Below are 42,505 nucleotides of genomic sequence, written 5' to 3'. Positions count from 1 at the left end.
AGTTTGACTGGGGCGGTCGCCTCCCAAAATGTAACGGAGGCATGCAAAGGTTCCCTCAGGCTGATTGGAAACCAGCCGTCGAGTGCAAACGCAGAAGGGAGCTTGACTGCAAGAGAGACATCTCGAGCAGGTACGAAAGTAGGTGTTAGTGATCCGGTGATCCCGAATGGAAGGGTCATCGCTCATTGGATAAAAGGTACGCCGGGGATAACAGGCTGATCGCATCCAAGAGTTCACATCGACGATGCGGTTTGGCACCTCGATGTCGGCTCATCACATCCTGGGGCTGAAGCAGGTCCCAAGGGTACGGCTGTTCGCCGTTTAAAGTGGTACGCGAGCTGGGTTTAAAACGTCGTGAGACAGTTTGGTCCCTATCTTCTGTGGGCGTAGGAGAATTGAAAGGGCCTGTCCCTAGTACGAGAGGACCGGGATGGACACACCACTGGTGGACCTGTTGTCGTGCCAACGGCACAGCAGGGTAGCTATGTGTGGAAGGGATAACCGCTGAAAGCATCTAAGCGGGAAGCCTGCCTTAAGATAAGTTCTCCCTGACGCAAGTCCTGAAGGGCCGAGGTAGACGACCTCGTCGATAGGCTGGAGGTGGAAGCCCTGTGAGGGGTGGAGCTGACCAGTACTAATAGCCCGTGCGTCTTGTTTCTCGAAAAAACCTTCCATCCCTGTTTCAATATTTTGACAAATTTCTTTGGTAGCCATAGAGGAGAGGGTACACCCGACCCCATTCCGAACTCGGAAGTTAAGCTCTCCATCGCCGATGATACTGCATAACGTCATGTGGGAAAGTAGGCCGCTGCCAAAGATTGTTCGAGACCCCCTTGCCGCTTTCAGCGCGAGGGGGTCTTTTTTGTATGGCGCGCCTCCGCGCCGCACTCGCCTGCCAGACGCTCAACAGGCTAAAGCCCGTAAATCACACAGGCCGCCCAAAAGGGCGGCCTGTCGTGTCATAGGGCTGCAAAATTGATCCATAGAGGATTCACATTCTGCACTTAGAATTCAATGCCGGGCTGTGCCTTGATGCCTTTGCGCCACGGATGCTTTATTTCCCTCATTTCCGTCACCAGATCTGCCATATCTTCAAGCCAGGAGGGCAGAGCTCTTCCTGAAAGTACCAGATGGACTTGCTTTTGCTTGCCCTGTACCAGGAAATTTTCCAGTTCCCGGCGTTCGAGCAGACCCAGCTGCAGGGCATACAGTACCTCATCAAGAAGCATCATGAACAGGCCGTCAAGATGGCGAGTCGCCCATTCCAGGGTACGGAGAGCAGCATCCCGATGCAAGGCACGATTTTCTTCATTCAGAAAAAAACCACATCCCCCGATATGGAGCGTGATGCCCGTGAGGGCGGCAAGCATTTTCTGTTCGCCAGCCTGCACATCCGACTTCATGAACTGTACGAAAGCGACAGGAAGCCCTTGCCCCGCGGCCCGGATGGCCTGCCCCACGCAAGCGGAGGTCTTTCCCTTACCATCACCAGTATAGACAAGCAGCATGATTCCTCCGTGAAAAACATGTCACCATTTCAGTACATCATGCGTCATAGAATATCGGCTCAAGCTCATATTCCATTGCTATGCCGTCATGCAGGGAGCCGGTCACCAGACAGCCCTGCGCCATCATTTTCTGTACGCGCTGGAAAATGGCCTCATCGCGTTCGTTGACGCGCACTGAACAGCGGATAGTCATTTTGAGCACCCTGCTTTTCCCCTGTTCATTTCTCCCCATTTCCAGTTCGGCTGTGGCATGAAGATCATCGAATTCCACATCACGCGCCAGCATGGCGGCCGCCAGCATGGAGCCGTAACAGTACAGGGAGGCCGCGGCCAGTAACTGTTTTGCGGTACCGCCACGTTGATCTTTGGGGATTTCCCTGTTGTCTATGGTGATATGCGGCAGCGCGATACTGCCGGTATCGATGCTATGGACATCATCTTTGAAAGAATAGGAAACTGTCAGAATATCGGACATATCCGTTCCCCCTATCATTCGCGTTGATCAGGAAAGGAATTCCCTGTACTGTGGCCAGTCGCCCTGCACTCTACTGAGTCTTGAGGATATCATTCATGGCCCGCTTATAGTAGGCTTCTTCCTTTTCCATGAATGCCTGATTGTCCTTGCTGTTCAGAAAAGCCGGTACAGAATGCACGCTGGCGATATCCTTGATGTACTCAGGATCATTGCAGACATCTGCAAAAGCACGCTCCAGTACGGCGATGCATTCTGGAGAAATCCCCTTGGGGCCTATCAGGGACATCCACTGCGTATAGCGGAGATCATATCCCTGCTCCAGCGAGGTCGGCACATTCAATTGCGGATAGCGTTCTTCACTCAGAGAGGCGATGGCCCGGACACCATAACGTGCTGGCAGCGAAGGCAGGGAGTCATACAGCATGATGCGCCCTGAAATCAGGGCAGCCATAGCTTCCGCATCGTCCTTGAAGACAATGGCTCTGGGGTTGACGCCCATCAGCTTGAACATGTGGGCCATGGAAAGATGGATCTGGCTTCCCATGCCGAGATGGCCCCAGAAAAATTTGTCCGGCGCCGCCTGGACAGCGTTCTTCAGATCCTTCATGTCCTTGATGGGGCTTTGCGCTGAAACCTCCAGGAACAGAGGTTCGTTCGTGGCGCGTGCGATGGAGCAGAAGCTGGAAAGATCATACATGGTCTTGCGGAAATTGGGCTGCATGATCAGGGGAGCCACAGGGGAAAAGCCGATCGTGTAGCCGTCAGGACGGGACTTGGCAAGTTCCGTCATCCCGATGACGCCGCCGGATCCGGCGATATTTTTGACGATGATGGTCTGCCCCAGCCGCTTCCCCAGATGCAGGGCAATGTAGCGGCCGATGACGTCCGTTGCACCGCCTGCGCCGAAGGGGATAATCATCGTGATCGTACGCTCGGGGTACGCGGCCAAGGCACGGCCGGGCAGTCCCGCTGCAAGACATGAGCACAGGAAAAGGAAGGCCAGGGTCCACAGGAAACATACGCGTCTCATATCAACACCTCCTGAGAAAGGATTACGGAGCGTTATGATGAGAAAGGACCTCTCTCCACTTTCTGACGCTCTTCACGACAGGGCGGATCAGCAGGAAGAGGACGACGACCAGAAAGATGCAGGCCAGAGGGTGGTCCGCAAGATAGACCGGCCAGGGGGTATCCGCACGGTAAATGGCGACCTGTGAATAACGGTATTCAAATTGTGGCGCGAGGATGAAACTTACCAGGGCGGGAGCCAGGGGGAAATTGCCCAGACGGAAACCAAATGCCACAAGGCCCACGGCAAGTGCTATGAGCAGGTCGAAATAATTGTTGCGTGCGATAAAGGCTCCCAGCATGGAAAAGACGATGATCAATCCCAGCAATACAGCATTGGGCAGCCGAATGAGCCGTCCAAAGCTGCGCACCATGATGATGGCTGCTACCGTCAGCATTATGTAGGCAATCAGAAGCAGGAAAAAAATGCTGTGCACCATGACGGGGTTGTCCAGCATGAGGCGGACGCCAGGTGTGATCTGGTGGATGGTCAGGGTGGCAAGAATGAGCGTTGTTTCAGCGTCACCGGGAATGCCCAGCGCAAGAGTCGGTACCATGGCGCCGCCGGTCACGGCATTATGGCTGGCTTCAGGGGCGATGACCCCTTCCACAGACCCCTTGCCGAAATCTTCAGGATGGGATGATGCCTCGCGGGCCATGGAGTAGCTGATGAACGCCGCCGGCGATGCGCCGGTGCCGGGCAGGATGCCGATGAAAGTCCCAATGACTGCGGAACGCAGGGTAACCCATTTCCTGGCGAACCATTCCCGCAGCGAGGGAAAACGGATCTTGTGGCACTGGATAATCACATAATCGGGCAGGGTATATATCTCATAGATACGGTGGAAAACTTCGGAGAGCGGGAACAACCCTATGATAAAAGGCAGCATGTCGATCCCGGAGGCAACGCTCATGAAGCCAAAGGTGAAGCGAAGTTCCGATGAGATGGGGTCCATGCCCACAGTGGAGAGCAGCACACCGAATAAGCCGGAAAACAGGCCCTTGATCAGGTTCCCCTCGGAAAGGGTGGTGATACATGCCAGCCCCATGGCAATCAGTGCGCAGATTTCCAGAGGTCCGGCATACTTGTTGGAAAGATGCGCCAGGGGGCCGGCAGCCGCAGCCAGCACAAAACAGGAAAAAATACCCCCTGCCACAGCAGATACCGTCACCCAGCCCAGCGCTTCAGCGGCCTTGCCCGCAAGCGCCATGGGATAGCCGTCCAGATTGGTAGCCGCCGCCTGCGGTGTCCCGGGAACATTGATAAGGATGGAAGCGATGCTGCCGCCGTAGAGCGAGCCCACATAGGTTCCGAGCATCAGGGCAAAAGCAGGGATGTGATCCAGCATGAGCGTGAACGGAAGACAGACTGTCAGCGCCAGGATGGAACCGAGCCCCGGCAGGGCCCCCAGAAGCGTACCGAACAGGACGCCACAAAACAGCAGGATGAGCGGCAGGGGCGTAAAGACAAGAGCGCAGGCCTCAAGCGTCAATTGAACGACATCCATATCCCCTCCTTACATCAGGGCAAAGTGCGGCAGAGGTATTTGAAGAAGATGCACAAAAATGGCCCAGATCAGTACGATGGAAAATGCCGCAATGGGGATTCCCTTTCGGAAGCTTCGGTAGTCCAGCGCATAGAAGATCATGAGCAGCATGAGGATTCCGGAAAGAACGAAACCGACATGGCGAAGGGTGAGAATGAAGAAGATGATGGCCAGAACCGTCTTGAGCAGTTGCGGGACAACATGCTTCAGAGGGATGAAGACGACGGGTTCGCGTGGAGCGACGATATAGATGACGGCAAGCAGACACCAGAGGACAAGCACTGCCCTGGGAAAATCCATGGGATGCAGGCTGAACGGTTCTGGCGTAAATGAGCATTCAAAGATGACGGTCTGATGCAGCATGAATAGGCCAAAAGCGAGAAAGATGCCTCCAATCAGAAATCGTCCGGGATCGAAAAACTTCATGCTGTCCCCCGAATGGTTGCATGGAACGGACGCCCGCGCCGCGCAAAGCGGCGCGGGCGTTGTTTTCATGGGTTAAATACAATCATGATGCTCCCAAATGGGGCGCTTCTCCTTGTTCAATGCGTTTTCGAGCTTGTCCAGCGACTTTTCCAGGCGTTCTATCTGATGGAACGGGGCTTCCGGGTCTTCCAGTGCCCCATACAGTACCGCGCCTTCCGCGCCGTTGGGTACCGGCAGTCCCGTCACATAGCAGACCGTGGGAATGAGATCCACGAGATGGCAAGGCTTCTTCAGGCGGCTGCCCTTTTTGATACCTTTGCCCATGAGTGCCAGCAGCGAATTCAGACGCCCGTATCCAAAGTGCGCTGTGGGCAGGATAGGACCGTGCTGCGCTCCGAACTCGGGATAGATGGCATAGACGACATCCCCCACGTCATCACCGTACAGGCCGATGAGCCGGGCGTCGTCACGGGTAACGGCCATGGCAACGGGGCGCTTGCCCGTTGCGGGATCGACATAGGTCAGCAGCGCGTCGATGATCTGGCGCTGGACCTTCTCATAGTCTTCGGGCTCCACGATACCCTCCGGGTCACGCCCCTTGAGGTTGACGTAGACATAGAGCCCCCGGGAAGGCGAGCAGAGAGAGCGGCTGAAGTCCACCCTGGAGTTGCCAAAGCCCATGCAGCGCTTTTCGTATTCGGCAAGTTCGCCCTTGGGGCCGGATTCCTCGGCGATATACGTATGGCACAGGCCCGCTTCTTCCAGGGGACGGAGAGGGCTGAATGGCGGTCCATCAGGCGTGCAGCCGTGGTCGGACACCACCGCGATGAGCGTATCCTTGCTGCAGGCGTTCATGACACGGCCTATCAGCGCATCCTCGATGGAGTAGAGCTTGCGGTGAATCTCCCAGGTGGCGGCACGGATCTCGGGATCTTCACTGGTAAAGGGATCATTGAAGACATGATAGAACCAGTCGATGGGATGCGAGTGCATGGCGAACACCGACCAGTCATCGCGGGCCAGTTCCTCTTCCGCCATTTCCGCCAGGAAGGTGCTCAGGCTTTCCGTCATTTCGAGCCAGGTGTCCACATCGATGACTTCTCTCAGATACAGGTAGATGCCGCCGCCACGGTGCACGGTGCCCCGTCCGCTGTGCGCCACCTTGGCGAAGGTCTCCGGTGAAGTGGTGAAGGGACACTGCGTAGGCACCAGAGCGCCGACCACCAGGCAAAACTCGTCGGCATCTTCGGAAAGGATGAAAGGCTTGACCCGGGTGAAGGTCTCATACTGCTTGCCGTCGGCCATTTCAATGACGGGGAAGAACTTGGGGCTCCATTCCCCCTTCTTGACGGTGACAAAGGCATGCGAATAGTCCTTGTCGGGAGAGAGCGTCACCGTGTCATAGGCATCCGAGCCCGGGGACTTGGTGACGAGGACGTACCACGTCGTCTGCCGGGGTTCGATCAGTGCATCAAAAAACGGCACATCGAATTTCATTTCGAGAGGATCTTCCCCGAGGTCAGGGGCATTCAGCCAATCTTCCGCATCCTCGAAACGTCCCCGGACGGAGAAGGGAAGATAATCGGTGCTGACGACAAAGTCCTGACACAGGGCGAATTCGATCTCTTCGAACGGCAGCCCGTAGCGCATTTCGCCGGGCACCATGCCGCAGCCGCCGTACATGGTCACATTCTCGTTCTTGGGCGGCCAGGATACGGGAAAGGTGAGCACAACGCTCTTCTTGCCGGCGCGGGCGGCGGCATCCCACAGGGTCTCTACCTTGACGAGGCTGCTGTCCCATGCCTGGCGGGTATTGGCATTTTCGGGATTTGTGTCTGGAATCTGGTAATGAAAGTCCGTTACGCCGTGGGTCCCGGGATACGCGCCGGTGGCGATGGTCGTCCAGTTGGGCGGCGTGATGGTGGGTAACGGACACAGGCAGTCATCTGCGAAAAAGCCGTTGTCAATGATCTTCTTCATGTTCGGCAGATAGCCGTCCTTGATCATGTCCAGCATGAGCTGTGGCTGCGCGCAGTCAAGCCCGATGATGGCAACCTTCTTGCTGAACTTCGGCATGCTAGTCTCCTTTCAGATTCATTCCATGGGAAGTTTGGGTACCCTCGCCACTGGTGGACGTAAAAAAAAATTTATTTTTAAAAATAATATTTATTTTTTAAAAAATAAATTATTTTGTCAAGATGATTTTTTAAATAAAATTTTTAATATAGACATTTTTCAGCAGCATTCGCCGTGTTCCGCGGAGCGCAGGCTGCGATGCATGAGACGCAAGGCGGTGTCTTCATATTCCGTGCTCAGCAGACCAGCGGCATAAAAGGCGTACTCGCTGTCGACCAGATATTCTGCCTGCTCCGGCAGCAGCACATCGGTTTCATCAGGGGTACGGCAGGCCCCCGCCAGCAGGCCTCCGGGAGCGGCATGTGACACCAGGACGCCCCCAGTCCCTATGATCCGTGTGACGCCCTGGATATTTTTCCCGCGCTGGATACGCTCAACGCCTGCGGCAAGCACACGCTCGACACGCCCCGCATGCCGCCGGGCGGATATGCGTACAGCCCCCCGGGCCAGAGCATCGTCGATGCGGCGTTCTGCCGGACTTTCCGCCAAGCTGGCACGTTCCCGTTCCCAGCGGGCCAGGATGGTGTTGGTTTCCTCAACGGATACCCCGGCGTCGGCTTCCAGGACACCTGGCCCCATTTCCTGCCGCAGGCTGCCGGAAGACTCGCGCATCCCCAGGTCCCCTTCCACCGTACGGCGGGCAAATTCCTCTGGCGCCCCCACGATCCTGGCACCCTGGCAGGCTTCCTGCTGAATGAAGGAATGGATGTCTGTCGTTGCCCCGCCGATATCCACGATCATGAGGGGGCCCATGCCGGGGACGGCATTTGTGCCCTGGGCCAGGAGTTTTCCTGCGGCCAGAACTGCCGCAGGGGTCGGCATGACAACACGGTCCAGCAGGGGCACGACTTTTTCCAGACCTTTCATATTGATGATACGGTGCAGAAAAAGGTCCCGGATAACGGCTGCCACCGGCGCAGAATTCATGCCGCCAACGCAGGGCGTGATATTATGTGAAACAAAAATCTCCTTGTGTGCCGCGCCAAAAATACTGCGCACGTCTGCCGCAGCTGCGGTATTCCCTGCATAGACAAAGGGGATATGCAGCCGGCTTGACGCCAGCATCTCGGCATTATGGCGCAGGGTCCGCACTCCCCCGCCATCATAGCCGCCACAAAAAAGCACGATCTCCAGGGGCAGGGAGGACAGGGCCGCCACGTCCTCCTTTGTCAGGTGTCCACAGAAAGTCCCAAGGATTTTCGCCCCCGCGCCGAAGGCCGCATTGCGTCCGGCCGTTGTGCTCAGGGAGCGGGACAGGCCCACGACCCCCATGCGTAAGCCTCCGGCGGCACTGGAGGAAGCCAGCTTCCGTGCCGCCTCGAATGCCGCTCCCCCTATGGTATCACGGCATTTTGCAAAACAGCGTGTCAAGGCCACCGTGGCATCCGTCGCCACCGTCGAAGGCTCCCGCCAGGTCAGCACGATATCGCCCTGGCGCAGATCCGCTACCACGACCTTCGTATAGGTGCTGCCAAAATCGACGAGCACGGCATAAGCATTAGTGCGCATCGCCGCTCTCCTTGCTGAAATGCCGGAGGATGGCAGGAACGATCTTTTCCATGTCATTGTCACAGTTGATGCCGAGGGTACGCAATTCTTCGCTGACATCTTCTGCCAGCAGGCCGCCATTGCGGTTTTCGTTGAGCAGCCCGCCAAAAATGCAGAACGGATGACATCCGGCTTCCTGGAGCTGTCGCATCAGTTCCCTGCCGAACGAAAGCGCGATGCCGTTATATGTGCTGATGGCCACCACAGAGCATTCCGTTTCGATGACGTTGTCCACCACTTCCTGTGCTGTGATATAGGTGCCGAGATCGAAAACATGTGCGCCTGTCCGCAGGAAAAGGGTCTTGATCATCTCCTTGCCGTAATCATGGATGTCTGTGGATCCTACGATGACATTCATGCCCGTAAGCTGCTGGGAAGCGTCCATGCCGGAAAAGATCCTCGTCTGCCGCTGTTGCAGGGTACGGACGATATCCGTGGGGCAGACCGGAACCCGCCCTCGCAAGGCTGTCTTTTCGCGCCGCCCCACACCGAACTTTTCTTCAAGCTGCGCCGCTCCGATGCTTTTCAGACAGGCAAAGACCTCGCCGGCATGGCGGGTATCGACCCCCAAATCATCCAGGCCGTTCATGACACGTTCAAAAAAGACGCTCCCGCAAGCGACCAGCACATCGCGTCTGGCCTCAATGGCGCTCCAGTTCATGTATGGTTCGAGCAACTGCGACTTTTCGATCATCATGTCGATGCACAGATGCGCGTCGACGATCTCATCCGGCGTGGGGATGCGCTGGGCTTCCGAAACGGGCACGGCGCTGACGGCGTGCCCTGTAGGCTTGTGGCGCTGGCAGACCGCATCGGCCAGCGAGAAGGAGCTCAACGCCCCGTAGTTGCGGCTCAGATCAAGGCCATAATCAATGGTGTTGCCGAACGTCATGGTCCCGGGTACGCCCTTGGTGTTCCCCGCATCCATCGCCATGTTGAAGACGATGCGGCTCACGGGATCGCTGAACAGGTTTCCGTAGCTGAACGTCATGCATGCGCCGAGCAGTCCCTCCACCAGGTAGCGTTCGATCATGGCCCAGCCGACAAGGTTGGCCAGGTCATGCATCTGGTTCCCGTAGCCGTCATCCAGGTTGGAGTGTATGATGGTGCCCGGGATCTTGCCCATCAGGGCAAAGGCCACGAGACTGTTGACAGTACGTTCCCGCTCCAGTTCTATGCCGGGATATTCATAGGTAAAATAGTGGGATACGTTCCCGATTGATGTTACACCGGCCTGAAGTCCCAGCACGGTATTTTCGAGGGCATTGGGAGCACCGATCATGTGGTCGCTCAAGTGGGGCTGGATAGGAGCGATACGGCCAAGCTCCCTCCATTCGTCGGGCGTTTCAAAAATCAGTCCTGTCCCACGCTGCATGTTGCGTCGATATTCTGCGGGAACCCCCATGACCCAGTCAAAAATGAAGCCCATGCGAGTGATATAGCTGTTGCGTCGCTCCAGCTCTCTGTAGATGTACTCGACGTTGCGCGCTGTTTCGTCCCAGGAATTCCAGCCGATATGAGAATGCTTGCAAATAGTACCGTTGCGCATAGCAGCAATTTTGTATTCCCACTCGCTGGATACGCCGTATTTTTCAAAAAATAGTGTCTTTCCTACAGAGATCCTGCCTGCAATCTTCTCTGCCTCGTGAAAGATGGAAGCCATATCAGGTAAGTCCTTGTATTCAAAGCGCTTAGTTATAGTGAGCTGCATCGGGAGCCTCCTTTTCGCGGCAGAGAATAACTATAAAAGTTTAATTTTTTTAAAATTAAACTTTAAAAAAATCCATGTCAACAAATTAAAATTTATTTTTTTTATATTTTCTTTTTCGCAAAAATACGGCATTCTCCTTGCATACAAGGCAATGTCAGGCTGAGACAGCAGGGGGGCGGAAGATCGTCCGCCTCTTCCGCATGTCAGAAATTTCTCTCCGTAATGTCTCCAAACTAAAATAACCAGCTATGTCTGATACTTTTGAAAATATCCTGCAGCGGCTCATCAAGGCCACCGGCAGCAAGAACGCATCGGAAATGGCAAACGCGCTCGGCCTTTCCCCCCAGTCCGTCTACAGCGCGAAGACCAAGGGAAAAATCCCCCCTGCCTGGATTTTTGCCGCTGCGGAACGCTTCAACGCGTCGGCGGACTGGATATATTTCGGCTATGCCATGCCGAAAGACACTACGCTCACACCGCCCCAGCTGGCCTTTTGTCCTTTTCTGGATTCCTTTTTCAACAGCGGGAAGAAATTCGACGAGATAGATCTGGATGCATTGCCGCGCCTGCCGTTCACGCTGGAAAAATTGCTCCGGCTCGGACGGCCGGAAGCCATGGTCGTCATCCGGGTCTATGGCAACTCCATGTCACCGGAGATCATCAATAATGATCTCGTGATGATCGACACAAGCATGCGGGCCATCATCCCAGGTGAGCTCTATGGCGTCGAATTTGAAAAATCTCTTTATCTCAAACGGATAGATACGCTTCCTGGGCAGATTTTGCTCAAATGCCACGATCCGAGCTTTCCCACCATCAAGGTCGCTGCGGATGACTACGCCGACAGCATTTCCATCATAGGACGTGTCGTCTGGTGTTCGCGCGAATACTCTCCCTGCGCAGATGCTGTGGATACGCTGGAAACCCTGCTGCCATAAGGTGCCGTCCGCAGCGTTTGGGCAGGACGATAGAAAAGCCCTGCCGGCAATCGGCAGGGCTTCATCGCGTTCATGGGGAGAGGGCGTCTGACCGGCCCGGGACGCATGCAGGGAAGCAGCGCGGACGGATTCTGCCTCTCGCGGCAGGGCCCCATGAAGGATGCGGATCCTCTGAAGCATTGTCCGCGACTTTCTCCATTGCTTTGAATGTTGCCTCGAGCGTGAGGCAGTGAAAAAGGCCTCTGTGCGGGGGCTTTCCTCTTATGGCGTCGGTTTGTCGAGCACGCCGCAGGCACAAAAATCAAAACCACCCGCTTTGCGGGTGGTTTTGATTTTTTACCGTAACGTGGGGGGCCTGAAACTAGCGGGCGGCTTCCAGCCAGCGCCGCAACAGGGAAACAGGGTGCAGACAGTCCTTGCCGGAGCCGTGTTTGATCTGGACACGGCAGGTGCCGCATTCCGACGCCGCCACAGGCGCCGGACTTTTGCGCACGGCATCGAAAAGGGCGGACCCCACCTGCATGCCGATAGCGTATTTTTCCTTTTTGAAGCCATAGCTGCCCGAGATGCCGCAGCAGCCGGCATCAGCGTTGCGGACATGCATGCCGGGCAGGGCGCGGAGCAGATCGAGGCCGGGAAGACCATTGCCCTGGGCGCGCAAATGGCAGGGAGCATGGTAGATGAGCTCGGAAGGAACCACGGAACTGTCCACGGTTTTTTCGGGCAGACACAGTTCGCCCTTATCCACGCAGTCCAGAAGGAAGGCCTGCGCATCCAGCAGGGTCGTGGAGACGCCATCGATCATCAGGTCGGGATAGTATTCCGGCAGATCGGAAGAGAACATCAACGCGCAGCTGGGGCAACCGGTGATGACCGGGATGCCTTCCTTGCGCCAGCGCTGCAGTTCCGCGATGTTCTTTTTGGCATTGGCGCGGGCGTCATCCCAGAATCCGTTGGCGACCATGGGCAGACCGCAGCAGACGAATTCTTTGGGAACGATGACATGATAACCGGCCTGGTTCAGCACCCAGACAAGATCGAGCCCGGTCTGCGGGTCGTAGACATCCAGAAAGCAGCCGGGGAAAAGGACGACATACTTGTTGGTATGGGGCTGCCAGATTTTTTTCAGCTGCTGCCGGAAGCTCTTTTCGGCAAAGGCCGGCATGGGAGCTTTGGCAGAGATGCCCAGCTTGTCCAGCGCAAAGCGCGTCACGGGATTGAGCATGCCGAAGTTCTTCAGCCTGGCAGGCACGTAACGCAGCAGCCTGGCCATCAGTTCGCCGTGCCCAAGGATCCAGTCCCGCAGGGGCGGGCGCTTTTTGCGGCACTGCTCGGCACGGGCCATCATGTTCAGGCTTGAGACCGGGACGCCCTGCGGGCAGGCGATGTCGCAGTTCTTGCAGTTGGCGCAATAGTGCAGGGACTCTTCCTCGGCAAGCCCCAGCAGGCGGAAACGCTCGTAGGCGGGGCCGATCATGCGGGGGCCGAGGAAGTTCGTGGTGGCCTGGGCCACCGGGCACTGTACCACACAGGTGGTGCAGGCGATACAGGCATCAGGGTTGGGATGTTTGAGAGCCATCATGCACCTGCCTTACACGCATTGGGCGGCATGCCAGGCCGTGGCCAGGGCCACGCCGTTGCCGCTTTTTTCAGTAGCGAAGTCATAGCCGCCCAGCGAGCGGCCCACAAAACGGACATTGTCCAGCAGCACCGGGCCTTCCGCAGAGCAGGGACGCAACTCCGCATCGACGCGGACGCGCAGGGTGGCGAAGGCATGGCGGGCAAAGACACTTTCTTCCGACCAGTCCGCTGGATTGGCAGAGGGCATCCCGCCATTTTCCAGACAGAGGGGCAGACGGAAGATGCTTTCCTGCATCTTGCCGGGTTCTGCCTCGAAGCCGTCTCCCATGAAGCCGCCCGTGGCCACGATGATCTGGTCAGCAGCATAAAAGTGCTCGTGATCGAGACCGGAGGTGATCACACCACGGCAATGCCCGCCCTCGATGTCGGCACGGATCACCGTCGTATTTTCCAGTAGGGTGACATCCAGCTCGCGCAGGGCGTTCAGGAGACAGGTGCGCAGACGCAGGCCGCTGACTCCCGGAGGGATGGAAAGCATTTCCACCACCGGGCAATCCAGCAGTCCTACCAGTTTTTTCCAAAGGAAGTGGCGCACGCCGCATACAGGCGGCAGCAGGATGAGATCCTGCCGGCCGCAGGCCTTCTTCAGGGCATCGGCCAGCCAGAAAACACCCTCGGGACGATCCACATAGCGGGCCAGATCCAGGGCCGTCATATTGCGGTGCGTCTTGCCCAGAGGCGAGGGCAGGACGACCTCGGTGAAGTCGATGCCCTTGAGCGCGGGATAGCGGCGGAACTGTTTGATGATCAGATTGGGCTGGCAGTCGCGCAGTCCCCCGATGGTGACGACGGCGACTTTCCTGGCCTTCAGCAGCAGATCGCCGTCGGCGCTGGCCGGGCACAGGCCGCTCGGCTTGAGCGTGCCCATGATGCTGGGGACCAGGCGGTTGCCATTTTTCATGGGCAGCAGGGGCAGGCCCTGAGCGGCACAGACTTCTTCCAGGAAAGAGCAGGCCTCGGCCACACGGTCCCGCCCCAGCAGGCTATAGGGGTGGGCAGCGGGCAGGGATCCGATGGCATCCAGAGGGTGGCCGGAAACAGCCTGGCCGTTGACATAACCCAAAATGTCCACGCAACCGCTGCCGATGGCCAGTGCTCCCACGCCCCGGGACAGGACAGTCACTTTGCGGCCGCGCCGGGCAGCGGCAAGGGCCGCCACAAGGCCGGACATGCCGGCGCCGATGACCAGGACGTCGCTATTTCTCTTGTTCATTGCCGGCTCCATCCAGATTGAGGGTGGCCGCGTAGATGGCACGCCCCAGTTCGATTTCTTTCAGCTGCTTGCCCCACAGGGCCGGGCGCAGGCCGCGCCAGCGTTCCTGCAGGAATTGGGAGACGTCTTCCGTGGGCGAAAAGGCCAGCGGCACATTGCGCTCGGTCAGGGCGCCGATGGCACGCAGGGAGCAGAACGTGCCCTGGCAGGTGCCCATGCCCAGGCGGGTACGCAGGCGGACATCGTGCAGGGAGTGGGTGGCGGGATCGCGGGCCACATATTCCACTTCAGCCATACTGACCATCTCGCATTCGCACAGCAGCTCGTTGTCCGTTTCGGACGCGGCCTTTTCCACCACATCGGCAAAGGTGCTGCCCAGACGGTCGGCAGCAAGGACGGCACCATTGAGCGGGAAGACCCTGGCGGCCTTTTGCATCAGTTCGGGGGAAGGATCCTCCATGATGGGTTCTTCCGCCGTGCGGCACGGCTGGTTGTTGCCGAGACAGCGGCAGACCAGATCGCTCATGCGCTCCGCCATCAGACGGTATGTGGTCAGTTTGCCGCCGAAGATGCTGGCCATGCCTTCCAGGCCGTCCTGCTTGTGGTCCACGATGTGGAAATTGCGGCTGGCGGCGCGGCCCACGGCATTGTTGGGCGTGTAGAGCGGGCGCGTACCGGCAAAGGCACGCAGGATGCGGTACGAACGCAGGTCGGGGAACAGGGGCTCGCCGATATCCAGCAGGCGCAGGACATCTTCGGTCGTGGGCGTATTGTTGTCCGGGCGGTCCGTAGGCGTCGACGTGGTCCCCAGAATGGTGATGGAACCGTGCGGGACGAAGATGTCGCCGTCGGAGCTTTTGTGTAGGCGGTTGACCACACGCGACGTGAAGCGATGGTTGAAGACGATCAACGTCCCGCGGTCGGGCGACACACTGACGTCCAGACCGGCCAGATGGGCGATCTGCCCGGACCAGGAACCGGCGGCATTGACCACGTACTCGCAGGCGATGTCCAGTTCCTCGCCGGTGATGCGGTTGCGGGCCCTGACGCCCGTGACTTTGCCGTTGCTCTGTTTGATGGCGATGACCTCATGATAGGTAAGGATGTCACCGCCGTAGCGCCGGGCACACAGGGCATTGTGCCAGACCAGGCGGAAGCCGTCGACACAGGAATCCGGCACGCGGTAGACAGAGCAGATGTTGGGGGCAAGGCTGGGCTCCAGCCGCCGGGCCTCGGCCACGTCGATACGCTCGGCGGTGATGCCCGCACGGGCACAGGCTTCGACCCAGCGGGGTTCGAAGGCCGGGTCGTCCAGTTTGGTACGGACGAAAAAGCCCTCGGTCTCCTCCACGCACTGCCTGCCGATGCGGCGCAGGATCATGTTTTCTTCGATGCATTCCCGGGCGGATTCGCTGTCACTGACAGCGTACCGGGCGCCGCTGTGCAGCAGGCCGTGGAAGCGGGAGCTCGTGCCGTGGGCCAGTCCCCCCTGTTCCAGCAGCAGGGCGGGCACGCCGCGCATGCTCAGGTCGCGCAGAATGCCGATACCCGTCGCACCACCGCCAATGATGATCACTGTGGTTTCTTTCACACTGTCCTCCGCTCACAGGAGCGACAATTATAGCTTTGGAATCTTCGTTTGCGAAATTATACGGAGAAGTCGTCCTTTTCCTCTACTTACAGGACATTGTTGTGTCAAGATGGCGGCAGGCGGGGGAAAAGGCCGCTTGCAGCAGGGCATCCGGCTGTGTAGAATCCCGGCGATGGGAGCAGGAGCTGGATGGGATCTTGCTGTTTTGCTGCCATTTTTTTTCATTTTTGAAACTTGGGAGACACGGCATGCGGCTTCCTGACAAGCGTTGCATCGTTCTGGACATGGATGGTACCATCTATATGGGGGACAATCCCATCAAGGGGGCCGTGGCCTTTGTGCAGCGGCACTGGGAGGATGTGGATTTTTTCTTTCTGAGCAACAACACCTCCAAGGCGCCGGAAACCTACATAAAAAAGCTGAACGGCATGGGCATCCCCGCCCGCAGGGAGCAGCTGCTCTCGCCGGTGACGCCCCTGGTGGCCTTTTTGAAGGCAGAAGGCATCCATACGGCGTATGTGGTCGGCAACCGGGATTTCGTTTCCGACCTGCGCCAGCGCATGCCCGAACTGAAACAGCAGGAAAAAGGGGCGCAGGCCGTCATCCTGGCCTATGACACGGAATTGACCTACGAAAAACTGGCGCGCTCCGCGCTGCTGCTGCAAAATAAGGCTGTGCGCTTTCTGGCCACGCATCCTGATCTGGTCTGTCCTTCCCCGGAAGGTCCCCTGCCGGATGTGGGCAGTTTCCTGGCCCTGTACGCCACCGCCACAGGCAGGAGACCGGAACGCATCTTCGGCAAGCCGGATGCGACCCTGCTTTCCGGCCTGTTGCAGCGCTATGCGCCGGAAAACATGCTGATGGTGGGCGACAGGCTGTCCACCGACAAATTGCTGGCCGAGAACGCCGGCATCGACTTTCTGCTGGTTTTGAGCGGAGAGGCCCGGCGTTCCGATCTTCCCGGCCTGGAGCGCCAGCCGACCCTGGTGCTGGATCACCTGGGACTGCTTGACCAGTAGGCCGCAAGAGGCAATAGTAATAAAAAACGTCCGGCAGCACCTTTCGTCGTCGCAACCCCCTGTACGCCTATGGCCCATACTTCTTTCTTTTTCGATCTTGACGGCACCATCACCGATTCCAAGCAGGGCATCATCAACTCCGTTCTTTACGCTCTGGACCATTTCGGTATCAGGGCCAGAGAAGACAGCCTGCTGTTCTTCATCGGCCCGCCGCTCAAGCAGTCCTTTGCCCGGTATTTTCCGGGAGACAGCGCCCGTGTCACGCTGGCAGTGGAAAAATACCGCGAGTATTTCCGGCGGCAGGGGATGTTCGAGAACCGGGTCTATCCCGGTGTGCCCCAGATGCTGGAACGCCTGATCGAGCAGGGGCATCGCATCCATCTGGCTACATCCAAGCCGGAGGTCTTCGCCCGCCAGATCCTGGACCATTTCCAGCTGAGCCGTTACTTCTCCTTCGTGGCCGGCGCCGAGCTGAACGGGGCACGCAACGACAAGGTCGATGTGCTGCGCTATGCCCTGCAGGAGACGGGGGCCGACGTGTCCCATTCCCTGATGGTGGGCGACAGGTTCCATGACGTGGTCGGCGGGCATGCGGTGGGCATGAAGACCGTGGGCGTGCTGTACGGCTATGGGAGCCGCCAGGAGCTGGAGGCCGTCCATGCTGACTATATCTGCCAGAGCATGCCGGATCTGCAGACGACCCTGCTGGCCCTGGGGGCCGAGATGCGCCACTAGGGCGGGGCGTTGCCCTGAGCGGATGAGAACGGGATGACGCGTGGTTGTGGCAGGGGCCGTGTCGCGGAGAGGCTCTTTTGCGCAGAAAGGCCTGTGTACGACAGATGTGCATATGTAAAGAAAACGCCCGGTATCCACAGGATACCCGGGCGTTTTTATTTTCATGGGCAGTGTTTCCGGCAGAAGGCCGTGGCCGGACAGCCGGCTGCCAGGAGCAGGACTAGTTGATGTCCCAGTCCAGGCCGAAGGTGTCGTGCAGGATGCGCACGGCCAGTTCCACATACTTTTCCTGGATCAGGATGGTGATCTTGATCTCGGAGGTGCTGATCATCAGGATGTTGATGCCTTCCTGGGTCAGGGCGGAGAAAGCGCGGGCGGCCACGCCGGAATGGTTGCGCATGCCGACGCCGATGGCGGAGACCTTGGCCACGTTGACGTCGGAGACCACGTCGGTGGCACCGGTGCGTTCCTTCACTTCTTCCATGATGGCCAGGGTCTGCTTGAGATCCTTGCGGGAGATGGTGAAGGTCATGTCGGTATGACCGTCAAGGCTGGTGTTCTGGACGATCATGTCCACCAGCACGCCCTTTTCGGAAAGGGGGCCGAAGATGGCGGCGGCCACGCCGGGCACGTCGGGAAGGTCGTGCAGGGTCACACGAGCCTGGTCCTTATCATAGGCAATGCCGGAAACAAGAACAGCTTCCATGCTGGAGTCCTCCTGGGTAACGAGCGTGCCGGGGTCGTCGGAAAACGTGGAGCGGACGCGCACAGGCACTTTGTACTTCTTGGCAAATTCCACGGAACGGATGTGCAGCACCTTGGCGCCCATGCTGGCCATTTCCAGCATCTCCTCATAGGCGACACGATCCATCTTGCGGGCGCTGGAGCAGATGTTGGGGTCGGTGGTATAGACACCGTCCACATCAGTATAGATCTCGCATTCCACCGAACCCAGGGCGGCGGCCAGGGCAACGGCCGAGGTGTCGGAGCCGCCGCGGCCCAGGGTGGTGATGCGCTGGGACTCCGTGCATCCCTGGAAACCGGCGACCACCAGCACGTCGTATTCATCCAGATAACCGCGCAGGTGCTGGCTGTCGATGGATTTGATACGCGCGTTGCCATGATCGTCATCGGTAATGATGGGGATCTGCCATGCCAGCAGGGAGCGGGCACGGATGCCCGCGTCTTTGAGCAGCATGGTGAAGAGCGCGATGGAGACCTGCTCCCCGGTGGAGACCAGAGAGTCACATTCCGCCGGGTCCGGGGTGGAGGACCACTCGGAGGCCAGGGCCAGCAGACGGTTGGTCTCGCCCGAACGGGCGGAAAGCACGACCACCATCTTGTAGCCCTTGTTCAACCCGGCCTGCACTTTTTCGCGCACTTTCTTCATGCACTCCAGGTTTGCCACTGAAGTGCCACCGAATTTTTGAACTAAGATTTTCATGCCAGATTCCATTGATGCACCTGTCTCACGAAAAAAGGGGCAGCTCCGTCCGGGAGCCGTGCCGTCCGGAAGCGGTCCAGGCTGTATGCAGCTCCTGCGCCAGAGCCTGAGACGCCTGCCCATGCGCCATTACCGTCAGGAATCTTCCTTTTTCGCACGAGTCCAGCCGGATGTCCAGAAATTCCTTGGGCAGGGCCGCTTCGGGAATGTATTGGGCCCATTCCACGATGCAGATGCCTGCATCGGCGTCCAGAGCGTCCCAGACCTCGTCGGGAAGGGACGCAGGGCAACGGTAGAGGTCGCAGTGCAGGACCGGCGGACAGGTGGGATACTCGTTGCAGATGGTGAAGGACGGACTGGAGATTTCGGCCTGGCCGCCACCCGGCAGGGCCGCGACGAAGGAGCGGGTCAGGGTCGTTTTGCCGCTGCCCAGATCTCCTTGCAGAAGCAGGGCGCGCACCTGGGGAGCGCTTTGCATCATATCGGCCAGCAAGGTGCCGAGGCAGGCGGTATCGTCCAGGGATTCGAGCAGAAAGGTAAAGGCATCCATAGCGGGGCTATCCGGTTAGAGTGTCATGGCCCGGGGCAGGGCATCGGCCAGTTCTCCGGCCACATTGCCCCGGCGGGGATGGGTGCGGGCCAGTATCCGCCCGGCAGCGGCATGCAGCGCTACGGCCAGGCAGGCGGCCTGATGGGCCGGCCGGGCGCTTTCCTGCACGCGGGCCAGCAAAGCTGCGGCACAACCGGCCAGCACGTCGCCGGAACCGCCCACGGCCAGCTGGGGGACATCCAGCGGGCTGAGGCCTGTGGGGCAGTCCCGCTGGCCGACCAGGGTTCCCGCGCCTTTGAGGACGACGGCGGCGGGGACGGCCGCGCACAGGGCCTTCAGGGCCGCCATCCTGTCCTGCTGGACGGCACTGCCCGGGCAGTGGAGCAGGGCAGCGGCCTCGCCGGGATGCGGTGTCAGGATGTCCCCGGGGCCAAGGGCCGCCAGCAGGGAGGGGTCTCCGGCCAGCAGCATCAGGGCGTCAGCATCGAACACACAGGCCGGGCGTCCAGGCTCTTTCAGAAGAGCTGCCAGAAAAGCGTGGCTGTCTTCTCCGCGTCCCATACCGGGGCCGATGACCAGGGCCCGGCACTGATGCAGACGCCGGCGCAGGTCGTCCGGGATCTGGGCGGGCCAGTTTCTGTTCCCGGTGTCGCCCAGAGGCAGGGTCATGATCTCGGGCCAGCCCATGCGCACCTGCTCCTCACCGGCAGCGGGCATGGCTGCCGTGACCAGACCGGCACCGGTGCGCAGTGCCCCCCGGGCCGCCAGATGCCCTGCGCCGCACATGCCGGGGCGCCCCCCCATGATGAGGATATGCCCGTAGGTGTTCTTGTAGCTCGCGGCTGTCATGGCAGGCAGCAGATCCAGGGCATGGCTGTCCAGCAGGCGGAAAGAGCAGGGCCCTTCTTCCCGGACCCTGGCAGGCATGGCGATGGGGCCCACATGGCATTCCCCGGTGTACGGGCGGGCCCAGGGCAGCATCAGGCCGGGCTTGGCGGCGGCGAACGTAACCGTGGCATCCGCCCTGACGGCATCGGGGCAGGGCAGACCGCTGGCGGCATCCAGCCCCGACGGCACGTCCAGGGACAAGATCAGGGGCCGGGGAGAGAGCCCGTTCACGAAGGATATCAGACGTCGGGCATCGTCGCGCAGCTGGCCGGAAAAACCCGTCCCCAGCAGCCCGTCCACCAGGATGTGGGGATGGGGGAGAGCGCGGGGCGTCTCCGTCAGCGCGGCCACCGGCAGGAAGGGGACACCACAGGCCCGGGCCGTCTGGAGATGATAGGCCGTCTCGTTCCGGTAATGTTCCAGCGGCCGGGTATGGAAAACATGCGGACAGGCTCCGGCGTCACGCAGATAGCGGGCAAGGCAGGCGGCATCGCCGCCATTGTTGCCGCTGCCCATGAGCAGCCAGACCTGCTTCCCCGCAAGCCGGGGACACAGGGCGCTCAACTGGCGGAACGCCGCGGCTGCGGCATTCTCCATCAGGATCTCGGGCAGGATGCCCAGTTCCGCGGCCTGCCTGTCCCACTGCTGCATCTCGTGCGGCAGGGGCAGCGGCGGCAGTGCGGCCCACCATTCCCTGTTCATATCAGGCCTCCAGTACGACAACCGCAGCTGCCGTGGTTCGTTCATGGGTGATGGAGACATGGATATGGCGCACGCCCAGGTGCCGGGCACGTTCCAGGGCCGGGCCGGTGAAGCGCAGCTCCGGCTTGCCTGCCGGTGTGGGCAGGATCTCGATATGGCGGGGGCCGATCCCCAGGCTGAAACCGCAGCCCAGCGCCTTGACGGCGGCCTCCTTGGCAGCCCAGCGCCCGGCCACGAAGGCGGGGCGCAATTCCGGGCAGACCTCCTGCTCGGCAGGTGCGAGGATTCTGTTCGCAAAACGCGCGCCATGACGTTGCAGGGCCCGCTCCATGCGCCCTATGTCGGCCAGATCCATCCCCAGTCCCACCAGCATGTCCGCCCCCGCAGTTGAAGCTCAAGAAAAAAAACGCTATAGTGCGCCACCGATTGATTTGTTTTGACGTTATCACTGTCGGGCGTCAAGAGCGCCCCAAGGGAGAAAACATATGAAATTGTGTATTGTCGGCACCGGCTATGTGGGCCTGGTGAGCGCCGCCTGCTTTGCAGAAATGGGCAACTCCGTGACCTGCATCGATGTCAACAAGGATGTTGTGGCCCGCCTGAATGCCGGCTCCGTGCATATTTTCGAGCCCGGACTGGAGCCCATGGTGCGCCGCAGTCATGCCGACGGGCGCCTGAAGTTCACCACCAGCCTGGCGGAAGGTCTGGTGGGTGCCGACTGTGCCTTCATCTGCGTGGGTACCCCTCCCGGAGAAGACGGTTCCTGCGATCTGCACTATGTGGAACAGGTGGCCCGCGAGATCGGCCGGACCATGGAAAACGACCTTATCGTGGTGGACAAGTCCACGGTGCCGGTGGGTACTGCCGACCGCGTGCGCGCCATCATCACCGAAGAGCTGGCCGCCCGCGGCAGGAATTTCAACTTTGAGGTGGTCTCCAACCCCGAATTCCTGAAGGAAGGCGACGCCATCTCCGACTTCATGAAGCCTGACCGCGTGGTCATCGGCACCTCGTCGGACAAGGCCGCTGCCGTCATGCGCGAACTGTACGCGCCCTTTGCCCGTACCCGTGACAAGGTGATCGTCATGGGCATCCGCAGCGCCGAGATGACCAAATACGCCGCCAACTGCATGCTGGCCACCAAGATCTCCTTCATCAACGAGATCGCCACCATCTGCGAACGCGTGGGCGCTGACGTGCGTGACGTGCGCAACGGCATCGGTTCCGACAGCCGCATCGGCTACCAGTTCATTTATCCCGGCGTGGGTTACGGCGGCTCCTGCTTCCCCAAGGACGTGAAGGCCCTGATCCATACGGCCGAAGCCGCAGGCATGGAGCCCAAGCTGCTCAATGCCGTGGAAGCCGTGAACGCCCGCCAGAAGCTGCATATGGCCGAGCGCATCAAGGAATACTTCGCGCCGCAGGGGGGCGTGAAGGGCAAGACCCTGGCCCTGTGGGGCCTGGCCTTCAAGGCCAACACCGACGACATGCGCGAAGCTGCCTCCATCAATATCGTCAACGCCCTGACCGAAGCCGGCATGAAGGTGCGGGCTTTTGACCCCGTGGCGGCCGATAACGCCCGCCGCATCTTCCGGGACAACCCCCTGGTGGAGATCGTGGACGACCAGTACGGCGTATGCGATGGCGCCCAGGCGCTGCTGGTGGTGACGGAATGGAACCAGTTCCGCAATCCCGACTTCGACCGCATCAAGTCCCTGCTGACCGCGCCGCTGCTTTTTGACGGCCGCAACCTCTATTCACCTGCCGCCATGGGCACCCGCGGCTTCGCCTATTTCTGTATCGGCCGTCGCGCCGACTAGGCACCAAACCGGCACAAGACCGGGCAAGGGCCTGTCCTGAAAGGGGCAGGCCCTTTTGTATCACGGATGCACAAGGCGGGGCAGAGAGGTATGCGGGGAGGGAGGACATCCTGAAGCAGGGCAAAGGCCTTGCCCGCACCCGCGGGCACACGTGCCGCCCGGGAACAGCAGCAGGATGTGCAACCCGGCAGGAAAAAAGGGTTTTCCCTGCAAAAAATATGTACTGGAGCAGAGGCCATCAAAAATCCCCGGCAGTACGCTGCCGGGGATCGGTTTATTTTGCGCAGGAACGGGAGACTAGTTTTTGCGGATGGAGCGGGAGACGAAGTCCAGCGTCTCGTCATAGAGCTCCGGCAGGGCATAGGGGGTCAGCACGCGGGTACGGTTGGCACCCACCATCAGGGAGATGATGACCTGCGCCGTGGCCTTGCTGTCCACATTGACGATGCTGCCGTCCCGGATACCGCGCTGGATCTGTTCTTCCAGCTCGCGATGCACCTGGGCGAACATGGAGTCCATCTGCTCCCTGTCCGTCTTGGTCTTCATGTCGCTGTACGGAGAACAGCGCACCAGCACCAGCCAGTTGGAGTCCTTGTCCACCGAGAAGTCCAGATAGGCCTTGCAAAAATGCATGACGGCATCATAGCCGCAGGCGGCATCGGCCGTGGCCTGACGCAGCTTGACCAGAAAATGCTCCAGAACATCGAGTCCCGAGGCCAGGAACAGTTTTTCCTTGTTGCCATAGTGGTGCGTCAGCAGTCCAAGGGCCACACCAGCCCGGTCGGAAATCTTCTTGAACGTGGTCTCCACATAGCCACATTCACCGAAAAGTTCCTTGGCGGCCTGGAGCAGGGCTTCTTTCTTATTTTTTGCAGTCATGGTCATTGCGGGGGTTAAGCGTCTTTTTCACAATCGACCAGAACTGTTTACTCGCTCAATGAGGGCAAGTCAATGCATGCCGCCTATCCTTTGCGCGTACGGCGGAAAGAGTTCTGGGCGTAATCCCCCAGCCGCTCCAGGCGGCGGTCCACCATATCGTAGAGGCTGCCGGGGGTGAACGTGTCATCCTTGCGGCGGCGTCCCACAGGCAGGCCCGTGAGCAGGGTCAGGGCCTCTTCGATGCTGCGGACCGCGTAGATGGCGAACTGCCCTTTCTCCACGGCCTGGAGCACATCGGGGGAAAGCATCAGGTGGTCCACGTTGTCATGGGGGATGATGACCCCCTGGCTGCCGGTAAGGCCGTGCCGCGCGCAGACCTTGAAGAACCCCTCGATCTTCCGCGTCACCCCGCCCACGGCCATGATCTGCCCGGAATGGCTGACCGCGCCGGTAAAGGCCAGGTCGAGCCGCACGGGCACATCCGCCAGAGCGGAGAGCAGGGCCACCAGTTCCGCACCGGAAGCGGAGTCGCCTTCGATGCCCGCATAGCTTTGCTCAAAATAGAGCGACCCGGCCAGGACCAGAGGCTTTTTACGGGCAAAGAGGTTGGTCAGGTAGCTTTTGAGGATCATCATGGCCTTGGTGTGGATGGGGCCCCCCAGCTCGGCTTCCCGCTCCAGGTCGATGATGCCTTCATGGCCGACGCCCACGGTACAGGAGATGCGATGGGGCAGGCCGAATTCGAAATCGCCGTAGCCGGTGACCGACAGGCCGTTGACCTGGCCGATGGCGCCGCCCGACGTACAGACCTTGATCATCTCGCGGTCGTACTCTTCCATGAAGATCTCTTCCACCAGGTTGGCCCGGTAGGTGCGCGCGGCATAGGAGCGTTCCATGATGTCGCCGGTGACGATCCCGGCGCCCTCCATGCCTGCCAGGGCATCCCCCTCGATCATCTGCTCGCGCAGCAGCGGGAACTTGAGCGACAGGCGGCGCTGGTCCTCGCACAGATGCGAGCCCAGATCCACCAGCCAGGCCAGGGCCGTGCGGTCGAAGGGCCGCAGGCCGGACTCTTCCGCGATACGGGCGATGACCGACAGATAGAAGCGGACGCCGGCGGCATTGCGGTCCATGCGCTCGGCCATCTGGGCCTTGATGCGGAACAGCTTGGCAAAGCGGTCCTCATTGAGGACCAGGGCCTCGTACAGGTCTTCCGTACCGATGAGCACGACCTTGAGATCTAGCTTCAGGGGCTCGGGATTGATGCCCTTGGTGCGGATGGCGGCATCCGGCGTTTCCGCGCCGTCCTCGATGCGCAGGGAATTGGCCCGCAGAGCCCGCAACAGGCCTTCCCAGGCGTTGGGATGCTGCAGCAGGTCTTCCGCACGCAGGACGAGGAAACCGCCATTGGCCTTGTGCAGGCTCCCGGCCCGTACGAGGGTGAAGTCCGTCACCAGCGTCCCCAGTTCCGATTCCCGCTCGATGCAGCCCAGCAGGTTGGACGAGGTGGGATGGTCCTCCATCACGATGGGAGCGCCGCTGAGCTGGCTGTTGTCCACGAAGACATTGACGTCATAGCGGTACAGCGGATCTCCCTGCGGCGGCAGGGGAGCGTGGGGGACATCCGGGCCGGACTGTCCGGCCTCCCGGGGCAGGAAGGCCTCGGTGTTCTTCAGGATGTCCGCACGCAGGCTGGTGAAGTACTGCTCCAGGGCCTCGCTCTGGCAGGCCTTGAGCAGCTTTTTCTGGGCCGGGAGCAGCAGGGCGTCCAGCACCTGGGCCATGACGGTCTGTTCCAGATTGCGTTCGTCGTCATGGAAGCTTTCCTCGGCCTTGCTCAGCTGGCGCATGAAGCTGGCCATGCTCTGGACAAGGGTCTCGCCACGCCGCTTGAGGGTCATGCGCAGGCTGTCGTCCAGATGTTCGAACTCTTCCTCGCTCAGGCGTTTGCCCTTGACCAGGGGATACAGGGTCAGGCTGCCGCCTTCGTCCATATCAAGGTGGAAGCCCTTGTGCTGGGCCACGGAGGTCATCTTGCTCAACAGGCCGCTGCGGACCTTCTGGAAGCTGTCCACCAGCCGGGCACGCTGCTTGACGAAGGGCGCGGCTTCGAAGCGGCGGGGCAGCTCGTGCAGGATGGCATCCACGGTGGAGGTCACGCACTGCTTGAACTTCCTGCCCTGACCGGCGGGCAGGGAAAGCAGGCGCGGCCGGTCGGGGTCATCGAAGTTGTGGACATAGACCAGATCCGGCGGCGTCGGCCGTTTGCGGGCCTGCGGGCCAAGATAGGACAGCAGGGTATAGCTGCGCCCCAGATTGGCATCACCGGAGACATAGACATTGTAACCGCAGGCCCTGATGTTCAGGGCCATGTCCAGCGCCTGCATGGCACGGGGCTGGAAAGCGTTGCGGCTGCCCGCCCCGTTGCGGGGCAAGGGGATCTCCCGGCTGTCCTGCCAGGGGATGCGTCCGGGGTCGAACGTCGCGTGCAGCCGCGATGTGGGCAGAGGAAGGATCTTGGGCATCATTACTACCGGTTTTCAGCATACAGGCGGTCAAGAATGTCCTTGCCGCCCTTGTCCAGAAGATGGCGGGCCAGGGCAAAGCCCGTTTCGCGTGCCGTGGCGGCCGTACCTTCCTGCTGTTCACGCAGGATGACACTGCCGTCCACTTCGGCCACCAGGCCGTCCAGGATGAAGCGGTCGTCGTCCAGCATCTCCGCATGGCCGGCGATGGGCACCTGGCAGCCGCCGTCCAGACCGGCCAGGAAACCGCGCTCGGCTTCCACGCAGACGCGGGTGGGGCGGTGCTCCATGCGGGAGAGCAGTTCCAGCACGTCACTGTCATCGCCACGGCATTCGATGCCCAGAGCGCCCTGACCCACGGCGGGCACGAAGACGGCGGCCTCGAAATGCTGCATGCGGTCCGCGGAAAGCCCCAGACGCTTGAGCCCGGCGGAGGCCAGCACGATGGCGTCGTATTCGCCTTCCTTCATCTTGCGCAGGCGGGTATCCACATTGCCGCGCAGGGAAAGGATCTCCAGGTCGGGGCGCAGGTTGAGCAGCTGGGCCTGGCGGCGCAGGCTGCTGGTGCCCACGCGGGCCCCCCGGGGCAGTTCGTCCAGCGTGCCGTACCGGCTGGAGAGCAGGCAGTCCACGCAGATCTCACGCCGGGGCACGCAGCCCAGGACCAGGCCGTCGGGCAGGATCATGGGCACGTCCTTGATGCTGTGCACGGCCAGGTCGGCGGAACCGTCCAGCAGGGCCTCCTCGATCTCCTTGACGAACAGGCCCTTGCCGCCCACCTTGGACAGGGGGACATCCAGGATGATGTCGCCGCGGGTCTTGATGACGCGCAGGCTGATGTTCAGGCCCGGTTCCAGGGACTCCAGGCAGGCTTTGACGTGTCCGGCCTGCCAGAGGGCCAGCTGACTGCCGCGGGTGGCGATGACGAGATTTTTGCGCATGGCGTCTCCTAGTGGCCGCAGGTGGCGCAGTTACCGCCGGAGCAGCCGGCGCAGCCGCCGGAAGAGGCGGGCATGGAAGGAGCGAAGGAGTCATCGCCACCATTGCCGCCGCTGCAGTGGGCGCAGCGGGACATCAGCTTGCGGGTCTCGGCAGCGCCGCAATGGGGGCAGGCGGGCAGGGCATCGCCAAAGACAAGTTCCTCAAAATCCTTGCCGCATTTGGTGCAAGTGTATTCGTAGATGGGCATGGTCGTGTAACCTCTTACTGCGGATCGACGGTCTGGATCGCCGTCACGTTTTCGAAAAGATAGTAATCCACCAGCCGGCAGACAAGATGGCCGGCGGCAAAAAGCAGCTCATGGACAAGGGATGCCGGGGCCCCGGAAGCATCCGGGACATCGATCACGAGACCGGGCAGGGACAGGCCCTGAGCGGGGCGCCCGCAGAGGGTGATGCAGGACAGGCCGCTCTCCTGCGCCAGTGCCAGCACGGGCCCCGGGGCCGCCAGTGCCGCGTCGGGAAAAAAAGCCAGGAGGGCATCCCCGGGCCGGGCCAGTGCCTCGACCTGCCGCAGGGCGGCGTTGCTTGCGGCCTGCCCCCGCATGTCCCCGGCCGGGATCAGGATGGCGGGCAGCGCCGGCCGGTCGAAATCGAGCCGGTCAAGGAATGCCCGGGAGGTGGCACGGGCACACAGGGCGGCATCTCCTTCGCCCAGGACAAGAATCCTGCCGCCGTCGGCAAGGCAGCGGGCCATCCGCAGGGCCGCCTGCTGCAACAGGGAGGCCCGTTCTTTGAAGAATGCCTCGCGCAGACGTGTCCCTGTCCGGCGGTATGTGGTTATGATGTCCTGCGCTGTGTGCATGATGTCGTCCTGCATGGCCTGCGGCCGTACCATTTTTAAGACAAAGCCACTGCCCTGACAAGATAAAAAGCCTCTTCCCACTTGCACTGCGCGCGCCTATAACGTAGAGAAAAAGGATGCAAAGCAAAGCCCGCCATATTCTCGTGGTCCGCAAGGCCAACAGTGACCGTGCGGCACGTCTCGAAGCTGAAATAGGTGCCTGGCTGCGCGCCAGGGGGCACTCTGTCACGGCCATCAGCGGAGGGTTCGACGATCCCGCCTATGCTCTGCCCGATCTGGATTTCGCCGTTGTCCTGGGAGGGGACGGCACCATGCTGGGAGTGGCCCGTCGTGTGGCAGGCAGGGGCATCCCCCTGCTGGGCATCAATTTCGGCCGGGTCGGCTTTCTGGCCGATATCCAGCCGGAACAGTGGGAAAAGGGCCTTGCCGATTCCCTGGCAGGCATCACGCCCGAACGTACCTGCATGGCCCTGCAGTGGAAAGTCGTGCGCAATGGCAGCACGCTTGCCAAAGGTGTTGCCGTCAATGACGTCGTCCTCAGCCGGGCGGCCCTGTCGCGGCTCGTCAACATGGATATCGGTGTGGACGGCCAGGAGATGTGCCACCTTCGCAGCGACGGCGTGATCCTGTCCACGCCCATCGGCAGCTCGGGCTACAGCGTCTCCGCCGGCGGCCCGCTGCTGTACCCGAGCCTCAATTGCATGGTGTTCACGCCCATCTGTCCTTTCCTGAATACCATCCCTCCCATGGTCTTTCCGCAGGCGACCCGTTTTGGCATCGACCTGCTGCCCGGCACCACCGAGACCTACATTACAGTGGACGGACAGGAAGGCCTGCTGCTCCAGGTCGGCGACCGGGTGGAAGTGACGGGGCTGGAAGACGCCGTCTGCTTTGTGGGCAAGGAAATGCCGTTTTTTGAACGCCTGCGGACGCGCGGTTTCGTGACGGATATGGCATCAGGTGCCAAACACAAGTGAGATCCGCATGGATGGAAACACGCCGCGCCGTATGGCTGATGTCCGGCTGGGGAAAGATGCCTGCTTCGACGCATGGCTGTACAATCTGTTCATCGACAACAATCTCGTCCATGATCTCAATCCGCACATCGTCGTCAGTCCCGAACAGTTGAGGTTCATGGTGGCCGGCGGTCCCGGCAGCGTTTACCTGCCCTGTTCGGACGCCATGTTCGCCCTGCTGTGCGAGCAGGACATGCCCCGAAAGCTGCAAAAGGAATACAACCGCGCCTGGCGCATCCTCGTACGTCTTGTGCGTTCTCTCGTGACGGACAGGATGCAGCGCCGGGCGCTGCTGCTGTTCTGCCGTTACCGTTTCCGCAGTGCCGTTGCCCAGCATACGCTTTTGCCGCCGCGGCTCATCAAGCGCATGACCAACATCGTGCTGGCCCAGGGGCTGGGCGATGGAGACCCCTGGCAGCAGCGCCGGCATGCGCTCAATATCCTGCAGCGCGAGATCCTGCGCTCGGAGAGCGTGCGTGCCGCCCTTGAAGGCATGCCGGCGGCACCGCTGCCGGACACGCTCGAAGCAGCCCGTGCCCGTCTGGATGCCTGCAGCCTGCTCCGTCATCTCTTCCTTTCCGCCTACACCCTGGAGCTGGAGACCTCCGTCCCTGACAGGGCTTTCCTGGAAGGGGAGTTCCACCGGGCGGAGCAGAAGGCCGCAGAGCTGGAAGGATACATGGATGAACTGGCCTCCCGGCCGCGGACCATCCTGTACCTGTGCGATGCCGATGGCGGCGTGATCTTCGATCTGGCCGTGGTGCGCAAGCTGCTGCGCATGCAGCATCGTGTCATTTTTGCCGTCAAGGATGGTTTCTTCTTCTATGCGCCCACCATGGACGATGTGGAGGAGGATCCTGTCCTGCGCGAGGAGCTGAAACAGGACTATATCGTCCGTGACGCCCAGCTGAGCAAGAATCAGCTGCTGCGTCATCTGCGCGAGCACCGTCTGCTGGTCATCAGTGACGGGACACGCGAACGGCTCAATCTGTACCGGGTCTCCATCAGCTTTTCCCGCGCCTGGAAAGAGGCTGACCTCATTCTGGCCAAGGGCTGGCGTTCGGCCGACATGCTGCTGGGCACCAGCTGCGAGTTCACCCGCGACATCCTTTGCTACTGGCATGACGGCACGGACATGCATCTGGCCCTGCGTCGGCATGCGCCGGGGGTGAAGAAACTGACAGAACAGGATGTGGCTGCGCATGCCGACGGCATCATCGCCCGCATGCGCGAGGCCCGCATGAGCGGCCGTACGGTCATGTTCTACAGCTGCATCATCGGCAGCATCCCCGGCGAGACCCAGACGGCCATCTCACTGGCGCGGATCTTTGTGGGGGATCTGCGCAAGCGCCTGGACAACGTCCTGATCGTGAATCCTGCCGAGCATTTCGTGGAGGGCATGGACGGGGACGACCTGATGTTCATGTGGGAGCGCGTACAGCGGAGCGGCTTCATCGATGTCTGGCGTTTCCAGACATTTGCTGATATCGAAGAAAGCTTCCGGCTCATGGGGCGCAAGGTCCCGCCCATCTGGTCCGGCAAGGATGCCACTTTTTCCACCGGCTGCACCCAGGAGATGCGCATAGCTCTGGACGTGCAGCGGCAAAACAGGGAAATGCAGATCATCGGGCCCGACCCGGCCCGCTTTACACGGCGTGGCGAGTACGGCGTCGGCAAATATTTCGACGCGACCATCAGCCGTTCCTAACATCTGGTCCACGGAGTTTTTCATGCCTGCATATGAAGCCGTCATCGGCTTGGAAGTCCATGTCCAACTGGCTACAGCCACCAAACTCTTCTGCTCCTGCCCCACCAGCTTCGGGCAGGCTCCCAACAGCAATGTCTGCGAAGTCTGCGGCGGCATGCCCGGCGCCCTGCCCATGCTCAACCGGCAGGCCGTGCACTACGCCTGCCTGGTGGGCCTTGCCACCAATTGCAGCATCCACCGCAATTCCATCTTTGCCCGCAAAAACTATTTTTATCCCGACCTGCCGTCAGGCTACCAGATTTCGCAGTTCGACCTGCCCATCTGTGAGCACGGCCATCTGACGGTCACGGTGGACGGCGCTGAAAAACGCATCGGCATCACGCGCATCCATATGGAGAACGATGCGGGCAAGAACATCCATCCCCAGGGCGAGAACGTCAGCTATGTGGACCTCAACCGCGCCGGGACGCCGCTGGTGGAGATCGTTTCCGAGCCGGACATGCGCTCTTCCGCCGAGGCCGTTGCCTACCTCAAGGCCCTGTACGGCATCGTGACCTACCTGGGCGTTTGCGACGGCAACATGGAGGAGGGCAGCTTCCGCTGTGATGCCAACGTCTCCATCCGTCCCGTGGGCAGCACCGCTTTCGGCACCCGTACCGAACTCAAGAACCTGAACTCGTTCCGCAACGTGCAGCGGGCCATCGATTACGAGATCGCCCGCCAGCAGGACGCTCTGGCAGACGGGGAAGAGATCGTGCAGGAGACCCGCCTGTACGATGCCACGAAGAATATCACGGCCTCCATGCGCGGCAAGGAAGAAGCGCACGATTATCGCTATTTCCCTGATCCCGATCTGCTGCCCGTGACCATCACCGACGAGGAGTTCAGCCGCTGGCAGCAGGAACTGCCCGAACTGCCCGCTGCCCGCATGCAGCGCTTCATCGCCATGACGGGCCTGCCCGAACCCGAAGCGGAAGTGCTGGTGCAGAGCCGTGCCATGGCCGACTTCTTTGAAGCGGCGGCGGCCAAAGCCGATGCCCGCAAGGTGGCCAATTTCATCCTTGGCCCGCTGCTGCGCGAGCTCAACGCCCGCTCCCTGCATGTGCAGGATTGCGCCATGACGCCCGAAGCGCTGGCCGAACTGGTCGGCATCGTGGACAAGGGCCTCATCAGTGCCAAGATCGCCAACGACATCTTTGCCGATCTGATGGAAAACGGCGCCATGCCCGAAGCCTACGTCAAGGAAAAGGGCCTGGTGCAGATCTCCGACAGCTCCGCGCTGGAAGCGGCCGTGGACAAGGTCCTGGCCGATAACCCCGCCGAGGTCGAAGCTTTCCGCGGCGGCAAGACCAAGCTCATCAGCTTCTTTGTGGGGCAGGTCATGCGCGCCACCCGCGGCAAGGCCAACCCCGCTCTGGTCAATGAGCTGCTGGCCAAAAAGCTGGCCGGCTAGCCTGGGAGTGCAGAGATTCGTAAGGGGGCGCCTGGGGTGCCCCCTTATTTTTTTGAAAACAGGTTTTTATTAGTTAAAGTTATACTTTAAAAAATGGGGCACCGGATCCGGTCGCCCTTTCATGGACAGAAAGCCCAAAATACGCTAGGCAAAAATCATGGCTTCATTTTCATCCTCCCAGGAAAGGATCGACTTTGATGATCCTTTGCTTGCCAATCAGCTGTTTGGTCCCCGCAATGCCCATCTGGATCTGCTGGCGGCGGCCAGCGGCGCCCAGATAGGCAGCCGCGGCGCCTCCGTTTTTTTCTCCAGCCCGGACAGCGCCGTCCTGCAGTGCCTGTACCGGCTTTTCGTGCAGCTTTATGACATGCTGCGCAACGGCATCAGCATCAGCCAGCAGGACATGTCCCGGGCCTATGCCATGCTGGCGGCCGATCCCGGTCTCAATCTGCGGCAGGTCTTCCAGGAGGCCGTCTTCGTCAATACGCCGCGCAAGACGGTGACGGCCCGCAATGTGGCCCAGAAGCAGTACCTGGATATCCTGCGCCGGAACGAGATGGTGTTCGCCGTGGGGCCTGCCGGCACGGGCAAGACCTATCTTGCGGTGGCCATGGCCATCTCCATGCTGCAGCAGCATCAGGTCAAGCGCATCGTGCTGACGCGCCCTGCGGTGGAGGCAGGGGAGCGTCTCGGTTTCCTGCCCGGCGATCTGGCGGACAAGGTCAACCCGTACCTGCGCCCCCTGTATGATGCCCTGCACGACATGGTGCCCCAGCCCAAGGTGGCGTCCATGCTGGAAGTGGGGACCATCGAGGTGGCCCCACTGGCCTTCATGCGCGGCCGTACCCTCAATGATGCCTTCATCATCCTGGACGAAGCCCAGAACACCACCCACGAGCAGATGAAGATGTTCCTGACCCGCATGGGATTCGGGTCGCGGGTGGTGGTCACGGGCGACACCTCGCAGATCGACCTGCCCGTCAATCCGTCCTCAGGGCGGGCCCGCTCGGGGCTCGTCCATGCCCTGGCCATCCTGGACAAGATCCCCGGTCTTGCCGTGCACCACTTCAGCAAGGCTGATGTGGTGCGCCATCCTTTGGTGGGAGCCATCGTCAATGCCTACGACAACGCCGAAAAAGACAGCTAGACCCTCCAGCATGGTGGCCCTGTGGCAGACGCTGAGAACGCGTCACCACTGCGGTCGCGGCCTGCTGGTTCTGATCCTGACCCTGCTTTTCCTCTCGCTGCTGGCCGGCGCCAACCTGACGCCGGAAAGCCGTGTCTATGTGGCGGGGCAGGTGGCGGACAGCGACGTCATCGCCGACCGCGACATCCTGGTGGAGGACGTGCAGGCCAGCAAGGCCCGGCAGCGCCAGGTGCTCATGCTTCAGCCCTCGGTCTACGACCTGAGCATGCAGCCCTATGAGATGTTCCAGAACCGCATCCTGGGGATCCTGCATCATTTGAACGTGATGGCCGACTACAAGGGATTGCAGAGCGTCAAGCCCGTGCCGGAGCAAGCCGCTCCGGCGGTTCCCGGAACGGCGGAGACCGGCCCCACTGCCGGGCAGACCGGGGAAGCGCCTGTCACGCCTGCGCCTGCCGCGCCTGCTGCTGCGCAGCGTCCCCTGCCCAGGGCCGATGAAGATCTGTCGGACCTGCCGAGAGGGGAGGCCTCTGTCCGCCGTCTGGTGGAAGAACTGACGCCCCGGGTGGCCGAAGAGGTGCTGCCCCAGCTGGCCCTGCCGGAAGTGCAGCAATACCTTCTCAAGACCCTGATGCCCCTGATCCGGGATCGCCTGGCCGAAGGCCTTGTGGGTGACATCCGTTCCGCCAGGGCAGGGCGGGCCGGGGTCGTCATCCGCAACCTCGACAACGGCTCGGAGCTGCTGCGTCCCGAAGTGACCACGCTGCCCGATGTGCAGTCCTTCCTGGCCGAGATCTCGTCCCTGCTGCGGCAGGAGGATTCCCTCAACGCCCATTCCCGCCGGGCCATCAACATCCTGCTCTCCGCGACGGTCCCGGCGTCCCTGACGCTCAACCGCGAGACGACCCAGCGCCGGGGAGAAGCCGTGGTGGCCAATGTGGAGCCCGTCTTTTACCAGATCCAGAAAGGGGAGCTGGTGGTGCGCAAGGGGGACAGGGTGAGCCGCGAACAGCAGCTCAAACTGCAGACCCTGTACAAAAGCGCCGCTGATCCCGTTCGCTGGGGAGTGGTGCTGGGGGCGTTCCTGTTCTCCCTGATCCTGTCCATCGGCTTTTTCGTGGCTCCCAGCGGCAAGCCCGGTACGCCGCTGCGCTGCAAGGACATGCTGCTCATCTCGCTGGTGCTGTTCCTGTTCAGCGTGGGGGCCAAGGGGGCGTTCTGTCTTGCCACCCGTTTCGACAGCCTGACGCTGATGGCCAACTATGCCGTCGCCTTTCCCATCGCCGGGGGCGTAGGGCTGGTGGCCATGGTCTTTGCCGCCCGCCGCTACTGCACCATGAGTCTGCTGCTGAGCTTCTTCGCCATGCTCATGTTCCAGGCGGACTACACCTTTTTCCTGTACCATTTTCTGGGCGGCATGCTGGCCACCTGGCTGGTGACCAATGCCCAGACCCGGCAGGACGTGGTCTGGAGCATCATCCCCCTGACGGTGGGGCAGTCGCTCATCTGGCTGGGCATGGCCCTGCTGGCGCAGATCCCCCCCAACGATTTTCCCATGCAGCTGGGGGCCGTGGCCATCAACAGCCTCCTGTCCCTGATCCTGCTGTTTGCCGTCAGCCCCGTGCTGGAGCTGGCCTTCGGGTACAGTACGCGCTTCCGCCTCATGGAGCTCATGAGTCTTGAGCATCCGCTGATGCAGGAACTGATGGTGACCATCCCCGGCACCTATCACCATTCCCTGGTGGTGGCCAACATGGTGGAGGCCGGGGCCAAGGCCATCGGGGCCAACAGCCTGTTGTGCAAGGTGGCGGCCCTCTATCATGACGCGGGCAAGCTGACTTATCCCGAGTATTTCATCGAGAACCAGTTCGGCGGTCCCAACAAGCATGACAAGCTGGCTCCTTCCATGAGTGCGCTCATCATCACGTCCCACGTCAAGAAAGGCACGGAGCTGGCCGAACGCTACAAGCTGGGGCAGGAGATCATCGACATCATCCGCCAGCACCACGGGACCAGGGTCATCCGCTACTTCTATCAGAAGGCCATCAACATGGGCGAGCGGCCGCGCGAGTCGGATTTCAGCTATCCCGGTCCCCGGCCCCAGACCAAGGAGGCCGCCATCCTCATGCTGGCGGACTCCGTGGAGGCTTCCAGCCGGACGCTGACGGATCCCACGCCTGCCCGTATCAGGACGCACATCGATACCATCATCAAGGGCATCTTCTCCGAAGGCCAGCTCGACGAGTCCGAACTGACCTTCAAGGATCTGCATTATCTGAGTGAGAACTTCCAGCGCATCCTGACAGGCATCTTCCACCAGCGCATCGCCTATCCGCCGGCCAAGAACGAAGGCAGGCAGGAAGGCAAGGCCACGGAAGCCAAAAACGCGGATGCCCGCCCGGCCGAAAGCAAGGCCGAAGCCAAGGGGCACGAGAATGCCCCGGCCGTCAAAGAGGCGGAAGAGAAAGCCGAGAACGGCCACAGCGGTCATCATCACGGCCGTGTGCATGATGCCGCCGCCGTCGAAGCTGCGGAGAAGCTGGAAGCCGAACAGCTGGCCCGTACGGAACAGGCGGGGCGGGAATGATGGCTGTCCGGGTCATCGATCATTGTCCGGCGGGGGCCTGGCTGCTGCCCGTGCCCCCGCGCCAGATAGCCGGGATACTGGATGCCCTGACCTCCGCAGCGCGGGAGGCCGGCTGTCCGCTGGGCCCTGTGGAGGTCCATCTGGTGGATGATGCGTGCATCGCCCGGGCCAATCAGCGCTATATGGGCTGCACAGGCCCGACCAATGTACTGTCGTTCCCCGGTGACGAGAGCCTGCCGGGGGTGATGCTCCTTTCACTGGATACGTTGAACAGGGAATGCCTGCTGTACGGCCAGGATCCGGCAGAGCATCTGCTGCGCCTGCTGGCGCATTCCGTGGGGCATCTGGCCGGCTATGACCACGGCGAGGAGATGGATGCCCTGTGTGACTGGTGCCGGAGCAGGGCCGGGGCGGCGGTCTGGAACTAGGCCGTCCTGCTGCCGGCCAGGGCCTGGCAGTGCAGTTCCCGCAATTTGCGGGCGGATTCCGTTCCTCTGTTCCTCCATTGAGGGGGCAGTCCTATGGTGCGGAGCAGGGCCGTATCCGCCAGTGCCCGGCTGCTGATCTCCTGTTTGCTGTCGGCGTCCACCACTTTCCAGAATTCCCTTGCCAGACCGCGAGTGGCCACTGTCCAGAGCACGTCCCGGCGCGTGCCGGGGCGCAGGCGGTCATACAGTCCGGCCTTCATGTGCAGTTCGCAGGCCAGCAGTCCGGCCTTTTCCTGCCGGGCGGGCAGGTGCAGACGCCTGACCAGCAGACGCACCACTGCCGGTCCCCGCTGTTCATGGCCGTAATGGTGCGGCAGTTCTTCCCCGGGAGTCAGCAGTTTTCCCAGATCGTGGCAGAAGGCCATCCAGACGGCCAGGCTGTCTCCCGCCACGGCGTTCATGACCCGGACGGTATGCCGGAGGACGGAACCGCTGTGCCAGCGCGCAGGCCCCGCGGGGATGCGGGCGATGGCTTCCAGCTCCGTGAACCACGGCCGCCAGAGGTGGAGCCGCTCCAGGACTTCCAGAAAACGACCGGGGCAGGGCAGGGCCAAGGCTTTGAGCAGTTCCCTGCCGACCCGCTCCGCCGGGATGGCCGCAAGGGCGCTTTCCGGGATCTCCGCCGCCAGACGGAGGCAATCGGGGTGCAGCTGCCAGCCCGGGTGACGGCAGGCGAAGCGGGCCAGCCGGAACAGTCGCAGGGGATCCTTGCGGAACGCATCGGGCGAGGCCGGGCGCAGCAGTGCGCGTTCCAGATCCTCCAGTGCCGTGGCATGGGCATGCAGATGCCCGTCGGCATCCAGGGCCAGGGCATTGATGCTCAGGTCGCGGGCGGCCAGATCCGCGCTCAGGCTCCCATCCCGGAGCGGCATGAACTCGCAGCCGTGCCACAGGCAGACCCGGACGCTTTTTCCCACGCGGGCGGCATCGGGGTGTGCCGCCAGGAAGGCGGCCGCGTTCCCGTCCACGGCATAATCCAGTTCAACCGGTGCCTGTCCCAGCAGGATGTCGCGGACGGCACCGCCAACAAGGTAGGTCTTCATGACGTCATCATGCCATAACGGGGCCCGGGAGCAAAGGGCCGTCCGCCCTGAGGTCTGGCGCTTCGGCGAGGTCTCGTCCGCTCTGGATGTGGGGCATACCCTGGCCCGGCGCGGCCTGCTGGCCCCCTGGCAGAGCGTGCTGGTCAGCAGCCAGCGGCAGGGCAGGGGGCAGCTGCGCCGGAACTGGGTCTCGCCCGCGGGCAATATCTATGCAGCGCTGCGGCTCCCCATGCAGGAACCGTTCGCCGGTTCAGCGGCATCGACCGTGACCGGCGCCATGCTGGCGGCCACCCTGGGAAAGCTGGGTTTCGCGGTACGCCTCAAATGGCCCAATGATCTTGTCGTGCAGGATGGGGATGCTCCTGCCAAGGTGGCGGGGATCCTGCTGGAGGAAAGGGCGGGCGTCCTGCTGGCCGGCATCGGTATCAATGTGGCCTGGGCTCCCCCGGCAGAGTCCCTGCGCACCGGGGCCGCCATGCCCGCGAAGGCCCTGGTTCCGGGGCCGGAAAAATCACAAAAAATATTTCTTACCGCCGAGAGCCTGTGGTATCAACTTGTAAACTGCCTGTTTTGCGAGTATAGTACCGGCGGTTCTCTAAAGAAAAACTGGAAGGATCTCGCCGAGAGCTTCCTGCTCTGGCGCGGGTCCTGTGTTTGTCTCGACGATGGCGATGAGGTCGTCGAGGGCATTCTGACAGGGCTGTGCCACGACGGAGGACTGTGCCTGTCGCGCAATGGCCGGCAGGAGGTTTTTTACAGCGGAAGCCTGCGTCTTTCGCATCATCACTAAAGGGCAAAAAGGCATGGCCAACAAATCCTTTGCAGACGTCCAGGAATTTCTCAAGGGCAAGGTGATCCTTGTCGCCAACCGTGGCATTCCCGCCCGCCGTATCTGTCGCTCCATCCGCGAACGTTTTGACGCCGTCGCGGCCATGACAGCCACCGATGTGGACAAAACTGCACCGTCAGCGTCCACTGCCCAGGAACTGATCCTGCTCGGGCCCGATCCCCGCGCGTACCTGGATATTGACCGCATCATCGACAAGGCCCGCCAGCGCGGCGTGGTCGGTATCCATCCCGGCTGGGGCTTTGCTTCCGAGGATACCCGTTTCCCCCAGCGCTGCAAGGAAGCCGGCATCACGTTCATCGGCGCTACCGCCGAGGCCATGAATCTGCTGGGCAACAAGGTGCAGGCCCGTGCCGTGGCCCGCAAGCTGGGCATCCCCGTGGTGCCGGGTTCTGACGGGGCCGTGGACATCGCCACCGCCCGTCAGCTGATCTCCGAGATCGGTCTGCCCATCATGCTCAAGGCAGAAGGCGGCGGCGGGGGGCGCGGTATCTTCGCCATCCATAATGAGGCCGAACTGGAAGACGCTTTCTTCAAGGCTTCCACCATGGCCCAGGCCTCCTTCGGTAATCCGCGCCTGTTCGTGGAAAAGTTCCTGGCCGATGTGCGCCACATCGAGATCCAGGTCATTGCCGACATGTACGGCAACGTCTTTGCCTTTGACGAACGTGACTGCACCGTGCAGCGCAACCATCAGAAGCTTGTGGAGATCACGCCCTCGCCCTGGCCGGGCATGACCCGCCAGCTGCGCGAACAGCTCAAGGACTATGCCCGCCGTCTGGTGCGCGCCGTGGGCTACCATTCCCTGGCTACGGTGGAATTCCTGGTCATGCCCGACGGCACGCCCTACATGATCGAAGTCAACACCCGCCTGCAGGTGGAGCACGGCATCACCGAATGCCGTTATGGCATCGACCTGGTGGAAGAACAGATCGCCGTGGCCTTCGGGGCGGAACTGCGCTATCGCGAAGAGAACCTGCGTCCTTCCTACTGTGCCATGCAGGTGCGCATCAACTGCGAGAACCCGCAGGACAATTTCACGCCCAATGCCGGCCTGATCACCCGTTATGTGTCGCCTGGCGGCCCCGGTGTGCGCCTGGACTCCAACATCAGCGCCGGTTATGAGTTCCCGGCCAACTACGATTCGGCCGGCTCCCTGCTCATCGCCTATGCCCATGACTGGGAAAAGACCCTGGGCATCATGGACCGCGCCCTGGGCGAGTACATCATCGGCGGCATCAAGACCACCATCCCCTTCCACCGCCAGATCCTCAAGCACCCCCTGTTCCGCAAGGGCGAGATCAATACCAACTTCGTGGCCAACCATCCCGAGCTCATGCAGTACCGGGACGTGGCCCCCGAAAGCGAGCGTCTGGCCCGTCTGGTGGCGGAGATCTCCGCCAAGGGCTACAACCCCCATGTGCAGCTGGGGGAATACCGTTCCGTCACCACGCCCCGGCTGGGTGTCTTCGACCCCGTGCTGCCGCCCATCTCCAGCCAGCTGCGCCGCCAGCCGTCCCCCTATCCCCAGGGCGACCGCCGCGCCCTGCTGGACTTCATCCGTGACAGCGGCTACGTGCATTTCACGGACACCACGCCGCGTGACTTCACCCAGTCCAACTCCGGCAACCGTTTCCGCCTGGCAGAAGACCGCCTGATCGGTCCCTATCTGGACAATGCCGGTTACTTCTCCATTGAGAACGGCGGCGGGGCCCATTTCCATGTGGCCATGCTGGCCAACATGACCTATCCCTTCACCGAGGCGAAGGAATGGAAGAGCTTTGCCCCCAAAACGCTCAAGCAGCTGCTGGTGCGTTCCACCAACGTGCTGGGCTACACGCCGCAGCCGCGCAACCTCATGCGCCTCACCGGCGAGATGATTTGCGATCATTACGAAGTGGTGCGCTGCTTCGACTTCCTGAACCATGTGGAAAACATGCGTCCCATCGCCGAAGTGGTCATGGATCGCAAGGACGTGGTCTTCCAGCCCGCCCTCTCCCTTTCGTGGGCCAAGGGCTTTGATGTCGAGCATTACCTGGGGGTGACCGAGAACATCCTGCGCATGATGGCCGACATCATGGGCGCCGATGAAAAGGCCGCTGCCCGCAGCATCATCCTCGGCCTCAAGGATATGGCCGGAGTCTGCCCGCCGCGCTTCATGACCGCGCTGGTGACGGCCCTGCGCAAACGCTGGCCCGAACTGGTGCTGCATTACCACCGCCACTGCACTGACGGCCTGTTCATCCCCTCCTGCGGGGCCGCGGCCAAGGCCGGCGCCCACATCATCGATGTGGGCCTGGGCTCTGCCGTGCGTTCCTACGGCCAGGGCGACGTGCTGGCCACGGTGGCCTACATGGAAGACGAGCTGGGCCTGAAGTGCAACCTGAACAAGGATGCCATCCGCGACGCCAACTTCGTCTGCAAGCAGATCATGCCGTACTATGACCGCTACTGCTCGCCGTACTTCAAGGGCATCGATTATGATGTGACCCGCCACGGCATGCCCGGCGGTGCCACCTCCTCCTCGCAGGAGGGCGCCATGAAGCAGGGCTACATCCACCTGCTGCCCTACATGCTCAAGTTCCTGGAAGGGACCCGCCAGATCGTCCGCTACCACGACGTGACGCCCGGTTCCCAGATCACCTGGAACACCGCCTTCCTGGCGGTCACCGGGGCCTGGAAGCGCGGCGGTGAGGAAGAGGTCCGCTTCCTGCTGGAAGTGCTCAACGAAGTCACCCGGACGCCCGAATCCGAGCTGTCCAGCGAGATGCGCAAGGCCCGCCTGAACATCTACCAGGACTGCAACGATGCCTTCCGCAAGCTGCTGCTGGGCAAGTTCGGCCGTCTGCCGCTGGGCTTCCCTGCGGACTGGGTCTACGAGAGCGCCTTTGGTTCCGAGTGGAAGAGCGCCATTGCCAACCGCACGGAGGCCTCTCCCCTGGAGAGCCTGCCGGACGTGAATCTGGCCGCCGAAGAGGCCGCCTGCACCGAACTGCTGAAGCGCAAGCCCACCAAGGAAGAGTTCGTCCTCTACCTCAACCATCCGGCCGATGCCCTCAAGACCATGCAGTTCCGCATGCAGTACGGTGATCCCAACAATCTGCCCCTGCATGTCTGGTTCGAAGGCCTCAAGCCCGGTCAGGATCTCTATTTCAATGACCGCAGCGGCAAGCCCCATCATCTGCTGCTGCTGAGCATCTCCCGTCCCAACGATGCCGGTGTCGTCATCTGCCGCTATGTACTGGACTCCGAGATCATGAGCTGCGAAGTGCAGGTCGCCCAGCCCACGGGCCAGAAGTCCAAGGGCCTGACCATGGCGGACCCTGCCAACAAGTATCATGTGGCTTCGCCCAGCAACGGCGACCTGTGGGTCATGTATGTCCACCCCGGCGACATCGTGAAGGCTGGCGAAGAACTGTTCAATGTGTCCATCATGAAGCAGGAAAAGGCCGTGCTGGCTCCTGTGGATGGTGTGGTGAAGCGCGTGCTGAAGACGGCCGACTTCAAGGAAAACAAGCAGATGGTATCTGTGCGCGAAGGCGAGCTGCTCGTCGAGCTGGGCCCCGTGCCGCGAATTTGCAGCAACGAGGCCTGCGCACAGCCTATTCCCATGGACAATGTCTCCTTCTGCCCCTACTGCGGATCCCGCGTGATCTAGTCGTGTGGCGCAGTTGTGCCGCATTATGGACAGAATGTGTCTGCTAGGGTATGATGATTGCAATCAAAAGCTTTCTTTCCTGGTATAACGGAGGAAGTCATGGCCAAAACGGCTGCCACTAAGAAAGAGGAATCCCCGGAAGCTATCCGCAAAAAGTTGGTGCTGACCGGTGCCGACATCGTGGCGATCGGCGAAGAAGCCGAGCTGCTTGTGGGTGGCAAGAACTACAACACGGCCCTCATCAGCCAGATAGAAGGTATCCAGGCGCCTTATTTCCGCGCCATCTCTTCGTTCGCCTTCCACAAGGTGCTGGATGAGACCAAGGTTACCGGGCGTATCGTTCGCGCGGTCGTCGACCGCGAGTACGGCCGTATCGACTGGAATGATCCCG

Annotated in this window: 34 protein-coding genes and 2 rRNA genes (2 of these 36 only partly in view); 15 read left to right on the top strand and 21 right to left on the bottom strand. The window is 61.1% G+C overall.

What is annotated here, in order from left to right; translation table 11 throughout:
* Positions 1-659 (top strand): 23S ribosomal RNA (locus DESPIGER_RS03460) (it extends 2,274 nt beyond the left edge of the window).
* Positions 660-702: 43 nt separating this feature from the next.
* Positions 703-817, top strand: a 5S ribosomal RNA gene (rrf, locus tag DESPIGER_RS03455).
* 187 nt (positions 818-1,004) lie between these two features.
* Here rrf and DESPIGER_RS03450 read toward each other — a convergent pair.
* The 8 genes from DESPIGER_RS03450 to DESPIGER_RS13260 all read right to left on the bottom strand — a co-directional run bounded on the left by DESPIGER_RS03450 (position 1,005) and on the right by DESPIGER_RS13260 (position 10,257).
* On the bottom strand, positions 1,005-1,508 hold the full coding sequence (locus DESPIGER_RS03450; protein ID WP_072333106.1) for a cob(I)yrinic acid a,c-diamide adenosyltransferase: 504 nt from the start codon (positions 1,506-1,508) through the stop codon (positions 1,005-1,007).
* Positions 1,509-1,545: 37 nt separating this feature from the next.
* The gene (locus tag DESPIGER_RS03445) at positions 1,546-1,983 is read right to left on the bottom strand and encodes an OsmC family protein (protein ID WP_072333104.1); all 438 of its coding nucleotides are present in this window, start codon (positions 1,981-1,983) and stop codon (positions 1,546-1,548) included.
* Positions 1,984-2,053: 70 nt separating this feature from the next.
* Entirely contained in the window at positions 2,054-3,013 is a 960-nt protein-coding gene (locus DESPIGER_RS03440; RefSeq protein ID WP_072333101.1) for a tripartite tricarboxylate transporter substrate binding protein, read from the bottom strand.
* 22 nt (positions 3,014-3,035) lie between these two features.
* Positions 3,036-4,559, bottom strand: coding sequence for a tripartite tricarboxylate transporter permease (locus tag DESPIGER_RS03435; RefSeq protein ID WP_072333098.1), 1,524 nt, complete (start codon positions 4,557-4,559; stop codon positions 3,036-3,038).
* 9 nt (positions 4,560-4,568) lie between these two features.
* Entirely contained in the window at positions 4,569-5,024 is a 456-nt protein-coding gene (locus DESPIGER_RS03430; RefSeq protein WP_072333095.1) for a tripartite tricarboxylate transporter TctB family protein, read from the bottom strand.
* Between the two features lie 72 nt (positions 5,025-5,096).
* Positions 5,097-7,100: an alkaline phosphatase family protein gene (locus DESPIGER_RS03425; protein WP_072333092.1), complete on the bottom strand. Its 2,004-nt coding sequence runs from the start codon at positions 7,098-7,100 to the stop codon at positions 5,097-5,099.
* Between the two features lie 159 nt (positions 7,101-7,259).
* A complete protein-coding gene (locus DESPIGER_RS13155; protein WP_072333089.1) occupies positions 7,260-8,669 on the bottom strand; it encodes a glutamate mutase L in 1,410 nt (469 codons plus the stop codon).
* Positions 8,659-10,257 carry a cobalamin B12-binding domain-containing protein gene (locus DESPIGER_RS13260; protein WP_231927626.1) on the bottom strand — a complete coding sequence of 533 codons (1,599 nt, stop codon included), beginning with the start codon at positions 10,255-10,257 and terminating at the stop codon, positions 8,659-8,661. The genes DESPIGER_RS13155 and DESPIGER_RS13260 overlap by 11 nt, the downstream gene beginning before the upstream one ends.
* Positions 10,258-10,667: 410 nt before the next feature.
* Here DESPIGER_RS13260 and DESPIGER_RS03410 point away from each other — a divergent pair, with 410 nt between their 5' ends.
* A complete protein-coding gene (locus DESPIGER_RS03410) occupies positions 10,668-11,357 on the top strand; it encodes a S24 family peptidase (protein WP_072333083.1) in 690 nt (229 codons plus the stop codon).
* Between the two features lie 361 nt (positions 11,358-11,718).
* On the opposite strand, the gene DESPIGER_RS03405 is transcribed toward DESPIGER_RS03410, so the two are convergent.
* Genes DESPIGER_RS03405 through glpA form a run of 3 tightly spaced genes read right to left on the bottom strand, consistent with a single transcriptional unit; the run spans position 11,719 to position 15,802 of the window.
* A complete protein-coding gene (locus DESPIGER_RS03405; RefSeq protein ID WP_231927625.1) occupies positions 11,719-12,939 on the bottom strand; it encodes an anaerobic glycerol-3-phosphate dehydrogenase subunit C in 1,221 nt (406 codons plus the stop codon).
* A 9-nt stretch (positions 12,940-12,948) separates the two neighbouring features.
* Entirely contained in the window at positions 12,949-14,211 is a 1,263-nt protein-coding gene (gene glpB / locus DESPIGER_RS03400) for an anaerobic glycerol-3-phosphate dehydrogenase subunit GlpB (protein ID WP_072333080.1), read from the bottom strand.
* Positions 14,195-15,802, bottom strand: coding sequence for an anaerobic glycerol-3-phosphate dehydrogenase subunit GlpA (glpA, locus tag DESPIGER_RS03395; RefSeq protein ID WP_072333077.1), 1,608 nt, complete (start codon positions 15,800-15,802; stop codon positions 14,195-14,197). The genes glpB and glpA overlap by 17 nt, the downstream gene beginning before the upstream one ends.
* 248 nt (positions 15,803-16,050) lie before the next feature.
* Here glpA and DESPIGER_RS03390 point away from each other — a divergent pair, with 248 nt between their 5' ends.
* On the top strand, positions 16,051-16,821 hold the full coding sequence (locus DESPIGER_RS03390) for an HAD-IIA family hydrolase (protein WP_072333075.1): 771 nt from the start codon (positions 16,051-16,053) through the stop codon (positions 16,819-16,821).
* Positions 16,822-16,890: 69 nt separating this feature from the next.
* Positions 16,891-17,556, top strand: a complete 666-nt coding sequence (locus DESPIGER_RS03385; protein WP_072333072.1) for an HAD family hydrolase — start codon at positions 16,891-16,893, stop codon at positions 17,554-17,556.
* Between the two features lie 220 nt (positions 17,557-17,776).
* Here DESPIGER_RS03385 and DESPIGER_RS03380 read toward each other — a convergent pair whose 3' ends face one another.
* From DESPIGER_RS03380 to DESPIGER_RS03365, 4 genes are read right to left on the bottom strand one after another with little or no spacing between them, the layout of a single operon-like run.
* The gene (locus tag DESPIGER_RS03380) at positions 17,777-19,000 is read right to left on the bottom strand and encodes an aspartate kinase (RefSeq protein ID WP_072333069.1); all 1,224 of its coding nucleotides are present in this window, start codon (positions 18,998-19,000) and stop codon (positions 17,777-17,779) included.
* 25 nt (positions 19,001-19,025) lie between these two features.
* Positions 19,026-19,550 carry a tRNA (adenosine(37)-N6)-threonylcarbamoyltransferase complex ATPase subunit type 1 TsaE gene (gene tsaE / locus DESPIGER_RS03375; protein ID WP_083575270.1) on the bottom strand — a complete coding sequence of 175 codons (525 nt, stop codon included), beginning with the start codon at positions 19,548-19,550 and terminating at the stop codon, positions 19,026-19,028.
* Positions 19,551-19,565: 15 nt separating this feature from the next.
* Entirely contained in the window at positions 19,566-21,140 is a 1,575-nt protein-coding gene (locus DESPIGER_RS03370; protein ID WP_072333066.1) for an NAD(P)H-hydrate dehydratase, read from the bottom strand.
* A 1-nt stretch (position 21,141) separates the two neighbouring features.
* Complete coding sequence (locus tag DESPIGER_RS03365; protein WP_072333063.1) at positions 21,142-21,513, bottom strand: holo-[acyl-carrier-protein] synthase; 372 nt, start codon at positions 21,511-21,513, stop codon at positions 21,142-21,144.
* 112 nt (positions 21,514-21,625) lie between these two features.
* On the opposite strand from DESPIGER_RS03365, the gene DESPIGER_RS03360 reads away from it, so the two are divergent.
* A complete protein-coding gene (locus DESPIGER_RS03360) occupies positions 21,626-22,960 on the top strand; it encodes a UDP-glucose dehydrogenase family protein (RefSeq protein WP_072333060.1) in 1,335 nt (444 codons plus the stop codon).
* 297 nt (positions 22,961-23,257) lie between these two features.
* On the opposite strand, the gene DESPIGER_RS03355 is transcribed toward DESPIGER_RS03360, so the two are convergent.
* The 5 genes from DESPIGER_RS03355 to DESPIGER_RS03335 all read right to left on the bottom strand — a co-directional run bounded on the left by DESPIGER_RS03355 (position 23,258) and on the right by DESPIGER_RS03335 (position 28,167).
* Positions 23,258-23,845, bottom strand: coding sequence for a TetR/AcrR family transcriptional regulator (locus tag DESPIGER_RS03355; protein ID WP_006006010.1), 588 nt, complete (start codon positions 23,843-23,845; stop codon positions 23,258-23,260).
* Between the two features lie 77 nt (positions 23,846-23,922).
* Positions 23,923-26,364 (bottom strand): Lon protease family protein, encoded by a 2,442-nt coding sequence (locus DESPIGER_RS03350; RefSeq protein ID WP_072337524.1) that lies wholly within the window; start codon positions 26,362-26,364, stop codon positions 23,923-23,925.
* A 5-nt stretch (positions 26,365-26,369) separates the two neighbouring features.
* Positions 26,370-27,305 (bottom strand): hydroxymethylbilane synthase, encoded by a 936-nt coding sequence (hemC, locus tag DESPIGER_RS03345; protein ID WP_072333057.1) that lies wholly within the window; start codon positions 27,303-27,305, stop codon positions 26,370-26,372.
* Positions 27,306-27,313: 8 nt separating this feature from the next.
* Positions 27,314-27,553, bottom strand: a complete 240-nt coding sequence (locus DESPIGER_RS03340; RefSeq protein ID WP_072333054.1) for an FmdB family zinc ribbon protein — start codon at positions 27,551-27,553, stop codon at positions 27,314-27,316.
* 14 nt (positions 27,554-27,567) lie between these two features.
* Positions 27,568-28,167, bottom strand: a complete 600-nt coding sequence (locus DESPIGER_RS03335) for an SIS domain-containing protein (RefSeq protein WP_072337522.1) — start codon at positions 28,165-28,167, stop codon at positions 27,568-27,570.
* Positions 28,168-28,283: 116 nt separating this feature from the next.
* On the opposite strand from DESPIGER_RS03335, the gene DESPIGER_RS03330 reads away from it, so the two are divergent.
* The 6 genes from DESPIGER_RS03330 (at position 28,284) to ybeY (ending at position 36,506) form a co-directional block, all read left to right on the top strand.
* Complete coding sequence (locus tag DESPIGER_RS03330) at positions 28,284-29,144, top strand: NAD(+)/NADH kinase (RefSeq protein WP_072333052.1); 861 nt, start codon at positions 28,284-28,286, stop codon at positions 29,142-29,144.
* Positions 29,145-29,175: 31 nt separating this feature from the next.
* A complete protein-coding gene (locus DESPIGER_RS03325) occupies positions 29,176-30,891 on the top strand; it encodes an ARMT1-like domain-containing protein (protein WP_083575268.1) in 1,716 nt (571 codons plus the stop codon).
* 22 nt (positions 30,892-30,913) lie between these two features.
* Positions 30,914-32,344, top strand: coding sequence for an Asp-tRNA(Asn)/Glu-tRNA(Gln) amidotransferase subunit GatB (gene gatB, locus DESPIGER_RS03320; RefSeq protein WP_072333046.1), 1,431 nt, complete (start codon positions 30,914-30,916; stop codon positions 32,342-32,344).
* A 157-nt stretch (positions 32,345-32,501) separates the two neighbouring features.
* A complete protein-coding gene (locus DESPIGER_RS03315) occupies positions 32,502-33,491 on the top strand; it encodes a PhoH family protein (RefSeq protein WP_072333043.1) in 990 nt (329 codons plus the stop codon).
* 10 nt (positions 33,492-33,501) lie between these two features.
* Complete coding sequence (locus DESPIGER_RS03310; RefSeq protein ID WP_072333040.1) at positions 33,502-36,078, top strand: HDIG domain-containing metalloprotein; 2,577 nt, start codon at positions 33,502-33,504, stop codon at positions 36,076-36,078.
* On the top strand, positions 36,075-36,506 hold the full coding sequence (gene ybeY / locus DESPIGER_RS03305) for an rRNA maturation RNase YbeY (RefSeq protein ID WP_072333037.1): 432 nt from the start codon (positions 36,075-36,077) through the stop codon (positions 36,504-36,506). The genes DESPIGER_RS03310 and ybeY overlap by 4 nt, the downstream gene beginning before the upstream one ends.
* Here ybeY and DESPIGER_RS03300 read toward each other — a convergent pair.
* On the bottom strand, positions 36,503-37,609 hold the full coding sequence (locus DESPIGER_RS03300; protein WP_072333034.1) for a polynucleotide adenylyltransferase: 1,107 nt from the start codon (positions 37,607-37,609) through the stop codon (positions 36,503-36,505). The genes ybeY and DESPIGER_RS03300 overlap by 4 nt on opposite strands.
* On the opposite strand from DESPIGER_RS03300, the gene DESPIGER_RS03295 reads away from it, so the two are divergent.
* From DESPIGER_RS03295 to DESPIGER_RS03285, 3 genes are all read left to right on the top strand, one after another.
* Complete coding sequence (locus DESPIGER_RS03295; protein WP_072333032.1) at positions 37,608-38,399, top strand: biotin--[acetyl-CoA-carboxylase] ligase; 792 nt, start codon at positions 37,608-37,610, stop codon at positions 38,397-38,399. The two genes, DESPIGER_RS03300 and DESPIGER_RS03295, sit on opposite strands and share 2 nt — an antisense overlap.
* Before the next feature lie 13 nt (positions 38,400-38,412).
* Complete coding sequence (locus tag DESPIGER_RS03290) at positions 38,413-42,114, top strand: pyruvate carboxylase (protein WP_072333029.1); 3,702 nt, start codon at positions 38,413-38,415, stop codon at positions 42,112-42,114.
* A 99-nt stretch (positions 42,115-42,213) separates the two neighbouring features.
* Positions 42,214-42,505: the 5' end (the start) of a PEP/pyruvate-binding domain-containing protein gene (locus DESPIGER_RS03285; protein WP_072333026.1), read on the top strand. 3,266 nt of this gene lie beyond the right edge of the window; the window shows 292 of its 3,558 coding nt (coding positions 1-292); it begins with the start codon at positions 42,214-42,216; its stop codon lies beyond the right edge, outside the window.

The sequence above is a fragment of the Desulfovibrio piger genome (assembly GCF_900116045.1).
GTDB classification, from domain to species: Bacteria; Desulfobacterota; Desulfovibrionia; order Desulfovibrionales; family Desulfovibrionaceae; genus Desulfovibrio; species Desulfovibrio piger_A.
The sequence above is the reverse complement of the archived record's forward strand: the minus strand, read 5'-3'. Positions and strand labels throughout refer to the sequence as shown.

What these genes read in the sequence shown, in the direction of transcription:
- DESPIGER_RS03450 (WP_072333106.1), bottom strand. Translation starts at nt 1,508, where the DNA reads ATGCTGCTTGTCTATACTGGTGATGGTAAGGGAAAGACCTCCGCTTGC.
- DESPIGER_RS03445 (WP_072333104.1), bottom strand. Translation starts at nt 1,983, where the DNA reads ATGTCCGATATTCTGACAGTTTCCTATTCTTTCAAAGATGATGTCCAT.
- DESPIGER_RS03440 (WP_072333101.1), bottom strand. Translation starts at nt 3,013, where the DNA reads ATGAGACGCGTATGTTTCCTGTGGACCCTGGCCTTCCTTTTCCTGTGC.
- DESPIGER_RS03435 (WP_072333098.1), bottom strand. Translation starts at nt 4,559, where the DNA reads ATGGATGTCGTTCAATTGACGCTTGAGGCCTGCGCTCTTGTCTTTACG.
- DESPIGER_RS03430 (WP_072333095.1), bottom strand. Translation starts at nt 5,024, where the DNA reads ATGAAGTTTTTCGATCCCGGACGATTTCTGATTGGAGGCATCTTTCTC.
- DESPIGER_RS03425 (WP_072333092.1), bottom strand. Translation starts at nt 7,100, where the DNA reads ATGCCGAAGTTCAGCAAGAAGGTTGCCATCATCGGGCTTGACTGCGCG.
- DESPIGER_RS13155 (WP_072333089.1), bottom strand. Translation starts at nt 8,669, where the DNA reads ATGCGCACTAATGCTTATGCCGTGCTCGTCGATTTTGGCAGCACCTAT.
- DESPIGER_RS13260 (WP_231927626.1), bottom strand. Translation starts at nt 10,257, where the DNA reads ATGCGCAACGGTACTATTTGCAAGCATTCTCATATCGGCTGGAATTCC.
- DESPIGER_RS03410 (WP_072333083.1), top strand. Translation starts at nt 10,668, where the DNA reads ATGTCTGATACTTTTGAAAATATCCTGCAGCGGCTCATCAAGGCCACC.
- DESPIGER_RS03405 (WP_231927625.1), bottom strand. Translation starts at nt 12,939, where the DNA reads ATGATGGCTCTCAAACATCCCAACCCTGATGCCTGTATCGCCTGCACC.
- glpB (WP_072333080.1), bottom strand. Translation starts at nt 14,211, where the DNA reads ATGAACAAGAGAAATAGCGACGTCCTGGTCATCGGCGCCGGCATGTCC.
- DESPIGER_RS03390 (WP_072333075.1), top strand. Translation starts at nt 16,051, where the DNA reads ATGCGGCTTCCTGACAAGCGTTGCATCGTTCTGGACATGGATGGTACC.
- DESPIGER_RS03385 (WP_072333072.1), top strand. Translation starts at nt 16,891, where the DNA reads ATGGCCCATACTTCTTTCTTTTTCGATCTTGACGGCACCATCACCGAT.
- DESPIGER_RS03380 (WP_072333069.1), bottom strand. Translation starts at nt 19,000, where the DNA reads ATGAAAATCTTAGTTCAAAAATTCGGTGGCACTTCAGTGGCAAACCTG.
- tsaE (WP_083575270.1), bottom strand. Translation starts at nt 19,550, where the DNA reads ATGGATGCCTTTACCTTTCTGCTCGAATCCCTGGACGATACCGCCTGC.
- DESPIGER_RS03370 (WP_072333066.1), bottom strand. Translation starts at nt 21,140, where the DNA reads ATGAACAGGGAATGGTGGGCCGCACTGCCGCCGCTGCCCCTGCCGCAC.
- DESPIGER_RS03365 (WP_072333063.1), bottom strand. Translation starts at nt 21,513, where the DNA reads ATGCTGGTGGGACTGGGGATGGATCTGGCCGACATAGGGCGCATGGAG.
- DESPIGER_RS03360 (WP_072333060.1), top strand. Translation starts at nt 21,626, where the DNA reads ATGAAATTGTGTATTGTCGGCACCGGCTATGTGGGCCTGGTGAGCGCC.
- DESPIGER_RS03355 (WP_006006010.1), bottom strand. Translation starts at nt 23,845, where the DNA reads ATGACCATGACTGCAAAAAATAAGAAAGAAGCCCTGCTCCAGGCCGCC.
- DESPIGER_RS03350 (WP_072337524.1), bottom strand. Translation starts at nt 26,364, where the DNA reads ATGCCCAAGATCCTTCCTCTGCCCACATCGCGGCTGCACGCGACGTTC.
- hemC (WP_072333057.1), bottom strand. Translation starts at nt 27,305, where the DNA reads ATGCGCAAAAATCTCGTCATCGCCACCCGCGGCAGTCAGCTGGCCCTC.
- DESPIGER_RS03340 (WP_072333054.1), bottom strand. Translation starts at nt 27,553, where the DNA reads ATGCCCATCTACGAATACACTTGCACCAAATGCGGCAAGGATTTTGAG.
- DESPIGER_RS03335 (WP_072337522.1), bottom strand. Translation starts at nt 28,167, where the DNA reads ATGCACACAGCGCAGGACATCATAACCACATACCGCCGGACAGGGACA.
- DESPIGER_RS03330 (WP_072333052.1), top strand. Translation starts at nt 28,284, where the DNA reads ATGCAAAGCAAAGCCCGCCATATTCTCGTGGTCCGCAAGGCCAACAGT.
- DESPIGER_RS03325 (WP_083575268.1), top strand. Translation starts at nt 29,176, where the DNA reads ATGGCTGATGTCCGGCTGGGGAAAGATGCCTGCTTCGACGCATGGCTG.
- gatB (WP_072333046.1), top strand. Translation starts at nt 30,914, where the DNA reads ATGCCTGCATATGAAGCCGTCATCGGCTTGGAAGTCCATGTCCAACTG.
- DESPIGER_RS03315 (WP_072333043.1), top strand. Translation starts at nt 32,502, where the DNA reads ATGGCTTCATTTTCATCCTCCCAGGAAAGGATCGACTTTGATGATCCT.
- DESPIGER_RS03310 (WP_072333040.1), top strand. Translation starts at nt 33,502, where the DNA reads ATGGTGGCCCTGTGGCAGACGCTGAGAACGCGTCACCACTGCGGTCGC.
- ybeY (WP_072333037.1), top strand. Translation starts at nt 36,075, where the DNA reads ATGATGGCTGTCCGGGTCATCGATCATTGTCCGGCGGGGGCCTGGCTG.
- DESPIGER_RS03295 (WP_072333032.1), top strand. Translation starts at nt 37,608, where the DNA reads ATGACGTCATCATGCCATAACGGGGCCCGGGAGCAAAGGGCCGTCCGC.
- DESPIGER_RS03300 (WP_072333034.1), bottom strand. Translation starts at nt 37,609, where the DNA reads ATGAAGACCTACCTTGTTGGCGGTGCCGTCCGCGACATCCTGCTGGGA.
- DESPIGER_RS03290 (WP_072333029.1), top strand. Translation starts at nt 38,413, where the DNA reads ATGGCCAACAAATCCTTTGCAGACGTCCAGGAATTTCTCAAGGGCAAG.